57 protein-coding genes, 1 other RNA gene and 1 other annotated feature (2 of these 59 only partly in view) are annotated in these 57,671 nt (G+C 42.6%); of the genes, 6 read left to right on the forward strand and 52 right to left on the reverse strand.

The features are described from left to right. From IRB79_RS22270 to IRB79_RS22370, 21 genes are all read right to left on the reverse strand, one after another. Window positions 1-1,139 carry the 5' portion of a peptidase U32 family protein gene (locus IRB79_RS22270; RefSeq protein ID WP_243504975.1) on the reverse strand. It extends 130 nt beyond the left edge of the window, so the window shows 1,139 of its 1,269 coding nt (coding positions 1-1,139); it begins with the start codon at window positions 1,137-1,139; the stop codon falls past the left edge of the window. A 35-nt stretch (window positions 1,140-1,174) separates the two neighbouring features. Next, window positions 1,175-2,104, reverse strand: a complete 930-nt coding sequence (locus tag IRB79_RS22275) for a peptidase U32 family protein (RefSeq protein ID WP_243504976.1) — start codon at window positions 2,102-2,104, stop codon at window positions 1,175-1,177. 5 nt (window positions 2,105-2,109) lie between these two features. Beyond that, window positions 2,110-2,745: an O-methyltransferase gene (locus IRB79_RS22280; protein ID WP_243509615.1), complete on the reverse strand. Its 636-nt coding sequence runs from the start codon at window positions 2,743-2,745 to the stop codon at window positions 2,110-2,112. A gap of 286 nt (window positions 2,746-3,031) precedes the next feature. After that, window positions 3,032-4,165, reverse strand: coding sequence for an endolytic transglycosylase MltG (gene mltG, locus IRB79_RS22285; protein ID WP_243504977.1), 1,134 nt, complete (start codon window positions 4,163-4,165; stop codon window positions 3,032-3,034). A gap of 319 nt (window positions 4,166-4,484) precedes the next feature. Next, window positions 4,485-4,769: a DUF1292 domain-containing protein gene (locus tag IRB79_RS22290; protein WP_009333059.1), complete on the reverse strand. Its 285-nt coding sequence runs from the start codon at window positions 4,767-4,769 to the stop codon at window positions 4,485-4,487. A gap of 14 nt (window positions 4,770-4,783) precedes the next feature. After that, a complete protein-coding gene (ruvX, locus tag IRB79_RS22295; protein WP_201781429.1) occupies window positions 4,784-5,200 on the reverse strand; it encodes a Holliday junction resolvase RuvX in 417 nt (138 codons plus the stop codon). Between the two features lie 2 nt (window positions 5,201-5,202). Further along, entirely contained in the window at window positions 5,203-5,469 is a 267-nt protein-coding gene (locus tag IRB79_RS22300; protein WP_009333061.1) for an IreB family regulatory phosphoprotein, read from the reverse strand. Beyond that, window positions 5,466-5,669: a hypothetical protein gene (locus IRB79_RS22305; RefSeq protein ID WP_243504978.1), complete on the reverse strand. Its 204-nt coding sequence runs from the start codon at window positions 5,667-5,669 to the stop codon at window positions 5,466-5,468. Before IRB79_RS22305 ends, IRB79_RS22300 begins: the two co-directional genes overlap by 4 nt. A gap of 42 nt (window positions 5,670-5,711) precedes the next feature. Then, window positions 5,712-8,345: an alanine--tRNA ligase gene (gene alaS, locus IRB79_RS22310; RefSeq protein ID WP_243504980.1), complete on the reverse strand. Its 2,634-nt coding sequence runs from the start codon at window positions 8,343-8,345 to the stop codon at window positions 5,712-5,714. 383 nt (window positions 8,346-8,728) lie between these two features. Next, on the reverse strand, window positions 8,729-9,817 hold the full coding sequence (locus tag IRB79_RS22315; protein WP_243504982.1) for an AI-2E family transporter: 1,089 nt from the start codon (window positions 9,815-9,817) through the stop codon (window positions 8,729-8,731). A 157-nt stretch (window positions 9,818-9,974) separates the two neighbouring features. After that, window positions 9,975-10,109: a YrzQ family protein gene (locus tag IRB79_RS22320; protein ID WP_206838874.1), complete on the reverse strand. Its 135-nt coding sequence runs from the start codon at window positions 10,107-10,109 to the stop codon at window positions 9,975-9,977. Window positions 10,110-10,134: 25 nt separating this feature from the next. Next, window positions 10,135-10,326 (reverse strand): hypothetical protein, encoded by a 192-nt coding sequence (locus IRB79_RS22325; RefSeq protein WP_221878454.1) that lies wholly within the window; start codon window positions 10,324-10,326, stop codon window positions 10,135-10,137. A gap of 15 nt (window positions 10,327-10,341) precedes the next feature. Beyond that, window positions 10,342-10,812, reverse strand: a complete 471-nt coding sequence (locus IRB79_RS22330) for a PRC-barrel domain-containing protein (protein ID WP_243504984.1) — start codon at window positions 10,810-10,812, stop codon at window positions 10,342-10,344. A gap of 121 nt (window positions 10,813-10,933) precedes the next feature. Continuing rightward, the gene (locus IRB79_RS22335; protein WP_221878456.1) at window positions 10,934-11,086 is read right to left on the reverse strand and encodes a hypothetical protein; all 153 of its coding nucleotides are present in this window, start codon (window positions 11,084-11,086) and stop codon (window positions 10,934-10,936) included. A 37-nt stretch (window positions 11,087-11,123) separates the two neighbouring features. After that, on the reverse strand, window positions 11,124-11,285 hold the full coding sequence (locus IRB79_RS22340; RefSeq protein ID WP_243504985.1) for a hypothetical protein: 162 nt from the start codon (window positions 11,283-11,285) through the stop codon (window positions 11,124-11,126). Window positions 11,286-11,348: 63 nt separating this feature from the next. Beyond that, window positions 11,349-13,775 (reverse strand): SF1B family DNA helicase RecD2, encoded by a 2,427-nt coding sequence (recD2, locus tag IRB79_RS22345; protein WP_243504987.1) that lies wholly within the window; start codon window positions 13,773-13,775, stop codon window positions 11,349-11,351. Window positions 13,776-13,802: 27 nt separating this feature from the next. Beyond that, window positions 13,803-14,468 carry a tetratricopeptide repeat protein gene (locus IRB79_RS22350; protein WP_243504988.1) on the reverse strand — a complete coding sequence of 222 codons (666 nt, stop codon included), beginning with the start codon at window positions 14,466-14,468 and terminating at the stop codon, window positions 13,803-13,805. A gap of 116 nt (window positions 14,469-14,584) precedes the next feature. After that, on the reverse strand, window positions 14,585-15,700 hold the full coding sequence (gene mnmA / locus IRB79_RS22355) for a tRNA 2-thiouridine(34) synthase MnmA (protein WP_243504989.1): 1,116 nt from the start codon (window positions 15,698-15,700) through the stop codon (window positions 14,585-14,587). A 195-nt stretch (window positions 15,701-15,895) separates the two neighbouring features. Further along, window positions 15,896-17,038 carry a cysteine desulfurase family protein gene (locus tag IRB79_RS22360; protein ID WP_243504991.1) on the reverse strand — a complete coding sequence of 381 codons (1,143 nt, stop codon included), beginning with the start codon at window positions 17,036-17,038 and terminating at the stop codon, window positions 15,896-15,898. Between the two features lie 69 nt (window positions 17,039-17,107). Then, complete coding sequence (gene cymR / locus IRB79_RS22365; protein ID WP_009333072.1) at window positions 17,108-17,527, reverse strand: cysteine metabolism transcriptional regulator CymR; 420 nt, start codon at window positions 17,525-17,527, stop codon at window positions 17,108-17,110. Then, window positions 17,527-18,213: a YczE/YyaS/YitT family protein gene (locus IRB79_RS22370; RefSeq protein WP_243504993.1), complete on the reverse strand. Its 687-nt coding sequence runs from the start codon at window positions 18,211-18,213 to the stop codon at window positions 17,527-17,529. Before IRB79_RS22370 ends, cymR begins: the two co-directional genes overlap by 1 nt. A gap of 252 nt (window positions 18,214-18,465) precedes the next feature. On the opposite strand from IRB79_RS22370, the gene IRB79_RS22375 reads away from it, so the two are divergent. Beyond that, on the forward strand, window positions 18,466-19,731 hold the full coding sequence (locus IRB79_RS22375) for a replication-associated recombination protein A (protein ID WP_243504994.1): 1,266 nt from the start codon (window positions 18,466-18,468) through the stop codon (window positions 19,729-19,731). Window positions 19,732-19,776: 45 nt separating this feature from the next. Here IRB79_RS22375 and IRB79_RS22380 read toward each other — a convergent pair whose 3' ends face one another. Both IRB79_RS22380 and IRB79_RS22385 read right to left on the reverse strand, forming a co-directional pair. Next, on the reverse strand, window positions 19,777-20,736 hold the full coding sequence (locus IRB79_RS22380) for an ABC transporter permease (RefSeq protein ID WP_243504995.1): 960 nt from the start codon (window positions 20,734-20,736) through the stop codon (window positions 19,777-19,779). Continuing rightward, window positions 20,714-21,655 (reverse strand): ABC transporter ATP-binding protein, encoded by a 942-nt coding sequence (locus IRB79_RS22385; protein ID WP_243504996.1) that lies wholly within the window; start codon window positions 21,653-21,655, stop codon window positions 20,714-20,716. The genes IRB79_RS22380 and IRB79_RS22385 overlap by 23 nt, the downstream gene beginning before the upstream one ends. 175 nt (window positions 21,656-21,830) lie before the next feature. Here IRB79_RS22385 and IRB79_RS22390 point away from each other — a divergent pair, with 175 nt between their 5' ends. Continuing rightward, window positions 21,831-22,349 (forward strand): hypothetical protein, encoded by a 519-nt coding sequence (locus tag IRB79_RS22390; RefSeq protein WP_243504997.1) that lies wholly within the window; start codon window positions 21,831-21,833, stop codon window positions 22,347-22,349. Window positions 22,350-22,404: 55 nt separating this feature from the next. On the opposite strand, the gene IRB79_RS22395 is transcribed toward IRB79_RS22390, so the two are convergent. The 5 genes from IRB79_RS22395 to IRB79_RS22415 form a co-directional block, all read right to left on the reverse strand. Further along, window positions 22,405-23,166: a tRNA threonylcarbamoyladenosine dehydratase gene (locus tag IRB79_RS22395; protein WP_243504998.1), complete on the reverse strand. Its 762-nt coding sequence runs from the start codon at window positions 23,164-23,166 to the stop codon at window positions 22,405-22,407. 286 nt (window positions 23,167-23,452) lie between these two features. Then, window positions 23,453-23,640, reverse strand: a non-coding RNA gene (gene ssrS, locus IRB79_RS22400) — 6S RNA. Between the two features lie 186 nt (window positions 23,641-23,826). Further along, on the reverse strand, window positions 23,827-25,602 hold the full coding sequence (gene aspS, locus IRB79_RS22405; RefSeq protein ID WP_243505004.1) for an aspartate--tRNA ligase: 1,776 nt from the start codon (window positions 25,600-25,602) through the stop codon (window positions 23,827-23,829). A 28-nt stretch (window positions 25,603-25,630) separates the two neighbouring features. Beyond that, the gene (gene hisS / locus IRB79_RS22410) at window positions 25,631-26,905 is read right to left on the reverse strand and encodes a histidine--tRNA ligase (protein WP_243505005.1); all 1,275 of its coding nucleotides are present in this window, start codon (window positions 26,903-26,905) and stop codon (window positions 25,631-25,633) included. A 126-nt stretch (window positions 26,906-27,031) separates the two neighbouring features. Then, window positions 27,032-27,271 (reverse strand) — a binding site (T-box leader). Window positions 27,272-27,383: 112 nt separating this feature from the next. Continuing rightward, window positions 27,384-27,560 (reverse strand): hypothetical protein, encoded by a 177-nt coding sequence (locus IRB79_RS22415; protein WP_026041802.1) that lies wholly within the window; start codon window positions 27,558-27,560, stop codon window positions 27,384-27,386. 229 nt (window positions 27,561-27,789) lie between these two features. Here IRB79_RS22415 and IRB79_RS22420 point away from each other — a divergent pair, with 229 nt between their 5' ends. Next, on the forward strand, window positions 27,790-29,535 hold the full coding sequence (locus IRB79_RS22420) for an N-acetylmuramoyl-L-alanine amidase family protein (RefSeq protein WP_243505007.1): 1,746 nt from the start codon (window positions 27,790-27,792) through the stop codon (window positions 29,533-29,535). Between the two features lie 55 nt (window positions 29,536-29,590). On the opposite strand, the gene dtd is transcribed toward IRB79_RS22420, so the two are convergent. From dtd to IRB79_RS22460, 8 genes are all read right to left on the reverse strand, one after another. Next, the gene (gene dtd / locus IRB79_RS22425; RefSeq protein WP_243505009.1) at window positions 29,591-30,031 is read right to left on the reverse strand and encodes a D-aminoacyl-tRNA deacylase; all 441 of its coding nucleotides are present in this window, start codon (window positions 30,029-30,031) and stop codon (window positions 29,591-29,593) included. 14 nt (window positions 30,032-30,045) lie between these two features. Then, window positions 30,046-32,241 carry a RelA/SpoT family protein gene (locus IRB79_RS22430; RefSeq protein WP_206838897.1) on the reverse strand — a complete coding sequence of 732 codons (2,196 nt, stop codon included), beginning with the start codon at window positions 32,239-32,241 and terminating at the stop codon, window positions 30,046-30,048. A gap of 297 nt (window positions 32,242-32,538) precedes the next feature. Continuing rightward, window positions 32,539-33,051, reverse strand: a complete 513-nt coding sequence (locus IRB79_RS22435) for an adenine phosphoribosyltransferase (RefSeq protein WP_243505010.1) — start codon at window positions 33,049-33,051, stop codon at window positions 32,539-32,541. Next, window positions 33,042-35,411 carry a single-stranded-DNA-specific exonuclease RecJ gene (gene recJ, locus IRB79_RS22440; RefSeq protein WP_243505016.1) on the reverse strand — a complete coding sequence of 790 codons (2,370 nt, stop codon included), beginning with the start codon at window positions 35,409-35,411 and terminating at the stop codon, window positions 33,042-33,044. Before recJ ends, IRB79_RS22435 begins: the two co-directional genes overlap by 10 nt. A 161-nt stretch (window positions 35,412-35,572) precedes the next feature. Next, window positions 35,573-35,890, reverse strand: coding sequence for a LapA family protein (locus IRB79_RS22445; protein WP_243505017.1), 318 nt, complete (start codon window positions 35,888-35,890; stop codon window positions 35,573-35,575). 24 nt (window positions 35,891-35,914) lie between these two features. Then, on the reverse strand, window positions 35,915-36,817 hold the full coding sequence (locus tag IRB79_RS22450) for a cation diffusion facilitator family transporter (protein ID WP_243505019.1): 903 nt from the start codon (window positions 36,815-36,817) through the stop codon (window positions 35,915-35,917). A gap of 140 nt (window positions 36,818-36,957) precedes the next feature. Then, window positions 36,958-39,222 carry a protein translocase subunit SecDF gene (gene secDF / locus IRB79_RS22455; RefSeq protein ID WP_243505020.1) on the reverse strand — a complete coding sequence of 755 codons (2,265 nt, stop codon included), beginning with the start codon at window positions 39,220-39,222 and terminating at the stop codon, window positions 36,958-36,960. A 298-nt stretch (window positions 39,223-39,520) separates the two neighbouring features. Continuing rightward, a complete protein-coding gene (locus tag IRB79_RS22460) occupies window positions 39,521-39,817 on the reverse strand; it encodes a post-transcriptional regulator (protein WP_243505021.1) in 297 nt (98 codons plus the stop codon). A 122-nt stretch (window positions 39,818-39,939) separates the two neighbouring features. On the opposite strand from IRB79_RS22460, the gene spoVB reads away from it, so the two are divergent. Beyond that, the gene (spoVB, locus tag IRB79_RS22465) at window positions 39,940-41,505 is read left to right on the forward strand and encodes a stage V sporulation protein B (protein WP_243505022.1); all 1,566 of its coding nucleotides are present in this window, start codon (window positions 39,940-39,942) and stop codon (window positions 41,503-41,505) included. A 59-nt stretch (window positions 41,506-41,564) separates the two neighbouring features. Here the strand turns inward: spoVB and IRB79_RS22470 are convergent, their stop codons facing one another. Further along, window positions 41,565-42,215 carry a DUF421 domain-containing protein gene (locus IRB79_RS22470; RefSeq protein ID WP_243505024.1) on the reverse strand — a complete coding sequence of 217 codons (651 nt, stop codon included), beginning with the start codon at window positions 42,213-42,215 and terminating at the stop codon, window positions 41,565-41,567. Between the two features lie 258 nt (window positions 42,216-42,473). Here IRB79_RS22470 and IRB79_RS22475 point away from each other — a divergent pair, with 258 nt between their 5' ends. Beyond that, window positions 42,474-42,800 carry a TIGR04086 family membrane protein gene (locus IRB79_RS22475; protein ID WP_347815362.1) on the forward strand — a complete coding sequence of 109 codons (327 nt, stop codon included), beginning with the start codon at window positions 42,474-42,476 and terminating at the stop codon, window positions 42,798-42,800. A 194-nt stretch (window positions 42,801-42,994) separates the two neighbouring features. Here the strand turns inward: IRB79_RS22475 and yajC are convergent, their stop codons facing one another. The 15 genes from yajC to nadB all read right to left on the reverse strand — a co-directional run bounded on the left by yajC (window position 42,995) and on the right by nadB (window position 56,905). Then, a complete protein-coding gene (gene yajC / locus IRB79_RS22480) occupies window positions 42,995-43,279 on the reverse strand; it encodes a preprotein translocase subunit YajC (protein WP_009333093.1) in 285 nt (94 codons plus the stop codon). Between the two features lie 71 nt (window positions 43,280-43,350). Further along, window positions 43,351-44,490 carry a tRNA guanosine(34) transglycosylase Tgt gene (gene tgt / locus IRB79_RS22485; protein WP_243505025.1) on the reverse strand — a complete coding sequence of 380 codons (1,140 nt, stop codon included), beginning with the start codon at window positions 44,488-44,490 and terminating at the stop codon, window positions 43,351-43,353. Between the two features lie 67 nt (window positions 44,491-44,557). Then, complete coding sequence (gene queA / locus IRB79_RS22490; RefSeq protein WP_243505026.1) at window positions 44,558-45,586, reverse strand: tRNA preQ1(34) S-adenosylmethionine ribosyltransferase-isomerase QueA; 1,029 nt, start codon at window positions 45,584-45,586, stop codon at window positions 44,558-44,560. Window positions 45,587-45,613: 27 nt separating this feature from the next. Then, window positions 45,614-45,820 carry a DUF2905 domain-containing protein gene (locus IRB79_RS22495; protein ID WP_243505027.1) on the reverse strand — a complete coding sequence of 69 codons (207 nt, stop codon included), beginning with the start codon at window positions 45,818-45,820 and terminating at the stop codon, window positions 45,614-45,616. Then, complete coding sequence (gene ruvB / locus IRB79_RS22500) at window positions 45,817-46,818, reverse strand: Holliday junction branch migration DNA helicase RuvB (RefSeq protein WP_243505029.1); 1,002 nt, start codon at window positions 46,816-46,818, stop codon at window positions 45,817-45,819. Before ruvB ends, IRB79_RS22495 begins: the two co-directional genes overlap by 4 nt. 53 nt (window positions 46,819-46,871) lie before the next feature. After that, complete coding sequence (gene ruvA, locus IRB79_RS22505) at window positions 46,872-47,483, reverse strand: Holliday junction branch migration protein RuvA (RefSeq protein ID WP_243505030.1); 612 nt, start codon at window positions 47,481-47,483, stop codon at window positions 46,872-46,874. Window positions 47,484-47,636: 153 nt separating this feature from the next. Then, window positions 47,637-48,200 carry a tyrosine-type recombinase/integrase gene (locus IRB79_RS22510; protein ID WP_243505031.1) on the reverse strand — a complete coding sequence of 188 codons (564 nt, stop codon included), beginning with the start codon at window positions 48,198-48,200 and terminating at the stop codon, window positions 47,637-47,639. Window positions 48,201-48,337: 137 nt separating this feature from the next. Further along, window positions 48,338-48,886, reverse strand: a complete 549-nt coding sequence (locus IRB79_RS22515; protein WP_243505033.1) for an intercompartmental signaling factor BofC — start codon at window positions 48,884-48,886, stop codon at window positions 48,338-48,340. 163 nt (window positions 48,887-49,049) lie between these two features. Continuing rightward, entirely contained in the window at window positions 49,050-49,793 is a 744-nt protein-coding gene (locus IRB79_RS22520) for a YhcN/YlaJ family sporulation lipoprotein (protein WP_243505034.1), read from the reverse strand. Window positions 49,794-49,904: 111 nt separating this feature from the next. Then, entirely contained in the window at window positions 49,905-50,897 is a 993-nt protein-coding gene (locus tag IRB79_RS22525; RefSeq protein WP_243509617.1) for a phosphotransferase, read from the reverse strand. Beyond that, window positions 50,881-51,891: a hypothetical protein gene (locus IRB79_RS22530; protein WP_243505036.1), complete on the reverse strand. Its 1,011-nt coding sequence runs from the start codon at window positions 51,889-51,891 to the stop codon at window positions 50,881-50,883. The genes IRB79_RS22525 and IRB79_RS22530 overlap by 17 nt, the downstream gene beginning before the upstream one ends. Then, window positions 51,888-53,015 (reverse strand): SafA/ExsA family spore coat assembly protein, encoded by a 1,128-nt coding sequence (safA, locus tag IRB79_RS28090; RefSeq protein ID WP_279401035.1) that lies wholly within the window; start codon window positions 53,013-53,015, stop codon window positions 51,888-51,890. Before safA ends, IRB79_RS22530 begins: the two co-directional genes overlap by 4 nt. A 371-nt stretch (window positions 53,016-53,386) precedes the next feature. Further along, on the reverse strand, window positions 53,387-54,493 hold the full coding sequence (gene nadA, locus IRB79_RS22540) for a quinolinate synthase NadA (RefSeq protein ID WP_243505038.1): 1,107 nt from the start codon (window positions 54,491-54,493) through the stop codon (window positions 53,387-53,389). Between the two features lie 23 nt (window positions 54,494-54,516). Beyond that, the gene (nadC, locus tag IRB79_RS22545) at window positions 54,517-55,353 is read right to left on the reverse strand and encodes a carboxylating nicotinate-nucleotide diphosphorylase (protein ID WP_243505040.1); all 837 of its coding nucleotides are present in this window, start codon (window positions 55,351-55,353) and stop codon (window positions 54,517-54,519) included. Further along, the gene (nadB, locus tag IRB79_RS22550) at window positions 55,322-56,905 is read right to left on the reverse strand and encodes an L-aspartate oxidase (protein ID WP_243505042.1); all 1,584 of its coding nucleotides are present in this window, start codon (window positions 56,903-56,905) and stop codon (window positions 55,322-55,324) included. The genes nadC and nadB overlap by 32 nt, the downstream gene beginning before the upstream one ends. 202 nt (window positions 56,906-57,107) lie before the next feature. On the opposite strand from nadB, the gene IRB79_RS22555 reads away from it, so the two are divergent. Further along, window positions 57,108-57,671: the 5' portion of an IscS subfamily cysteine desulfurase gene (locus tag IRB79_RS22555; RefSeq protein WP_347815363.1), read on the forward strand. It continues 519 nt past the right edge of the window; the window shows 564 of its 1,083 coding nt (coding positions 1-564); it begins with the start codon at window positions 57,108-57,110; its stop codon lies beyond the right edge, outside the window.

Below are 57,671 nucleotides of genomic sequence, written 5' to 3' on the forward strand. Positions count from 1 at the left end.
GTAAAATTATCAATTTCAGGACCGAAGAATTCAACTTCCTCTCCAGGCTGAAATTTGTTTCTTTGCTGAAGGGTAACAATTTTTGTATCCTGATTGTATTCCAGTACAAGCCCGACGAAATCGATATTCGTCTTTTTGCTATGATTTCCAAACATTTGCTCTTTATACCCAGGAACCCCTTCAAAGAAAGCGGGAGCTGTTTCGCGGTTTGCACATTTATCAAGCTCTTCAAGCCATTCCTGCTTAATCTTGAAGTTATCTGGATCTGCACAATAGGCATCAATCACTTTACGGTAAACGCTGACTACTGTTGCAATGTAATGAATGGATTTCATGCGTCCTTCTATTTTTAAGCTGTCGATTCCCAGTTCAATCATACGGGGAATTGATTCAATCAGCTTAAGATCTTTCGGACTCATTGCAAAAGGAGCAACTCCTTCACTGTATAAAGGAACTTCATTCTCGCCTTCAAGCTGGTATAAGTCATAATCCCAGCGGCAGGATTGACAGCAGCCGCCCCTGTTGGAATCACGGGCTGTCATATGATTGCTGAGTGTACAGCGTCCGGAGTAGGCAATACACATTGCCCCGTGGATGAAGGTTTCAATTTCAATGTCAACCTTCTCCTTCATTTCTTTGATTTCCTCCGCACTTGTTTCACGGGCAAGGACGACACGCTCCAAGCCTTCTTCTTTCCAGAACTCGACTGCCTTCCAGTTGGATAGGGATTGCTGCGTGCTTAAATGGACTTCTATCTCCGGTGCAACACGCCGGCAGGTTTCAATGATAAGCGGATCTGCTACAATGATTCCTGCTACTCCTGCTTCTTTAAGGCCCAGCAAATACTCCTCAAGACCATCAATATTTTCGTTATGTGCGAAAATATTGGTTGTGACATAAATCTTAGCTCCGTATTTTTTGGCGAATTCCACGCCTTCTTTCATTTCTTCAAAAGTGAAGTTGCCTGCGTTCGAACGGAGGCCATATTCCTGTCCGCCGATGAACACGGCGTCTGCACCATAGTGGACGGCAATCTTCAGCTTTTCAAGGTTTCCTGCCGGAGCAAGCAATTCAGGCTTCTTTACAATAACCCTTTTGCCGTTGACAATTTCGGAAATTTTCTCTTTTACAGCTGCCATAAAGCTTCCTCCTCCTTCTTTTTTATATATTCAAATCAGTAGACGGTTTCTTTAAAGAAGAATCCAGTATCAATCGGACGGTTCGCCGGCTGAATTTCTTCAATTTCAGCGAGAAGGCCGTCTTTTATTTCATCGTATTGGTCCGGGTCTTCGACACATAGATCAATAGCTTTTCTGTAGAGTTTAGTGACTTCGATAATGTAGTCCGGGCTTTTTAATATTCCATCAATTTTAAATGAATCAACGCCTGCTTCAATCATTTCCTGCAGTTCATCTATAATGCAGATGTCATTAGGGCTCATGATATGAGTGCCATTTTCATCTTCGAAGATCGGGTATTTGTTTTCCCGTTCCTTATCGTGAAGGAACATATTTTTTTCCTGTTTACGGTTTTCAACTTCCAGGGCTTTTCCCTGGTATTCATAATAATTGCCAAGCAGGGAGCGCTTTGATTGGAACATTGCAGTCATGCCATGAACCTGCACTTCAATTTCCACTTCAGCATTTTCTTTTATTTCAATGATGGCATCCATATTAATCTCTCTTGCCAGGACTGCGCGTTTAGCACCCTTTCTGCCCCAGTAGTTGCATGTATACCAGTTTGTTGCAGTAGTTTCGGTATTCCAATGGAGCTTCATGTCAGGGGCAGCCGAACGGGCTGCCATTAATACAGCCGGATCCCCGAAGATAACAGCATCAGCATTTATTTCTTTTAAGAAACTGATATAGTCCTCGAGCTCAGGCACTTTATCATTATGAAATAAAGCATTCATCGCCACAAACACTTGTTTTTCATGCTTGTGGGCAATTTCCACCGCTTTTTTCACATCTTCCCTTGTGAATTCTCCTGCAAGCCTCAGTCCATAACGCTGTTCACCTACAACAAAGGCATCTGCACCAGCCGACACAAGCTGCTCGATATCTTCAATTCTTGTGGGTGTTACTAACAGTTCAGGTTTTTTCATTATTATCACCTCTTTTTACTAATTGCCACGCCATCCCCAACAGGCAAAATAACTGTGTGATATTCAGGATGACTCATTAACCATTTATTAAACACATCAATTTTTTTAACCAGATTCCGAATACGTTTATTTTCTATATCAGATTCACACACAAGGCCTTTAAAAAGGACATTATCGGTAATGATTACACCGTCATAAGAGAGATAGCGGGAATATAATTCAAAAAACCGCTGATATTGACCCTTTGCTGCATCGATAAAAATTGCATCATAGGGCCCGTGTTTTTTTACGTCCTCCTCAACTTCCAGTGCATCTCCCTTTATGATGAGGATTTGCTCCTTTTTCCGGGCTTCATCTATATATTGCTCGGCAAGCTGGTAACGTTCCACATCGCGTTCAATTGTAACAATTTTCGCTTCAGGAACTGCGAATGCCATTCTGAGTGCAGAATAGCCAATTGCCGTGCCTACTTCCAAAATCGCTTTCGGCTTTTGGATGCGCAAAAGCTGAAGCATCGCCTCGATTCCTGCCAGTTCCATGATCGGAACATTATGTTCCTTGGCGTATTGCTCCATTTTGTTCAGTAAATGGGGTCTTTCAGGTATTATTTCCTCTATATATGCATGCAGCTTATCATTCATCAAGCTGGCATCACCTCGATCAGACGGAATTTTATTGTCCAGCTGCGGCTCTCAGGACTCTCGGGTCTTAATCTTGTCGTCCCTTTCCGCTATTCTATTTAGACATGAAAAAATAGCGTTCACAGATAGGATGTGAAAATGCGCTGTGCGGCATTCCGGCTTAGGTGAGCCTGTATCCATGCTTGTCCGTGATTTACGCTATCGCAAAGCTTGTATTAAAACACCTGATCTATTTTACCATAATTAAAAGGGGAATGCTATATCTGCACATTCCCCTTTTTGCTGTTTAATTATTTGTAATATGCTGTGCTTTCTTTTGGTTATGCTCATCTAGAGTTTTTGAGAAAAGCACTTCTCCTGTTGATGTAGCCAGGAAGTACAGGTAATCTGTCTCTGCTGGCACCAATGCTGCTTCAATTGATGAAACGCCGGCATTGGCAATTGGTCCGGGCGTCAGTCCAGGATACTTATATGTGTTGTATGGCGAGTCGATCTCCAAGTCTTTATATAGGACCCTTGATTTATGTTCTCCATGTGCATACAGGACAGTTGGATCTGTCTGCAGCGGCATTCCTGTGTCTATCCGATTGTAGAAAACACTCGCAATCTGATCACGGTCTACTTTCGCAGTTGCTTCTTCCTCTATGAGTGATGCCATTGTCAATAATTTGTGCGGGGTGTATTCCCGCTGCTCCATGTCACCTCTATACTCTTTAATAACTGATGCCGTTTTATCGAGCATAACTTCGACAATTTCCTCTATAGTCGGATCTTCTTTGTAAAAAGGATAGGTTGCCGGGAATAAGTATCCTTCAAGGGGATACTTAATATTCTCTGCAAGAATTTCCTTTGTCAGCAATTCAGGATATTCTGCCATTAAAGACTCAATAAAAGCTTTATCATTGAGTTTCTTCAAAACGTCTTCAGGTTTTTTATCAGTCTTTTCGGCAATAATTCCTGATATCTGCTCAAGCTGTTTTCCCTCCGGAATGGTGATCTTGAAAGCCATTTCTTCCATAACCTTACCTGTTTTCAAGCTATCCAGGATTTCCTTCATGTTCATGGAAGGCTTCAATTCATATTCTCCTGCCATGAATCCAGCTTCATTTTTAAATTTCACATAATATTTAAAGACACGCGCATCCCTGATAATTCCATTTTCTTCAAGAACATTGCCGATTCCTGTAACAGATGAACCAATTGGTATTTCTACTTTCTTTGACTTATCATTGTCGGGATCAACAGGCTTTAAAGCTGAATTAATATAAAAATATCCGCCACCAATCACTGCAGCAGCTGAGATTAATAATATGATTGCAACTATCATTACAATTTTCCGGACTACTTTCGCTTCGCCTTGGCGCTCAATCATTTTTTCGCGTATTATTTCTTTTTTCCCTTTTTTATCGTCTGCCGACATCACATATCCCCTCCGTTCCAAAGACGTTGGCTTCTTTTGCAAAAGACAGGCTAGATCATGATGTTATCCAGTAAATTAACCAGTGTGATTTGCTTGCCAACAGGCCTAAGAATAACTTCGTATCATCTTTTTTGTTTCCTGATACATCTCGGCTTATTATACTATATTTTCTTTTGGAAGTCGCAGGATATTACAAAAACCCAAAAGATTCGCCAATAATTTCCATGCTTTTCACTTTTGGTTTTATTAATTTTGGCGTCCCTGAACTCATGTCAGAAATCCAGAGAAAAATAAAAAACTGGCCCGGGGGCCAGTTTTATTAATCTTCTTGCTCATCAAGGAATGTGTTAAGCATTTCTTCAATTAAATCCCATTCCTCTTCTGTTTCGATCGGCTGCAGTTCGCCATCCTTGCTGTCTTCGCTTGGGCTGAATGCAGATGCGTGAATTTCAATTTCTTCATCATCATTTTCATCTGCTCCCACTGGGTAGTACAGGACATATGACTTGCCGAATTCTTCGGAATCAAACGTGAACAATACTTCGCAAAGCTGCTCGTTGCCTTCCTCGTCAATTACAGTAATGTTGTTATCTCCATGGTTCATTTCTGTTCACCTCATTAAATTTGGCTATTTAAAAAGCCTTGTAAAATCATGACGGCTGCCATTTTATCAATGACCTTTTTCCGTTTCTTGCGGCTGACATCCGCTTCAAGCAAAACTCTTTCAGCTGCCATTGTAGAGAGACGCTCGTCCCATAATACGACTGGAAGACCAAATAGCTTTTCCAGCTCTGAAGCATAGAATTGGCTTGCTTCACCGCGGGGGCCAATGGTTCCATTCATATTTTTAGGCAAGCCGACAACAATTTTACTGACTTCGTGCTCTTTTATTATTTCACTAATTCTTTCAAAACCAAACTCTTTTTCTTCCTCGCTGATTTTGATGGTTTCCAAGCCCTGCGCTGTCCATCCAAGCGCATCGCTTAGAGCGACGCCGACTGTCTTAGAGCCGACATCCAGTCCCATAGTCCGCATGTTTACCCCTCACGCTGCTGTTTTAAGTATGATTTAACCAATTCTTCGATGATCTCATCCCGTTCAAGTTTACGGATGATATTGCGGGCATCCTTATGGCGGGGAATGTAAGCTGGATCCCCGGACAGCAGATAACCGACAATTTGGTTAATAGGGTTATACCCTTTTTCCTGGAGGGCCCCATAAACTTGAAAAAGAACTTCATTCACATCTTGTTCGATTGGTTCTTCAGGAAAATTGAACCTCATTGTTTTATCAAATGAGCTCATATCTTACACCTCGCTTTTCTGTATGAAGGATGAGGATAGCTTATATCTGCCGGACCTGAAATCCGGTGAACAGCCAGCTTGTCCAGCTCTTCATAACGGTTTGGCCTGCCGCCTGAATAAACAGAGCGATCAATAAATGATCTTGTTCCTGATAGGAAAACATGGTGAAGAACAAGCTGTTTCTTCCTGATGATGAACAATCTCTCTTGGTTACCTTCATTTTACACTACTTTTCAGGGATATCAAACGGATTTAACCCATTCTTCCACAAATTGCAGAGCACTTTCAAGTTTTTCCGGGTCTTTTCCGCCAGCTTGGGCCATGTCCGGACGGCCGCCTCCGCCGCCTCCGCATTTTGCAGCGACTTCTTTGACCGCTTTGCCCGCATGGAAGCCTTTTTTGATCAGATCATCTGTTACCCCTGCTATAATATTCACTTTACCCTCATTTACACTGCCTAATACCACAACTGCAGATCCGAGTTTTTGTTTTAAATCGTCGGCCATATTGCGCAGATTATTCATGTCTGACGCCTGAACCTTCTCTGCAAGAACAGTAACGCCGTTGATTTCTATTGCCTTTGATACCAGGCTCCCTGCTTCAATATTGCCCAATTTTGCAGCTAAAGATTCGTTTTCGCGCTGCAGCTGCTTCATTTCTCCAAGCAGCACATCAATTCTTGCAGACAAATCTTTTGGATTTGTTTTTAATTTGCCTGAAGCTTCTTTTAAAACATGAATCTGGTCATTCATCAGCTTGTATGCAGCCTCGCCAGTTACAGCTTCAATTCTGCGTGTTCCAGCCCCAATTCCGCTTTCCGATTGAATCTTAAACAATCCGATAGAAGAAGTGTTCGGAACATGGCACCCGCCGCAAAGCTCAAGACTATAATCCCCAACCTGAACAACACGGACAATCTTGCCATATTTCTCACCAAATAGAGCCATAGCCCCCATTGCCTTTGCCTCGTCTATATCCTTGAAATTGATATCAACTTCAAGGCTTTGCCAAATTTGTTCGTTGACAATAGCCTCAATCTTCTCAAGTTCTTCAGTGGTAATTTGCCCGAAATGAGAGAAGTCAAAGCGCAGGCGATCAGGGCCTACCAGGGATCCAGCCTGATTGACATGGCTTCCCAATACATCTTTTAAAGCCTGATGAAGCAAGTGAGTTGCAGTGTGATTCTTGATTACCTTAGAACGGATTTGCTCATTTACCGAAGCCAATACAGATGCTTCAGCCTTCAGCGTTCCTTCTTCAACGACAGCTCTATGAAGGTTTTGTCCATTTGGCGCTTTTTGAACATCCTTAATGGAAACCTTTAAACCCTCTGCTTCAAGAGTCCCCTGGTCCGCTATCTGTCCGCCGCTCTCTGCGTAAAATGGTGTTTCATTCAGGATCAGCTGAACTTCTTCACCCGCATGAGCTTCTTCAATTAATTGCCCTTCCTTCACAATCGCAGCTACTCTAGTTTCTGTATGGAGCTTTTCGTATCCAACAAATTCGCTTTCAGTTTTCAGTTCCCCTAATACACCGCCTTGGACTTGCATGGAATCTACATCCTGACGCGCTGAACGTGCACGCTCGCGCTGTCCTTCCATTTCCTTTTCAAATCCGGCATGATCCACTTTCATACCTTCTTCTTCCGCATATTCCTCAGTTAATTCTACCGGGAATCCGTACGTATCATAAAGTCGGAAGACATCTTCTCCCTGAATCGTAACACTGCCTTTTTCCTTTTCTTTCTTAATAACAGAAGATAGGATGGCAAGACCTTCATGAAGTGTTTCATGGAAACGTTCTTCTTCATTTTTGATGACCTTTTGGATAAATTCTGTTTTTTCTTTTACTTCCGGATAGAAGTCATGCATTATTTCTCCTACTACCGGCACCAAATCATACATGAATGGCTCGTTTATATTGATTTGCTTGGCATATCTGACTGCACGGCGAAGCAATCTTCTCAATACATAACCCCGTCCTTCATTGGAAGGCAGTGCACCATCCCCCACTGCAAATGCTACTGTGCGGATATGATCGGCAATAACTTTAAATGCAACATCGGTTTCTTTAGAAGCTCCATATTTCTTGCCTGAGATTTCTTCTGTTCCTCGGATAATTGGCATAAATAAATCTGTATCAAAGTTGGTAGGCACATTTTGAACGACAGATGCCATCCGTTCAAGCCCCATCCCGGTATCAATATTTTTCTTTGGAAGAGGCGTATAGGTGCCATCTGGATTATGGTTAAATTCAGAAAACACAAGGTTCCAAACTTCTAAATACCGCTCGTTCTCACCGCCAGGGTATAGTTCAGGATCTTCCGGATCATTTCCATATTCAGGTCCGCGATCATAGAAGATTTCTGTATTTGGACCACTTGGACCTTCTCCGATATCCCAGAAGTTTCCTTCCAGGCGAATAATTCTTTCTTCAGGAACGCCAACTTTTTCCCGCCAGATTTTAAAAGCTTCGTCATCTTCGGGATGAATCGTTACAGATAGCTTTTCTTCTTCAAAACCAATCCAATTTTTATCAGTCAAAAACTCCCAAGCCCAAATGATTGCTTCTTCTTTAAAGTAATCACCAATTGAAAAATTGCCCAGCATTTCAAAAAATGTATGGTGCCTTGCTGTTTTGCCTACATTTTCAATATCGTTGGTGCGGATCGATTTTTGGGCATTTGTAATCCTTGGATTCTCAGGGATGACACGGCCGTCAAAATATTTTTTCAGAGTGGCGACACCACTATTAATCCAAAGCAGAGAAGGGTCTTCGTGCGGAACTAGGGAAGCGCTGGGTTCAACAGCGTGTCCTTTCTCCTTGAAGAAGTCTAAAAACATTCGGCGTATTTCAGCACCTGATAATTGTTTCATTCTAACCAGCCTCCTAAAAATATGTAAAAGCTTTTAAAAACAACAAAAAAAGCCCTCATCCCTGGACAGGGACGAGAGCTTGCTCGCGGTACCACCCTGATTATGGAAGTTTTACGAATAATGACCAGACCTTTATCCAGTTCATTAGGAAATCCCCCATCTCTCAGATCCTTAACGCGGATAAACGGCAGGGATTAGCTGCACTCGGGATTAGCTTTCTGTTATCCTTCATCTAGGAGTTCTTTCAGCCTGGGAACTCCCTCTCTTATATGAATGCAATACTAGCATTTCACGCAGATGGCCTATAACATACTTATTCCGTCAACATGTTTAATATAGCTTTATAGACGAATTATAGCGATTTACCTTTATTGTTGTCAACATCATGATGGAGTTCCGGTGATTTTTGGCTGTTTATTTTTTGAAAAGTGTTTTTTCGCATGTATGATACTTACTTTAATAACAGCTAAAATCGGAACTGCAATGATTAAGCCCAATATCCCTGCTGCTTCCCCGCCAGCCAGCAAGGCCAGCATAATGAGAAGCGGATGCATATGTAGGCTTTTTCCAACAATCAGGGGTGATAGGATATTCCCCTCAAGAAACTGAAGAACTATAATGATGCCAATCGTAATCACGATCATCTTGACCGATAAAGCAGAGGCAATGATTACAGCCGGGACCGCTCCGATAATTGGGCCAAAATAAGGAATTACATTGGTAACTCCTATTATAGTGCCAAGCAAAAGAGGATAGCGCATATCAAAGATCCAGAAAAGCAGAGAAGATATAGCCCCGATGGCCGCACATACCACAAGCTGGCCTCTAATATAGCTTCCCAGGGACTTATCTACATCCCTTAAGAATAAAACGCCTTCCTTTCTCCATTTCCTTGGCGTCAAATACCAGGCAGCCTTTTTCATAATCGAAAAATCTTTAAGGAGATAAAAAGAAATGAAGGGAATAACAGCGATAATCACAGCATAATTCAATATATTAAGAAAAAATGTGATTACCTTCGATAAAAGATTATTTAACCGTTTCTCAACCGCTGCAATGACATCATCTATCCTGGTTTGCAGGCCATCAGGCCATGTTGATGTTTTACTCTGAATAAGGTCGATCCATTCCCGGTACTGATTGGCAAATTGAGGAGCATTTTCTGCAAGATCACGCAATTGATGAATAAAAGCCGGAATCCCTTTATATAAAGCTAGTCCGATCCCTCCGAAAAATAAAAAATAAATAATAAAAACGGCAAGCCCCCTATGAAGACCAGTTTCATGCAATTTTTCCACAATCGGGTGGAGGAGATATGTAATAAATGCTCCAATGACAAAAGGAATGAATACTGCTAATAAGATTTCCAGAACAGGCATCCATAATGCCTGAAGCTTTAGAAAGACTAAAATCACAATAAACAAGAGAAGCAGAAATCCAAGCCGGTAGTACCATTTCATTTGAATATTCAATATGGCCCGCCTCCTTGTTTTTATTGTGATTGCTTCGTGGGGATTTATGCATCGTACGTATAAGATAAGCGCGAATGCCTTGTTCATGGGACAGGAGCTCAAGCATTCAATTCCACAAAAAAGCTGGCCCTTTATAAAGAACCAGCCCCAAAATAATTTAAAATAAAGCTTTCGTTATTCTTTTTTGCATGCGTTTCATTTTTCGGCCTGATATCATATTATTCTTTTGCGCGTAATTATAAGCAGCCATGCCTGCCCCAAGCATCATTGCAGAGGTTAATATTTTGTTCAAACTGGCTCACCTCTTTCGTTAATAATTACGAAAGAAACCGGCGCTCATCTTCTTCAAATAAATCATCAAGGGAGCTAAGTGTACCATCTTCCTCTACCTGATGGGTGTTAATGATTCCTTTGGACAAGGAAAGTTCTATAAAGCAATTCCAGCAGTAAAATTGGTTAATTCCAATTTTTCCAATATCTTTGCTCTGGCAATTTGGACATTTCAGCACGGAAAAGACACCTCACTATTTTACATTTACAATTATGGCGTCTTTTCCAATTGCAGGCGGGTCATCGGTTTTTATGACACGTTTTCCTTCCAGCACATCTGAAAAGAAGCCATCCGACAGTTCGTACCCTACAATCGTGCCCAATTCTTCCTTGAAGTATACATCCTCAAGTAAGCCCAGCCGTTCACCTTCCTGGCTCATAATCATTTTTCCAGTTAACCGGTTATGGGTCTCACATGTATAATCCTCATGTTTTGGAATTGCTTGCAGAACAGAGGAATCTTCAATCATTACTCCATCCCAGCCAAAAGATGCCACGTCCTTAATATTGATGATATATGTCTTTTTCAGAAGAGCGCCCTTTCGCAGCAGTAATCCCTGTACTTTACCGGTGCCTGAAATGGATAAATCACAAATATCGCCTGCTTTATTGCCGGTTTTCAATTCAAAAACCGGCAAACCTTTTAATAAAGAAAATGTCCGCAAAGAGAATCCCGCCTTCCCGAACATTTTTAGTTTTCACTGCCCCTTAAAAAACATGAAAGAAAACCATTGCCATGGGAGCCAAAAAATACTTTCTCTCCCCGTTTAGTTCTAAGAATAAGTTTTACTTGCCAGTATATCTCGGCTTATTAAAACGCTCATTACGCTCTCCACCGTCCGAAAGTTCCTCTGAAAATTCATAATCTGGCTGTTGCGGCTTTTTACGCCGTTTCACACCATGGAGATTGAGAAGAGAGCTTCTGCTTTTATTATTCATGTTCACTGCTCCTCTATATAAATTTATAATCAAACGACTACACAGTCCTTCTATTGCCAGGATTTTTTAATTCCCCTTTGGCTGAATCTTTCTTATTATTACCATTAACCAGGTCAGCGCTGGAGGTTAGATTGGAGGCTGCCAGCTCTTCTGAAGCCATATTGTTGTTTGGTGCAGCTTCTTCATTCCACTTTCCCATAAAATCCCCCCTCTAAATCTGATGGTATACAAAAAGAACAGTCTGTTATTTAGACTGTTCTTTTTAGCTATATTCTTTTTCCATAAAATCATACGGTGTTATATTTCCCATTCCTATCATGGGATCGGCGTGGAGAAGCTTTTCCTCGAGGGTTAGTGTTTCCGGCAGAGAAGATTCAGCTGTATCTTCCTGCACTGTTTCATCATCTAACGGGATTGCATCTCTAAGCTTTTCAGATAAAGTTGTCAGGCGTGCCTGTTCATCCGCACGTTCCACACCGATTTTTAACGCATCTTCTTCACCGCACAGTATTAAAAATTGTCTGCTGCGGGTAATGGCGGTATAAAGAAGATTTCTTCTAAGCATCCTGTAATAGCTTTTAACAACAGGCAAAATGACTATAGGGAATTCACTTCCCTGGGATTTATGGACAGAACAGCAGTAGGCATGAGTAATCTGATTGAGATCCTGCCTTGTGTATGCAGCTTCCGCACCATCGAAGGATACGACAATCATATCCTGTTTTTCCGTATTTTCCTTTGCGTAAAAAATAGAAACAATCTCACCCATATCCCCATTAAACACATTATTTTCAGGCTGATTGACAAGCTGAAGGACTTTATCGCCGATTCTGTATTTCACATCACCAAAGGACAACTCTTTCCTCGTTCCATCAGGATTTGGATTCAGAATTTCCTGCAATATCTCGTTTAGCCTGTCAATTCCTGCGGGTCCACGGTACATAGGGGCAAGCACCTGAATATCTTTCGAAGAATACCCTTTCTTTTGGGCATTCAGGACAACCTTTTCAACAACATCCGCAATTTGGCCCGGCTGGCATTTAATAAAGGAACGATCAGTCTGCTGTGCAGAAATGTTCGCCGGAAGTTTGCCTTTTTTCATTTCGTGGGCCAATTCAATGATTGAGGATCCTTCAGCCTGCCTGTAAATATCTGTAAGGCGAACAGTAGGAATACGTTCTGAACGCAAAAGATCTTTCAAAACCTGGCCTGGCCCCACTGAAGGCAGCTGATCTTCATCCCCCACAAGGATTACCTGCATATTTTCAGGGAGAGCCTTGAAAAGCTGGTTAGCAAGCCAAACATCAACCATTGATGTCTCATCAACAATTAAAATCCTGCCTTCCAATGGACTCTCTTCGTGACGGTCAAACCCTTCGATCCCATTCCAGCCAAGAAGGCGGTGAATGGTTACAGCGGGCAGCCCTGTTGACTCGGCCATCCGTTTTGCAGCCCTTCCTGTTGGTGCAGCCAGCAGGAAGGGAAAAGGCTCTTCCTTTTTATAGTCTTTTGGTTCAAGGGAGCAGCCATGCAGTTCGGCATATAATTCAACAATTCCCTTTATAACAGTTGTTTTTCCTGTACCCGGGCCGCCAGTCAGTATCAGCATAGGAGACATAAGAGCTGTTTGAATAGCTTCCTTTTGGGTTGGGGCATACTGAACACCCAGACGTTCCTCCAGATTGCCAAGGGCCAAAAGAAATTCCGACTCCGGGAACTGTTCATCATACTGTGTTTGCTTAAGGATCCGTTTAATATTGGTTACAAGTCCCTTTTCAGAAAAATATAGGGATGGAAGGTATATCTTTTGGCCTTCAGCCATGATCTTCCCTTCCTCTTCAAGCTTAATGAGTTCATTGGATATATTCCTGTATTCAATGGTATCACGCTTATTTTCTTCTAAAAGCTTCTTCACACTTTGCAGAAGAGGTCTTGCTTCAATATAGACATGGCCTGCCTGCATGCTTTCCATTTCAAGTATGTAGAGGCAGGCTGCTTTTATACGATCAGGATGATTTCCTGATATGCCGATTTGATATCCCAGTTCATCTGCACGGCCAAAGCCGACTCCTTCTATATCCTCAACCAGCTTATAAGGATTGTTTTGAACGACTTCGATCGTCATTTCTTTATACACTTGATAAATTCTCATGGAAAGCTGTGGGCCAAAACCATATTGATTAAGTGCAATCATGGCTTGCTCAAGCCCTTGATGTTCCATAAGCGTGTCGTAAAGCAATTTAGCTTTTTCAGGTGACAGTTTTGGAACCTTATCGAGGATAGACGGCTGATTAAGAATGCGTGTGATCGCATCTTCGCCAAGTGTCTCGACGATTTGCTCGGCGGTTTTCTTTCCAATCCCTTTAAATAATTCGCTTGATAAATAATTGGCTACACCTTGCTTGGTCTGGGGAAGATCTTTCCTGTAATGGCTTGCGTGGAATTGGACGCCGAACTTAGGGTGATCTTTGAATTCACCATAGAAAATATAAGTTTCATGCTCATGCATCTTTGGCAGATAGCCTGTAATGACCGCTTCTTTTTCATCATAAGAGTCATTCGTTTCATCAACCCGAATGCGCACAACCGTATATAAGTTTTGTTCATTATGAAAGATTGTGACAAGATGTCTGCCCTTTATGAACTTTCCCTGTTCGGCAAAAAGATCCATGGAATCCTGTTTCTCCATTATTTTCCCCTCCCCATAGGGCAGCTTTTAGTTCAATTCACTGCCGCCTTTTTCAATCAGCTTTTTTCCATAGCCGGCAAGCATGTGGTCCGGCTGGATTTCCAGCGCCTTATTAAAGTGAGCAAGTGCTTCATTTTCCTCTTCTTTAAATCCATATGCTACTCCAAGATTATAATAAGCATCTGCATGCTCCGGCTCAATTTCAATGCATTTTTTCATCTGCTGGATTGCTTCATCAATATAATCCAACTGTGCCAGGCATAATCCATATTGAAAATATGCTTCAGCATCGTCTTCATTCAGCTCCACACTGCGCTGCAAATAAGGCAAAGCCAGTTTGCCCTGGTCAAGTGCAGATAGCGACATACCAAGCATGAAGAAGTTATCTCCGGTTTCCAGGCCTTTTTTCAATGCTGTTTCAAACATTTTTTTGGCTTCGTCAAACTGCTGCAATTCATAATATAAATTCCCCGCACTGTAATACGCAGCACCGGCATTTTCATCAAATCCTATTGCCTTTTCATAGAACTTCAGCGCTTTTTCATTTTCCCCTACAGCTGATAGCACATTTCCAAAGTTAATATAAGAAACAGGATCAGAAGGATTTTCTTCGATTGCTTCCATAAAAACCTTCGCTGCTTCTTCCCATTTTCCTTCTTGCATATATTGAATACCCATTTGGTTCTTATCCATTATTCATCACTCCATTCAAATCAAAGTATAGCATATTTGAATTTTCCTTTTCCGGTGTCCGCTATTCCCCATAATAAAACCCCGATTCTATGTAAGAATCGGGGTCCCGCCTTTTCTTAACCCACATAATCCAGCTGTTTGCCATCTTTGAATATTTTATCAATTGTTCCGCCGCCAAGACACTCGTCTCCATTATAAAAAACAACTGCCTGACCCGGGGTAACAGCTCGGATTGGCTCGTCAAAAATAACTTGTACTTTTCCATCTCCAAGAGTCTGAACTTTTACTCTGCTATCAGCCTGGCGGTATCTGAACTTAGCCGTACATTCGAATTCCTGCGGCTGTTCTGAATGGGTAACCCAGCTGGCATTAACAGCAATAATGGAGTCTGAATAGAGCATTTCATTGTGGAAGCCTTGTCCAACATACAAGACATTCCGTTTCAGGTCTTTGCCAATTGCAAACCATGGTTCACCTGCTCCGCCAATGCCAAGTCCATGTCGCTGCCCAATGGTATAATACATCAGGCCATCATGCTTGCCGACAGCTTTCCCGTCCATGGTTTCCATGTTCCCAGGCTGAGCGGGAAGGTAATTTCCAAGGAACTCCTTGAAGTTACGCTCACCTATAAAGCAGATGCCCGTGCTGTCTTTCTTTGCTGCAGTTGCCAAACCGGCTTCCTTTGCCAGTTCACGCACTTTTGATTTTTCAATATCGCCAATAGGAAACATAACTTTTTCGAGCTGATCCTGTGTTAACTGATTCAGGAAATACGTTTGATCCTTATTATCATCAAGGCCTCTTAGCATTTTGTATTCGCCATCCCTGAATTCCACGCGTGCATAGTGGCCAGTAGCCAGGTAGTCTGCGCCAAGGCTCATAGCGTGTTCAAGGAAAGCCTTAAATTTAATTTCCTTATTGCACATGACATCCGGATTGGGTGTTCGTCCTGCCTTGTATTCTTCAAGGAAGTAGGTAAACACCTTATCCCAATATTGCTTTTCAAAGTTGACTGCATAATAAGGAATTCCGATTTGGTTGCATACCCGGATGACATCATTGTAATCCTCTGTGGCGGTACAAACACCGTTCTCATCGGTATCATCCCAGTTTTTCATAAATATCCCGATTACATCGTACCCCTGTTCCTTCAGAAGCAGGGCCGCAACAGAAGAATCAACGCCTCCGGACATTCCAACCACTACCCGGGTATCCTTTGGATCTTTTTTCATCTATTTCACCTCAATTCCTTACTCATAAATTCTGCCCGTTGATTTCCGCTGCAGGCACTTGCTTTCCGCGGGGAGGAATGAGAGCCTCCTCGGCTTCGCCTGTGGGGTCTCTCACTTCCCTCTCCTCCCGCAGGAGTCAAGTGCCCTCCGCTCCAATCAACTTAGTGGCTGAATTCATTTTTTCAAATATCCTATCTATTTAGCCAGCCGCTTCACGATTTTGGCTGTTTGTTCTGCAGCTTTTTCGGCTTGTTCCTTTGTATTAAAGAGGCCAAAGCTGAAACGGATGGAATTTTGCAGTTTGTCTGATCCTTTTCCAAACATGCTGACAAGGACGTGGGATGGATCGATGGATCCTGCAGTACAGGCAGACCCGCTTGATGCTGCTATTCCAGCCAAATCAAGATTAACCAGCATGGCTTCAACATTTGTTCCGGGAAAGCTTAAGTTTAAAACATGAGGCAGGGAATAATCAAGTGATCCGTTCAGTTCAAAAACAGCATCATCCTGCTTCAATTTATTCATGAACAGCATCTTAAAAGAATGCAGCTCTTCCCGCTTAGTTTCCATCTCCTTCTGAGTGATCAGGACAGCCTCCTGAAAGCCTGCAATAGATGGAACATTTTCAGTTCCCGCTCTGCGCTTCCTTTCTTGTTCACCGCCAAAAAGCCGTGAAGAAAGTTTCACATCAGGATGGGCATATAAAAATCCGATTCCTTTAGGGCCATTAATTTTATGGGCGGAGACAGAAAGCAAATCCACTCTCAGTTCCTGCACATCAATTTTTTCAATCCCAAAAGCCTGAACAGCATCGGTATGGAATTTAGCAGGGTGCTCCGCCAATAGCTCGCCTATTTCCTTAATCGGCTGAAGGGTCCCTATTTCATTATTTCCATACATGATGGTTACAAGAATGGTATCCTCCCGCAAAGCTTTTTCTACGTCCTTTACCGAAACACGCCCATTCGGATCAACAGGCAAATACGTTACCTCAAAGCCCTGTTTTTCAAGCTCCTCACATGCATGCAAAACCGCATGATGTTCAATTTGCGTTGTGATGATGTGTTTACCCTTATGGCGGCAGGATTCTACCGTTCCAAAAATCGCATGATTATCAGCTTCAGTACCGCCGCTTGTAAAAATAATGTCATTGGCTTTTGCACCAATGCTGTTTGCTAAGGAAGATCTTGCTTCATCAACAATATGGCGTGCACTCCGCCCGAAATAATGAATACTTGAAGGATTTCCATATTCAAATTTCATGACTTCAGTCATCCGTTCAATCACTTCCGGATGCATTGGCGAAGTTGCCGCATGGTCAAGGTATATTCTTTCCAATCTATTTCACCTACTTCATTTCGTCCTGCTGTTTGCTTTTTTACATATGAATTATCCCCTGATTAAGGACTAAATATAAAACATATAAGCATCCGATTCACCGGTATCCGTATGGCTGGCAAGGTCTTCGAGTGTTGTATTATCAAGCACATCTTTCACGGCATCACGAATGCGCATCCATAATTCTCTCTTTGCAGGCTCTTCATCTTCAATGCCTTCCACCGGGCTGATCGGCCCTTCAAGCACTCTGATAATATCACCGGCAGTAATTTTTGTCGGTTCTTTCCCTAAAATGTATCCGCCGTATGCACCTCGGATGCTTTTAACAAGACCGGCATTCCGGAGCGGCGCTATAAGCTGCTCCAGATAGTGCTCAGACAGGTCATTCGTCTGGGCAATCGACTTTAACGATGTAGGACCTTCCCCATGCTTTTTAGCTAATTCAATCATTATAGTTAAACCATAACGGCCTTTAGTAGATATTTTCATCAGCTTGCACCTCTATCCTTTTCTTTAAGCATTTGATTCGCATAAATATCCTTTTCTTTAAGCTTTGCCAAAAATCGGTCAGTTAAAGCCTGGCACTGCGGTAAAGCTGCTCCGACAATCGGCCCGACTGTCAAACTGAGCACAATGGTTCCCCAGAAGACAGGTCCTCCAAGCTGCCATCCAACTGTCAGTACAGCGATTTCCATTAAGGCTCTGACATTTCTGACCTTCCAGCCGGTTTTTGCTGTCAAAGCAATCATCAGGCTATCCCTTGGCCCGGCTCCAAGCTGAGCAGAAATGTAGAGTCCCATTCCGTAGCAATAAACAACTATGCCCATCCCAAACATGGCCATTTTTCCAGCAATCCCATTTGGTGTCTGCATAAACGGCAAAAGCAAATAGGCGTCAATAAACAGACCAATCAGTATCATATTCAAGAATGCACCGGCCTGCGGAAATTCCTTTGAAATCAGTGCTGCAGCAGCTAATATGAAGATCCCGACAATGATGGACCAGCTGCCTATCGTCAGGCCAAGCTGGTAGTACAGCCCAACATGCAGAACATCCCAGGGAGTTGCCCCTATATCAGCTACTATTAACAAAACAATACCCAGGCTCATGACAAGCAGCCCTGTTAGATACACCATAAACCTGGGACCGATTTGCCCTTTATTTTTCAATAACATGTGCTCAACGCTCCCTGCAAGACCAGCTTTTATATATGAAGATTAAATCCTTAGTAATATTATAGACTTTTGACATTATAGCATATTTTAGGAGGAAAAGGGGCGGGACTGGATTGAACTAAGGGCAATGCTGACTCTGGCCTAATTAATTTCGCAGCCAGATATGTTATGGTATCTTAAATAAAAAGCGGAAACTTTGCTAAAAGTTCTAAGCAGGCTGCAAACTGCCTGCAAAAGGCTGGAGTGATAACTTTGAACATTAAACCTCTTGCATACCGGATGAGACCGAGAACGATTGATGAAATCATTGGCCAGGAGCATCTTGTTTCAGAAGGAAAAATTATCTATCGCATGGTGCAGGCTAAACAGCTTTCATCGATGATTCTGTACGGCCCCCCAGGTATTGGCAAAACCTCGATTGCAAGTGCCATTGCAGGGAGCACCAAATACGCTTTCCGCACTTTAAATGCTGTGACTAACAATAAAAAAGATATGGAAGTGGTAGCGGCAGAAGCTAAAATGTCCGGAAAGGTTATTCTGCTGCTGGATGAAGTTCATAGACTTGATAAAGGGAAACAAGATTTCCTGCTGCCCTATCTGGAAAATGGCAGCATCACTTTAATTGGCGCCACAACCAGCAATCCATATCATGCAATTAACCCGGCTATCAGAAGCCGGTGCCAAATTTTCGAACTAAAGCCGCTGTCTGCTGATGAAATAAAAAAAGCACTGAAAAGGGCATTGCTGGATAAGGAACGAGGTCTTGGCAATAAACAAACTGATGTTACCGATGAAGCGCTGACGCATCTGGCCACCGCTTCAAATGGTGATGTCAGAAGCTCGCTTAATGCATTGGAACTGGCTGTGCTTTCAACTAAAGAAGATGAAGAAGGAATCATTAAGATTGATTTGTCTGTTGCCGAGGAATGCATTCAGCGCAAAAGCTTTACACACGATAAAGATGGAGATGCCCATTACGATGTCCTATCCGGTTTTCAAAAGTCTATCCGCGGAAGCGATGTAAATGCGGCATTACATTATTTAGGAAGATTGATTGAAGCAGGCGACCTGCAAAGCATAAGCAGAAGACTTTTGGTTATCGCCTATGAAGATATCGGACTGGCATCGCCGCAAGCCGGAGCCAGAACCCTTGCAGCCATCGAAACAGCTGAAAGGATTGGATTCCCGGAAGGAAGGATTCCGCTGGCAAATGCGGTCATTGAGCTCTGCCTCTCTCCAAAATCCAATTCAGCATACAAAGCATTGGATTCTGCAATAGCGGATATCCGCGCAGGCAAAAGCGGTGAAGTCCCCGATCACTTGAAGGACGCCCACTACAAAGGAGCAACAGAGCTTGGCAGAGGCATCGGCTATCTATATCCTCACGATTATGAAACAGGCTGGGTCAAACAGCAGTACTTGCCAGACAGAATAAAAAACAAGGTGTATTATCAGCCTAAGAAAACAGGGAAATTTGAACAGGCATTAGCATCTGTCTATGAAAAACTCCTTAAATAGCAAAAGGTCTGGCAGCGATGCCAGACCTTTTATTATTTTGCGCTTTTATGCAGAAACATCCCTTTTATTAAACACATAAAATGCAAGCACCTGGAAAAGCAGGAAGTATATAAGTATCATCATGATTGAAAATCCAATCGTCATCCCCTGAACCATTGGCATCCCTTCAAAATATTGAAGGAGGTCTGTATTGGCAAAAAGGCTGTACTTTGCCCAATCATATTTCATTGCAATCAGCCTTGTGACCTGTCCTCCCATAAACATGAGAAACAAGGAAAGTCCTATTGCCAGCGAGCTATTCCTGAAAACAGCTGAAATCATAAAAGCCATGGTTGCCAGCATAAGCATATTAATGGATTTAAGGCCATAATAAGCTATCAGATGAAGTCCCATGCTTTGTTCTGTCACTGTTCCATTGTAATAATATAAATAAGGAAATGCTTTTTCAGGAAATCCAAAGAGGAGTCCGCCAAGCAGTGCTGAATATCCAAAGAGGATGGACAGCACCAGCAGACCGAATAGAATAACGGTAATATACTTTGCTCCCAGAATTTTTACTCTTTTGATAGGCCTAATCAAAAGAAGCTTGATGGTTCCCCATGTAAACTCACTTGCCACAATTCCTCCGGCAATGATGATGGTAAACAGGCCGGCAAATTCAATCAGCTGTGAGGTATCTGATACAAATCCCCAGACAGAGTATTCCTGATTCGGTGAAATATCATTTTTAATTCTGTATTCGTTGATGGCAATCTCCCTCTGATACTGTTCCTTCATTTCTCTGGGTGCCATTTCCCCCATCTCTTCAAGCTGTTTTTGATAGCTTTCGTTTTGGGTCTGCAGTCCCCTTTTCCATTCCGTATTATCCGGGACCGTCCCCCCGCTTTCCTGATATTTTATAAAGGCGCCTGCTACAGTCGTCATGATTAAAAGCAGTCCGATCATAACATATGTGCCCGGCCGCCTAAAAATCTTCATCCACTCATTTCGAATCAGCCCGACCATCACCTGCACCCCCTTTGTACTCTGTTACTTCAAGAAAACGGTCTTCCAATGTTTTGGTCACTTCACGCACAGCAAATATTTTCATGTTTTCCCGGACAAACTCGTTAATCATTTCAGGTATCTCGTCACGGACAAGCGGAAGAATCACACTATTTTCTGTGAGCTGAACAGGCAAATCAGGCTGTGCAGCTTTTAAAATTCTGTTCGCTTTTTCAGAATCATCCACTTCTACTTCATAAACCTTTTCTTTCCCCTGTACAAAATCACTGATGTGCTGAACATCAATCAATTTTCCGTTTTGAATGATGCCGATTCTGTCACACATCATTTCCATTTCAGATAATAAATGGCTGGAAACAATGACGGCCATATCTCTTTCTCCAGCAAGCATCCTCAGGTGATCCCGAATCTCTCTGATGCCTGCCGGATCAAGCCCATTCGTAGGTTCATCCAGAATAAGGATTTTGGGATCATGCAATAGACACTGCGCCAGTCCGAGCCTCTGCCTCATGCCAAGCGAGTATGTCCTGACTTTATCATGAATACGATCCGACAGTCCTACAAGCTCAACCGTTTCATCAATTTTTTCTTTAGTTACACCTTTTGACATTCGTGCATAATGAAGCAGATTTTGATAACCTGACAAAAACTTATACATCTCAGGGTTTTCTACAATGGCTCCAATATGGGAAACCGCCTTTTCAAAATCTGTTCTGATGCTGCTGCCAAGAATTTTAATGTCCCCTGAAGTAATGCCGATCAAGCCCACCAGCATTCGAATAGTGGTGGTCTTACCTGCACCGTTTGGGCCAAGGAAACCGAACACCTCTCCCTTTTTCACCTCAAAGCTGACAGAATCAATGATCGTTCTTCCTTTTATTACTTTTGTAACGTCCTGTATTTCTACAAGAGTATCCATTTAGGTATCCTCCTCCCATCTTTTAAAGTCCAGTTCTTTGCAGACTCCTTTAAAGTCGGGATTATATTTGGCTTACACTTTGTTATTTTACCTTTCAACAACTGAGAATGGAATATTTTCATCTATTAGGGTGACGATAAGCCTAACAATCGTATTTTCCGAGGTGGTTAAAGGAATGAAGGAACGGAAAGACTTATGGAAACCGGAAGAGGATCAATTACTCGAAGAAACAGTGCTTGAATACACATCAAACGGGGATACAAAAGCATCAGCTTTTAAGAAGGCAAGTACTGAACTCGGCCGTACAGTTTCAGCATGCCAATACCGCTGGAACACAGCCATAAAAAAAAGGACAGATTATGGATCCCAGGAAATCGCAAGCAATAAGGCACCCAGACAAACCAATGTAACTCCTGACAGTGTTCCCCCTGCCAATTTGGCTCAAGTCATACACTTCTTAAGGAATTTTGCGAAAATACAGCCTAATTCAGAGCAAATGAAGGAAAATAAACGTCTGCACGAAGCACAAGTGCAATTAAAACTTCAAAATGAGCAGTTAATCAGAAGGCTGAAGGACAAGAAAGCGGAATTTGAAAATCAGCTTCTGCAATATGAAGAAATGGCAAGCATCCTGAAAGAAGCCGACCAGCTGCTGAAGCATGACAGCAAAGAAGAGAAAAGAGCCGTTCACTGATTGGAGAGATTCCAGAACTTTTTATGCGAAAGACCGGCCTGCAGCCGGTCTCTTTTCAGTCATTTACACGTGCAATTTTAATATCGCTTAATAGTTCTTTAACTACATAGCTGGCCATGATTAAACCTGCAACAGAAGGAACAAATGCGTTTGAAGATGGCGGCATTTTAGCCTTTCTGATTTCAGCATCATCTTTCCCAACTGTTTTGCGGACATCTTCCCGGATAACGATCGGGCTTTCATCCGAGAATACAACCGGAACGCCTTTTCTGATTCCTTCTTTTCTCAGGCGCGTGCGGATAACCTTAGCAATCGGGTCAGTATGAGTTTTGAAGATATCAGCAATCTGGAACCTGGTCGGATCCATTTTATTTGCAGCACCCATGCTTGAAATCATTGGAATCCCTCTGTTCAAGCATTCTTTTATTAAATGAATTTTATAAGAAATCGTATCGGAAGCATCAACTACAAAGTCCAGTCCATAATCAAAGAATTGCTCATAGGTTTCCTCTGTATAAAACATTTTCAAAGCAATAACTTCACAGTCAGGATTGATATCCTTAATTCTTTCTTTCATTAAATCCACCTTTGGTTTCCCGACTGTGGATAATAAAGCGATGACCTGTCTGTTCACATTTGTGATATCAACATCGTCTTTATCAACCAGCACAAGCCGGCCAACACCTGAACGCGCCAGTGCTTCCGCAGCAAAGGAACCAACTCCGCCGATGCCCAGTACTGCAACTGTGCTATTTCTCATTTTTTCAAGGCCTTCTTTGCCAATAGCCAATTCATTCCTGGAAAATTGGTGAAGCATATATATCAACTCCATCAAATGTTATTTAAAAAGCATGTATTATCTAATACCCGATAATGAATATATCATACTTGAATTTTAAAACAAGTAGTTCTATAGGATTAATTCCATTAAACAATTTACCATTAATTAAATCCAAACTTCCTCTCCAATAGTGTTAACAGCACTATAATATTTAATCCTTAACACATTTCAACTATAGCTCAGTTCCAAGTAAGATTATAAAGAACAGGACAACAAAAAAATCCATGCTCACAAGCATGGATTTTATCAATCGTATGTATTAAAGAGTCCCAATCGTGCCGTCGCTGTTGATGCCCTCGTTTTGAACCCGCACTCAGCAGGTGGGTGTCCTGTTTCCTGCGTTTGTAAGTCCTCATCCATGAGGCTTTTACGCTGCGGGAAAACTCCGGACTCCCGAAGGAATAATGTTGGTCAAAATTTCAGGTTTTACAACGAACACATCAGGACTCTTTATTTATTGATATGATCATATCACACGGTTTCTTCTTTTTCAAGCTGATGAAATGGGGCAAATTTGAACAATTTTATCCATTTTATTCCTTAAAATTAGACATACCGTCTAAAAATCAGGAGTTACTTCCCAGTTTAGTTTTCTGAAAAATGAATTTTTTCATTTATTTAAACATTAATAGGAAATTACTCACTTTTTTTCAAGTTAAGCGCTAAGTGCAAATCATTAAGCTGGGACTGGCTAACTTCACCAGGAGCTTCTGTAAGCACACAGCTCGCACTGGCTGTTTTAGGGAAGGCAATCGTATCCCTCAGATTTGTTCTGCCAGCCAATAGCATCACAAGCCTGTCTAATCCAAGTGCAATTCCTCCATGCGGAGGAGTGCCATATTCAAATGCTTCAAGCAGGAATCCAAACTGTTCAACAGCTTCCTCTTTTGAGAATCCAAGCACACTGAACATTTTCTCTTGAACGTCTCTTTCGAAAATACGCAATGAACCGCCGCCAAGCTCGTAGCCGTTTAATACAAGGTCATATGCTTGTGCACGGACTTGAGCTGGATCTTTATCGAGAAGATTTAAATCTTCTCTGGCAGGCATTGTAAATGGATGATGGGCTGCATAATAGCGGCCTTCTTCCTCATCGTACTCAAGTAGCGGCCAGTCTGTAACCCAAAGGAAGTTAAACTTGCTTTGATCAATCAGATCAAGCTCTTTTCCAAGCTTTAATCGCAGAGCGCCAAGTGCATCTGCCACAACGTTTTTCTTATCAGCCACAAAGAGGAGCAAGTCTCCTGATTCTACTGACAGAGCTGCATAGAATGCTTTTTGTTCATCCTCAGTCACAAACTTGGCAATCGGACCTTTTAATCCGTCTTCTTCCGCTTTTAACCAAGCAAGCCCTTTTGCACCATAAACAGCAGCAAACTCTGTTAGGGCATCAATATCTTTTCGTGAATACTTTCCTGCACCATTTTTTACATTAATGGCCTTTACCTGTCCCCCGGAAGCAACTGCTCCGGCAAATACTTTGAAGCTTGAATCTTTTACTATTTCCGATAGATCCGTCAATTCCATTTCAAAGCGGGTATCCGGCTTATCAGAGCCAAAACGGTCCATCGCTTCCTGATAGGTCATTCGCGGGATTGGAAGCTGGACATCCAGGTCTTTCACTTCTTTCAAGACCTTTTTCATCATGTTTTCCATCAGGCCGATGATTTCTTCCTGGCTCATAAAACTCATTTCGATGTCGACCTGAGTAAATTCAGGCTGGCGATCTGCGCGCAGGTCTTCATCACGGAAGCATCGTGCAATTTGGTAATAGCGTTCAAATCCGCCTACCATTAATAACTGCTTAAAGATTTGAGGCGATTGCGGAAGAGCATAGAATTCACCCGGATGCACACGGCTTGGAACTAAATAGTCACGGGCTCCTTCCGGCGTGCTCTTCGTTAAAATCGGTGTTTCTATATCAAGGAATCCTTCGCCGTCCAGAAAATCCCTCATCGCTTTTGTTACTTGATGACGCATCTTAAAGGTATCAAACATGACTGGGCGTCTCAAATCCAGATAGCGGTATTTGAGGCGGACATCTTCGGAAACATCCGTTTTATCATCAATGACAAAAGGAGGTGTTTTTGCTTCATTTATGATCGTCACTTTCTCTGCTTTAATCTCAATGCGCCCTGTTTTCAGGTTCTCATTAATCGTGCCTTCTTCACGTGCAATTACTTCACCCTCTATATCAAGAACAAATTCATTGCGGATCTTTTCAGCTGTTGCAAGAGCTTCAGGGGAAACTTCCGGATTGAATACAACCTGAACGATCCCAGTGCGGTCACGAAGATCCACAAAGATCAGACCGCCCAAATCCCGGCGTTTTTGTACCCAGCCTTTTAAGCTTACTTTTTCTCCAATAGCTTTTTCCGTTACTTCCCCGCAAAAATACGTTCGCCCAAACATTCTAATTCCTCCCAAATATAAAGCTGATTTATGATTGATAAAGCTCTGTAAATTTTTCAATAAAAGAATCAAGATCAAGCTCTATTTGTTCTCCCGATTCCATTGATTTCACATTAATTTTGTTCGCTTTAAGTTCATCTTCACCCAAGACAGCAACAAATTTTGCATCCGACCGGTCTGCCGCTTTAAACTGGGCTTTAATTTTTCTGTCAAGATAATCTCTTTCAGCAGAATATCCTGCCATTCGAAGTTTTTGAAGAAGGCCGACTGTGTAATCCTTTGCTTCCTCTCCAAGGGATACAAGGTAGCAATCAATGCCCTTATTAAGAGGCAGATCCACCTTCTCTGCCTCAAGAGCAGCGATGAATCGCTCGATACTTAAAGCAAAACCTATTCCCGGCGCTTCAGGACCGCCAATTTCCTCAGTGAGGCCATTGTATCGTCCGCCGCCGCAAAGAGTTGTAATAGCGCCGAATCCTTCGGAATCGCTCATAATTTCAAAAGCAGTATGATTGTAATAATCCAGACCGCGAACAAGATTTGGATCGACAGTAAAGTCAATATCCAGGTTCTTTAAATACTTTTGAACCTTCTCAAAATAGGCTTTTGAATCATCATTTAAATAATCAATGATGGATGGAGCCGATTTCATAAGTTCATGTTCACGATCCTGCTTACAGTCCAGGATGCGCATTGGATTTTTCTCAAGGCGATTCTGGCAATCCTGGCAAAACTCCCCGATCCGCGGCTTGAAGTGGTTGACCAGAGCCTCTCTGTGTGCCGAACGGCTTTCTTTATCTCCCAGGCTGTTCACAATCAATTTAAGCTTTTGCAGTCCCATGCTTCTATAAAGTGACATTGCCAGTGCGATAACTTCCGCATCAATTGCCGGATCCGCGCTGCCGATCGCTTCGACGCCAAATTGGACAAACTGGCGGAAACGACCTGCCTGGGGGCGTTCATAACGGAACATAGGTCCCATATAATAAAGCTTTACAGGCTGGCTCGCATCACCGTACATTTTATGTTCAACGAATGATCTTACAGTCGAAGCTGTTCCTTCAGGGCGAAGTGTCAGGCTTCGTCCGCCGCGGTCTTCAAACGTGTACATTTCTTTTTGGACAATATCCGTCGTGTCTCCAACACTGCGCAGAAATAATTCTGTATGTTCAAAAATAGGTGTTCTGATTTCACGATATTGAAACTTCTCACAAAGTTCCCTGGCCTTTTCTTCTATCAATTGCCATTTTTCAACTTCCCCCGGCAGAATGTCCTGCGTTCCCCTTGGTATTCGGATAGACATGAAAATTACCTCCTAATGCAAAATGATATCTATGTACAAAATATTGATCCTTTACGATCAGCCAATAAATCAGCCATGATCGCAATCGCCAAAATAAAAAAACTCCCGCCTCCTTGTATATTAAATACAAGGGACGAGAGTTTGGTTTTCCCGTGGTGCCACCCTAGTTGAAGCCAATAAATAAACTTCCTCTTTTACAGTTAACGCCTGTTAACGTTCAGCTCCTACTAAAGATTACGCCTTTTTCAGAGAGAAACCTACGAAGTGTTCTTTCGTTAAATCATCATGTGAGAATGCTTTCAGCCGGGCGGCACTCTCTCTCTTTTCATGTGGGGTTTAACTACTCTTCTCCATCAATGGTTTATCGAAAAGCAGACACGCCTTGGTCAGACGCTGCAGCTAGACATTTAATTGTATTTGTCATTTTATTTATATTATAATACGGAGCATTTTCATCAATGTCAAGACTAAAATCATGTTATGATCGCTCCAGCTTTTTTTTCAGTTTCCTGACATCCTTGAGAGATAGTCCAAACTCTGAAGCGAGTTCAATCATGTTTGAGTTTTGTTCTCTCTGTATAAAATCATGAAAATCAACCCCGAACAGCTGATTTTCACCAGATTGTGCAGACATCCCTTTTTCTCCAAATCTCATAATGCTCACCCTTTTTTATGTAGTCTGTTCTATTCTTTCCATTTTCAGTTGAAATGTTTCATAACAGGGCAAATTTAATTCCCAGCTAAAAATGATTGCTGAGATACCGATATTAGAAGGGAAATTGCACAAGATGCAGAAGTATTTTAGGACCAAAGTTATCTTGACTGCCGGCACCTTGTTTGTTTTTCTGTTAATAAGGATTTTAATTATGAAAGGAGGCGGCCTGTTGGAGAAAAGAAAACCACTTATTCTCGTGATATGCCTTATGCTTTTGGCTGGCATAACACAGGCGGAAACACAGGTTAAAGCTGAAAACAATTCTGTAACAATTACCACCAATAATCTTAACGTCCGTCAAGGACCAGGCTTAAGCTACCCAATTCTGGGACAAGCCCAGAAAGGAGATCAATTTAACACCCTTTCCCGTGAAGAAGAATGGATTAAAATTAATTTCCAGGGGGAAAATGGCTATGTGGCCAGCTGGCTTGTTTCCGATATGACCACCAGTCAGACAGGAGAAAAAGCAGCCAGTACAAATTCCCAGGCAGTCATTACAACAGATGGCCTGAGGGTGAGAAAGGGACCTGGTACAAGTTACGGTGTTCTGGGGACTATCCAGAAAGGAACAGCCTATAAGGTCAAGGGCACAGAAGGAAGCTGGGTTAAGATCCAAACTCCTTATGGAGATGGATGGGTCGCAAATGAATTCGTCCAATACAGCGGCAGCCAAAAGAAAAATTCACTAAGCAGCAGCAAAACCGGGAAAATCACAGCAAACTCCCTAAATGTGAGAACCAAGCCATCGCTTCAAAGTGACATCATCGGCAAACTAAATTCAGGGGAGACTGTAGCTGTTTTTTCTCAAAATGACAGCTGGACAGAAATCTCTTTCTCGGGCAATACCGGATGGATCAGCAGCCAATATATTGCGGTTCAATCCTCACCATCAGAAAGCAAGCCAAAACAGTCAGCATCCGGGAAATCCGGCACTGTTACAGCAACCTCTTTAACCATAAGAAATAAAGGATCGTTAAATGGGAAACCAATTGGTTCTGTTACAAAAGGCCAAACTTTTCCTATTCTTGAGCAAGCTGATAATTGGGCAAAGATAGAATATCAGCCTGGTTCTTATGGATGGGTGGCAAGCTGGTTCATAGACATAGCCGCCGAGAAGAATTCCGGCTCTTCCCAGCAAAGTGTAAACGGCAGTTCTGCAATTATATTACATAACGGATCAAATATTAGGAAAAAAGCCAGTACCCAATCGTCTGTCATTCACAGGGCAAATAAAGGGGATAGCTTTGAAATTATCAGTCTGAATAACGATTGGTACGAAATTCGCCTGCCAAACGGCGGGCAGGGTTTTGTTGCCGGATGGATCGTCACCGTTGAGGGATCTGCACCTGCAATAACAAAACCAGGGGCGGAAAAGCACCTGAAAAATAAAACAATCGTCCTTGATCCCGGCCATGGTGGCCGTGATAACGGGACAACAGGAGCTAGAGGGACCCGTGAAAAGGATATTACGATCAGGACCGCTCAATTGCTCGCCGAGAAACTAAGGGCGGCAGGTGCCAATGTCATTCTGACCAGGAACGGAGATACCTATTTGCCGCTTCCTTCCAGAGTAGGCATTTCACATTATCACAATGCAGATGCTTTTATCAGCATTCATTATGACAGCACCCCAGATCGGACTGCAAGAGGAGCGACTACCTATTACTATCATTCTTTTCAAAAGGAACTTGCAGCCAATATCCACTCTAATGTAACATCCATGACAAACCTGAGAGATCGGGGCTATAGAGTCGGAGATTATCATGTAATTAGAGAGAATAAACGCAATGCCGTTCTTATAGAACTTGGATACCTGAGCAATCCGGCTGAAGAAGCTCTGATTGCTTCTGCACAGTATCAGCAATCTGCAGCAGCAGGAATTTATCAGGGACTTGCCCGCTATTTCAAAAATTAGCAAAAGCCCCGGCACCCAAATGGGATGCCAGGGCTTTTTGCATAATTAAAAAACCTTACTTGCTTTCTAAAATTAACGTAACTGGTCCATCGTTGGTTAACTGAACATCCATCATGGCTCCGAATTCACCTGTTTCTACTTTTAGGCCTTTAACTTCTAAGTACCGGTTAAAAGCATCGTAGATTTTTACGGCATGCGCAGGGCTTGCCGCTTCCATGAAATTGGGCCGTCTGCCCTTTCGGCAATCTCCATATAAAGTAAACTGGGAGACCGAAAGAATTTCACCTTCCTGATCCAGCAGTGAAAAATTCATTTTGCCATTTTCATCTTCGAAGACTCGAAGATTGGCAATCTTATCAGCCAGAAAAGCTGCGTCCTCTTCCTTATCTTCATGGGTGACTCCAACGAGCAAAACAAACCCCTTTTTGATGCTTCCGACGGTTTTGCCGTCCACCGTTACGCTGGCTTCTTTGCTTCGCTGCACTACAACACGCATTCTATCTGCTCCCCTTAGTTCATAATCCTTCTTACTGCATAAATATCAGGGATTTGTTTAATCCTTTCCACAACCTTTTGCAGGTGGCTGACATTGTGTATGGCAATGGACATATTAATCGTTGCTGATTTATTGCGGTCGGATCGTCCTGATACGGCTGAAATGTTGGTTTTCGTTTCATTAACAGCCTGAAGGACCTCATTCAATAATCCCCTCCGGTCATAACCGGTAATTTCAATTTCAACATTGTATTCTTTCCGGTCATTTAAGGCTGTTTCCCACTCAACCGGGATGAGCCTCTGTTTTGCATCATCCGTTTCTATATTAGGACAATCATCACGGTGTACAGAGACTCCTCTGCCCTTTGTAATAAACCCGACGATTTCATCTCCAGGGACAGGATTACAGCAGCGGGAAAGGCGAATCAGCAGGTTATCAATGCCTGAAACCCGGACACCGGATTCGCGTTTTTTGGCAGATGGAAAAGTCTTCAGTTCCGAAACAGCATTTGTAATATCGGAGGTTTGTTCGAGATCGCGTTTCTTGCGCCATTTTTCTGTCAGCCTGTTGGCAACCTGAAGTGCCGTTACCCCGTTATAGCCAACGGCGGCATACATATCTTCCTCTGTGGCAAAGTTGAATTTCTCGGCGACCCTTTTAACATTATCAGATGTCAAAATTTCCTTCAGGTCGAAATCCATATTGCGAATCTCCCGCTCAACAAGCTCTTTCCCTTTTTCCACATTTTCTTCTTTTCTTTGCTTTTTGAAGAAAGTCCTGATTCTATTTTTTGCCTGTGAAGTCTGAGCAAGCTTCAGCCAATCTTTGCTCGGTCCATAGGAATGCTTGGATGTCAGAATTTCGATGATATCGCCGGTCTTCAGTTTGTAATCCAGCGTGACCATTTTCCCGTTGACTTTGGCACCGATTGTCTTGTTTCCAATTTCCGAGTGAATCCGGTAAGCAAAGTCAATTGGAACGGAGCCGGAAGGAAGTTCGATGACATCCCCTTTAGGAGTAAAGACAAACACCATATCGGAAAACAAATCGATCTTCAGTGATTCCATGAACTCTTCAGCATTTGCAGCATCATCCTGAAACTCCAGGATTTCACGGAACCAGGTCAGCTTCTCCTCAAATGAAGAGCCCTCATTCACTCTTTTTCCTTCTTTATAAGCCCAATGGGCAGCAATACCAAACTCTGCAATTCTGTGCATATCCATGGTACGGATCTGGACTTCCAGCGGGTCACCTTTTGGCCCGATAACCGTAGTATGAAGAGATTGATACATATTCTGTTTAGGCATGGCGATATAATCTTTAAAACGGCCGGGCATCGGCTTCCAGCATGTATGAATAATCCCAAGCACCGCATAGCAATCTTTAATGCTGCTTACAACAATGCGTACAGCAAGCAGATCATATATCTCATTGAATTGCTTATTTTGAAGCGCCATTTTTCGATAAATGCTGTATATATGCTTAGGGCGGCCGGATATCTCTGCTTTAATTGAAACCTCTGACAGTCTGCCCCGCATTACATTTATAACATCATCTAAATACTCTTCCCGTTCCGCTCTTTTTTTCTTCATCAGGTTTACAATCCGATAATATTGCTGAGGATTTAGGTACCTTAGAGCCGTATCTTCAAGCTCCCACTTAATCTTTGAAATTCCAAGCCTATGGGCAAGAGGGGCAAAAATTTCCAGCGTTTCGTTTGAAATGCGGCGCTGCTTTTCAGCTGGCAGATGCTTAAGTGTCCGCATATTATGAAGACGGTCAGCAAGCTTAATTAAGATCACACGGATGTCCTGGGCCATTGCCACAAACATTTTCCGATGATTTTCAGCCTGCTGCTCTTCCTGTGATTTATATTTAATTTTCCCCAGTTTTGTTACACCATCGACAAGCATGGCCACTTCTGAATTGAAGGCTTCCTCGATATTCTCCAATGAGACTTCAGTGTCTTCAACCACATCGTGAAGAAAGCCGGCAGCAACCGTTGATGGATCCATCTCCAGATCAGCAAGGATGCCTGCCACTTGAATTGGATGGATGATGTATGGTTCACCGGACTTTCTATATTGTTCACGGTGGGCATGCTTGGCAAACTCGTACGCTTTTTTTACAAGCTCTGCATGCTCATCGTTTAAATATTCTTTTGCTCTGTTGATGACTTGCTCGGCGGTCAGAACTTGATCGTTCGCCATGGAATCACCTTTATCTCCCTGAATTTTATGCATTTGCATAATGTAATAAATTTTGAAATTGATCATTTATAACAAGGTAATAAAAAAATTAATATTGCTACTATTATCGAAAAAAAAAGTGAAGATGTAAAGGGATAGGCTGTTATTTTTATGGGAATAACAAAAGTTTTGTCGTTTTTTGTCCGAATTTCTTTATTGATTTTCCATAAATGGATTTGGAAGCCCTTTATATAACTATTTTCACAGATAAATTAAAAAGAGCGCCATTTCGTCTGGCGCTCTCCTGGTATGAAAAAATTAATACTGCATCAATGTCAGAATATCGTAGTTGTCGAGCTTCTTACGGCCGTCAAGGTATGTTAATTCGATAAGGAATGCAATACCTGCCACTACTCCGCCAAGTTCTTCAACCAGCTGGATGGTTGCATCGATTGTTCCGCCTGTCGCAAGGAGGTCGTCAGTGATCAGGACTCTTTGCCCGGGTTTGATGGCATCTTTATGAATGGTTAAAACATCTTTGCCATATTCAAGGCCATAATTAACCTTGACTGTATCACGGGGAAGTTTTCCTTCTTTGCGGACAGGGGCAAAACCTACACCTAATGAATAAGCTACAGGGCAACCGATGATGAATCCGCGGGCTTCCGGGCCAACAACAAGGTCAATCTTCTTTTCACGGGCATATTCCACAATTTGGTCAGTCGCATATTTATACGCTTCACCGTTGTCCATAAGTGTTGTAATATCTTTAAATTTTATGCCTGGCTTCGGCCAATCTTCAACAATTGTTATATACTGTTTTAAGTCCATTTTTCTTCCTTTGCCTCCTCAAGTTTTACAGCCCCTTGCATAACTTCATCAAACCAGTCTTTGAGCTGCTGAAAGGATGAATAGAGCAAATCGCTCTCAAGAGTGTATTGTGCCTGTTTAAGCTGATAGGTTCGCGAATCAGCTAAATCACGTTTAATTGATGTATTGTTTAACGAAATAACACCATTGTTTATTTTAACAAAATCCAATTCAAAAAACACTTGAGACATAAAATCTACCGTTTCCCTGCTCCATCCCTTATGCTTGGCTATGTCATTCCCATGACGCCTGATATCGATCGAGCCTTTTTTAGCAATCAGGGCAAAATACCACTTAAAATGATCTCTTGTTGGAATAGTGCTGAAATAGTCACTATCCTCTTTATAAAAATGAGCATAAATTCTGGCAGGTTTTTTTCCAGAGAATACATGAGCAAGCATTTCCTTTGAAGGCGGCAAATCAGCAAGCACGATGTTTGAGCCTTCTAGTCTTAAAGCTTCAGCATCCTCTTCAGATGTTATTTTCACCATGTTTTCCCCTGCATATGTCCTGAACTTGGATATATGTTCCTCATTAAAAAAGATCCATGTTGTGTTTTCCAAGGGAATGACGTTTTGAAGCCTTTCGAGCCGCTTTAAACTCCGGATATCGAATAGCTGCCAGGAGTTCACTGCCATATCCTGCAGGAAGATTTGCGGTTTTTTAATATTATTCCATTCATTAATGGATAATTCGCCAATAACCGATAGCTTGGAATATGGTGAAATATGCTCATGCAAATGTCCGAGGCCAAAGCCTATCCCATCAAGGGAAGACCCATCATTCTCAATGGTGATCTTTATATGAGTTTGATCAGATCCGATTTTTCTCATAGCGGCAATATTGGCATCTTTTATCATGACTTTCGGTTTTGGATTTCCCATTCCAAATGGAGCGAGCAGATGCATTTCCTCTATAGAAGAGAGGCTGATATCTTTTAGATGGAAGACACCATCAATGCTGGTTACGGGAATAAAATCCTCCTCGGTCAGCTGTTCATTTGCAAGAGTATTCAGTCTATCCCTGAGGTCATCGACCGATTCAATTGACAAGGTCATTCCTGCCGCCATTGGATGCCCTCCAAAGTGAGGAAGGATATCCCGGCATTCAGAAAGATTTTTGAACAGATCAAAACCTTCTATACTTCTTGCTGATCCCTTTGCCAGCCTTTTTTCACTGTCATAACTGAGAACAATGGCCGGGCGGTAAAACTTTTCAACAAGCTTCGAAGCTACTATTCCGATTACACCGGCATTCCAGCCTTCTTTGCCTACAACAATTACTGAATTCTCACTGATTGGAAAATTTGTTTCGACCTCTTTAACCGCTTGAGCTGCTATGTCATTGACAATAGCTTGCCTCTCTTTATTTAACATTTCAATTTCTTCAGCAATGGCTTGTGCTTCATAAGGATCTTTTGTCAGGAGCAAATCCACTGCAGGATCCGCACTTTCAAGCCTGCCGGCCGCATTGAGGCGAGGCCCGATTGTAAAGCCGATTGTTTCTTCACTAATGGATGGAAGTTCGATTCCTGCCGCTTTAAACAAGGCATTCAAACCTGTATTCTTAGTTGATTTCAGCTTTTGAATCCCGCGCTTGGCAATAAGCCTGTTCTCTCCCGTTAAAGAAACAAGGTCGGCAATTGTGCCAATTGCAGCTATTTCCAAAAGGTGATCAGGCAGTTCACCATATAGCGCATGTGCAAGCTTAAATGCTACTCCAACTCCGGCCAGTTCCCGGAATGGGTATCTGCTGTCCGGATGCTTAGGATGCACAATTGCCCATGCTTCCGGAAGCTCCGGGCCAGGCTCATGGTGATCTGTAATAATCAAATCCATTCCAAGCTCTTTTGCAGCCTTTGCTTCGTTTACAGCCGAGATCCCTGTATCTACAGTAATAATTAAACGGATGCCGGTATCAGCGGCATGTTCAAAAGCCGGGATATTTGGTCCATAGCCTTCAGTAAATCGATTCGGTATGTAGAATTGGACGTCAGCACCGAGATCTCTAAGTGCCATCATCATGACAGAAGTGCTTGTCACTCCATCCGCATCATAATCACCAAAAATTAAGATAGGTTCCTGTTTTTCAATTGCTTCTTTTATTCTGGAAACAGCTTTTGCCATATCTGTCATTAAAAAAGGATCATGAAATTCCTGGTCTTTATCCAATAAAAAATACCGTGCTGAATCAACGGTATCCATTCCGCGATTAATTAACAGCGATGCTGCAAGAGGAGCAATATTCAATTCCTTTGAAAGCTGCTGCACCTTATCCTCCTGTGTTTGCCGAACAATCCATCGCGTTCTTGAATGTAACATACGTTCACCCCTCAGCTTATTAATTATACAAGAGGGGGACATGTGTTTCAATAAGTTAAAATCGGGATATTCCATACAGATTTGGAAAGAAAGATATTAATGGCCGGTCACTTTTTGCAGGCAAAAGAAAAACTTGAGCAAAAGCCCAAGTCTGTTTTAGTTTAATGTATATCCCTATCCAGCTCTTTTTCAACTTCTTCTTTATCGGTATTATCCTTTACCGCATTTCCTGAATTCAGCTTATCATTTTCCTTTTTTAGTATTTTCACTTTCCTTTGGAGTGAGTAGATTCGAACAAGGCCTACAGAACCGACAATCAGTCCTCCCATAAGAACTGATCCTAAAATCACAAGAATGAGCGGCCACTGGCTTTCCCCAAACAAGTAGTTTACCGTTACATTATCAACATTGATTACTGCAAAAATAGCAACTATTAGTGCAAATAAAAAACCAAATAATAAAGCCCATTGAAATTTCATACAATCCTCTCCCAAATAAATTCTCTAATTTATGCGCTTTTCCCTATAAGGATTAATGTGCACAAATACATTTTGCACATTTTCCAATCCAAGCAGTTTGCGTTTCACTTCTTTGCCCACCCGATGGCCATCCTCAACAGTCATATTCGGATCCACCGAAACTTTAATATCTACAATTACATAATGTCCGTGTTCCCTGGCGTGCAGTTCATCAATCCTTTTAACCTGTTCAACGGATTCAGCAGTTTTGCGCATCTCAAGTGTATCTTCTTCATGAAGCACATGATCAAGTGTGCTATGAATGGATTCTTTACCCAGCCGCCATGCCATCTGGAGAATCATAAGGGAAACAATGAGGCCAGCAACAGGATCTGCATACTCAAGCCATTCGATCCCCATTCTACCGCCAATAATCGCACATCCAATTCCTATTAAGGCTGCAATTGATGAATATACATCTGAACGGTGTTCATAGGCATTTACAATTAAAGCATCACTGTTAAGTTTCTTTCCCAAATTATACTTATAACGAAACATTGCTTCTTTCACAATGATAGAAACCAGCACTGCAGCAACCGCAATTGCTTTTGGAGGTTCAATTGGCGAAAAAAATGACTCAAATGATGATTTGCCGATTTCAATTCCCACGAGGAACAGCAAGACTGCAACAATTATGGCTGCAATCAATTCAGCCTTTCCATGACCATATGGATGATCCTCATCCGGCGGCTGTTTTGCAGCTCTCAGCCCCAAATATACAGCAAAGGATCCGGCTACATCTGAAGCAGAATGGACCGCATCCGCCACGAGCGCTTTACTCCCTGAATAAACGCCTATTCCCCATTTGATGGTAGCAAGAATAATATTGCCCACGATGCCAATTATAGCTGCAAATTCAGCTTTCTTAAAACGATCGTTATTTTCCAAAGCGATACTTCCTTCCTCCCTGAACTTGTTTTTAGTTTATCCTATTTAACGGAATCATTAACCATTTTTGTAAAATAGACGGCATCCAGCTTTCAAGATTAATAAAAAAACTCAGGCATTCGCCTGAGTTTTTGAAAGTATTATACTTGAGGTTCGTCACTGACTTTGCGTTTTTCTTTTACGGTATTAATAACGCCTTTTTCTTTCAGTTCTTTGCCTTTCCATACTGCCCACAACTGCGCAGCAAGGAAAATCGATGAATAGGTACCTGCAATTAGACCGATCAAAAGTGCAAACGAGAAATTTCTGATTGACTCACTTCCAAACACCAATAGCGCAACGACAGTAAATACAACAGTTAAAACAGTATTCACAGAGCGGCCAAGCGTTTGGCGAAGACTTTTGTTTACAACATCAGCAATATCCTCGAATGATTTGAGCTTTTTCTTTTTCTGCATATTCTCACGCATCCGGTCGAACGTTACGATTGTATCGTTGATCGAATAACCAACTACCGTCAGTACTGCTGCAATGAAGGTAATGTCCACTTCAAGACGCGTAAAGCTAAATACAGCAATGATAAAGAAAGCATCATGAAGCAGCGCGAGAACTGCCGGAATGGCCATCTTGATCTCAAAGCGAATGGTTACATAGATGATAATGCCTACAGAGGCTATGGCCAAAGCAATCAGCGCGTTTTTGGCAAGTTCCTTACCAACTGTCGGTGAAACCGTACTGACATTTGGATCGGCACCGAATTTTTCATGAAAATGAGTCTTTAAATCGGCAATTTCATCTTTTGTCAGCACACCTTTTAACCTTGCAACGCCAATTTCTTTATTATCACCTGAGATGACAATATCATCAGTCTCTAATCCTACCGCAGATAATTCAGTTTGGAGCTCTTCTTTGGTTAAAGATTCATTAGCCAGCTGCTCAATGCGCGTACCGCTGGCAAAATCAATTCCGAGGTTCAGTCGGAATATGGAAACAACAATTATTCCCACTGCAATTAATACAGCAGATAGAATGAAAAACTTCCTGCGATGCCCTACAAAATCAAATTTATCGAACTTGGTCGGCAAATCAAGGGTATCGTAATTTTCAGCAATATTTTTGATCTCACTTTTCTTAACCCCAAACCAGCCTGGCTTTTTATTCAGTGCTTTACTATGGACCCAAAGCCCCATAAGCAGCCTTGTGCCATAAACCGCAGTAATAAAGCTAGCCAGTATGCTTATAATAAGCATGGTAGCAAATCCTTTTACAGAACTTGTCCCATACATGAATAAAACGGCTGCTGCTAAAATGGTTGTGATATTTGCATCAAATATGGTCGAAAGTGAGTTTTTCTCACCAGCCTGGAAAGCTGATTTGATTGTTCTGCCCACTTTTATTTCTTCACGGATTCTCTCGTAGGTAATGATATTCGCATCAACAGCCATACCAACCCCCAGAATCAGCGCAGCAATACCAGGCAGCGTCAATACGCCATTCATCCAGTCAAATACGAGTAAAATCAGATAAATATAGAAAGATAATGTAAGTGTCGCTATAAACCCAGGGAAACGATATACCGCAATCATGTAGATAAATATAATTGCAATTCCAATGATACCGGCAAGAATAGTCGTTTCCATTGCCTGCTCACCGAATTTCGCACCTACCGATGTCGAATAAACTTCATCGAGCTGTACAGGCAGGGAACCGGCATTCAATAAATCCGACAGTGTCTGTGCTTCTTCAATCGTAAAGTTCCCAACAATGGACACGGTATCCTGATTAAAAATCTGACTTACCTGGGGAGCAGATAAGTATTTTGGATCTTCTTTTGCTGACTCTGCCTGGAATGAATCCTGGCCTTCTTCAAAATCAAGCCAAATGACAAGCAGGTTATTTGGCGCTCCCATATTGACAATTTTTTGAGTTACATCTTTAAATTTGCTGGCACTCTTCAGCTTCAATGAAACACTTGGCTTTCCGTTTTCATCGAATGTCTGCTTTGCTCCATTTTCAGCAAGGTCTGAACCATCCATCATCAATTGATCATTAACATCTCTAAATGATAGATTAGCTTCTGTGGACAGAATTTCCCTTGCCTTATTCTGATCTGTCACACCAGCAAGCTGAACACGGATCCTCTTATCTCCCTCAATCTGGATATTCGGCTCACTGACTCCTAGAACATTGATCCGCCTATCCAGTGCTTCGGCAGTACTAGCAAGGACGGCTTTATCAACCTTCTGCCCATCTTTTGGCGTTACCTCATAGAGGACCTCGAATCCGCCCTGCAAATCAAGTCCAAGCTTAATATTTTTTAAGATGTTGTTTGTCGTTGCCCCTGCCAAGCTTCCCAATAATACAACAATCAGGAAAAAGGCAACGATACGGCTGCGCTTTACCATTATGAATAAATCCTCCTTAGCTATCGCCCGCTATTTGAAATAACCACATCAGCATCTGTGATGCATTATTTGCCATACAGGCTTGCGTCGGAAAGCTGCATATCTGTTAAGCAGCCTCCCGTAATAAGACTTTCGTTTGAACCCTAGCCGGCTTTTACCATTGGCTCTTAAATTTCAATCTATGTATGAACAATGACATGAAAAAGACCGTTTACTCCGCTTTTCATTATGAAACAGATTGTAAAACCTGTCAATTTGTCTTATATCATGTTAATTTTTATAAAAATTGGAAATCTGACTACTTTAATAGTTCCCTTCTTTCTTCTTCATTTTCGAAAGCAAAGTCTGCCTCTTTAAAAGCCTCGATGGTAGCATAGTGAATGTATTCACTCACTTTTACCTCCATTACTTCTTCCACAATTTCAAATAGCCTGACATTTTCTTTTGGCTTCTTCCACTTTTTCTTTGTCAGGAATCCCCAGAGCTCCTGCTCAGTCACTTTTTTATATCCCAGCAGCCGAAATTCATCCAGTTTGCTTTCCAATGCAGGTTTTACCGTAATGCGAAAATAATCATATTCATGGCCGATTTTCACTTTCAGCCGCCTCCCCGCCATTATTCACATGGAAATTATGATAGCTTGTCATGCTTTGTCCTCTATCTTGCATATAGATAATTGTATATGATAATACCCATTTTGAGAAGGCAGGGAGTTGAATGTCCAAATTTCTGAAAGGTACCATGATCCTGCTTGCTGCAGGCCTGGTGACCAGGGTCCTGGGCTTTATAAACAGAATTGTCATTGCCCGATTTATTGGAGAAGAAGGCGTTGGCCTTTATATGATGGCTTTTCCCACTATGATTCTTGTCGTCACCATCACACAGCTTGGGCTGCCGGTGGCTATTTCTAAGAATGTGGCAGAGGCGGAGGCAAGGGGAGATACAGCAAAAATTAAGAAAATATTAGTTGTTTCCTTAGCGACGACAATCTCACTTTCAATTGTTTTCACTCCTGCTTTAATTTTGCTTGCTCCATTATTATCAGAAACGCTATTTACTGATGACCGCACACAGTTGCCTTTGATGGCAATCGCCCCTATCGTGCCGATCATTGCAGTTTCTTCTGTCATCCGGGGTTATTTCCAGGGCAGACAGAACATGAAGCCTGCTGCCTATTCCCAGATGATTGAACAGATAGTCCGGATCAGCCTGATCGCTTTGATGACAAAAGCATTTCTGCCATTCGGAATTGAGTATGCGGCAGCGGGAGCCATGCTGGCAGCTGTCATTGGAGAGCTTGCATCATTGCTATATTTAATGACCACATTTAAGCTTAAAAAGAAATTCAGAGTCAGGAAACAATTTTTTAAATTTGTTTCTTCCGGAAAAAGTACATTTAACGAACTGATGACCGTTGCCCTTCCAACGACTGGCAGCAGAATGATCGGTTCAGTCGCCTGGTTTTTTGAACCGATTGTGGTAGCGCAGAGTCTTGCACTTGCAGGGGTGGCGGCAGCTGCGGCTACGAAGCAATATGGTGCTCTTACCGGCTTTGCCATGCCTCTTCTGTTGCTTCCATCGTTTATTACTTATTCTTTGTCAACATCTCTTGTTCCGGCTATCAGCGAAGCAAATTCCCAAAATAATATGCGTCTGATCGAATACCGTCTTCAGCAGGCACTTCGGTTTGCATTTATTACTGGCGGCCTGGCAGTGGTGGTTCTTTATGTCCTTTCCGATCAATTGATGGAAGTAATGTACGGCTCCTCAAGCGGTTCTCATTTTATTAAATTGATGGCGCCATTTTTTCTGTTTTATTATTATCAGGGGCCTCTTCAGGCAACTTTACAGGCATTAAATCTGGCCCGTGCCGCAATGATCAACAGTCTGATTGGCGCTGTCGTTAAAACGGCAGTCATCTTTCTTCTTGCCAGCCAGCCTGCATTTGGCATCAATGGTGTTGCGATGGGAATTCTGACCGGCACAGTCCTGGTGACAATGCTTCACTTTGCAACAGTACTGAAAGCTATTTCGTTTACTTTTTTCGCCAGGGACTATCTAAAGACGTTTATTGCCATGTTTTTGTCAGGAGGCATTGGCATCTGGATGCTCAAAGATTTACTTTCTCCTGACTTGAATACAGCAGTAAGGGTAATTGTGATTTCTTCAGCCATCACTGCTGCATATATAATTCTCTTATTATTCTTTAAGCTCATTAAAAAGAATGATTTGATTCGGATCCCATGGATTGGCAGATTGTTATCAAGGTTTGCATTTAGATAATTTGCCTTTATCAGCAGGGTCAGCTCAACAATCTGGCATATCTTGAGCTGACCATTAATTTATTTCCTTTCGTCGAGCAGATCTACATAAAATTGGCCATTTTCATAGCTGCAGAATGATATATTAGATAACTCTTTAAACCCCTCTTTTCTAAGCTCCTGACGCAGCCAAAAGTCACTTTTATTTATCGTTTCCAGATTAGTTTTCTGAATTGTGCCATCTATAATTAAAGGGATCGTAATCCCCCCCTCTTTGCTGTCCTTTTTTTCAAACACTGACAAAGTACCGGAAGATTCAAGGATGGCAAATTCCACATCTGAGATTTTGGCAATATCTTTTTCTCTTAACTGCAGAAGCAGGTCATCAAAGTTATACCGCTGTTTCCTCATGGCATTTTCATCAATTTTTCCTTTATTAATAATAATGGTCGGTTTGCCATCAACGACATCCCTGAACGTTTTGCTCTTCAGGGAAAATAGGGCCAGCACAATCTGCACAACCATCAAAAGGAACATTGGCAGCACATTTTTCAAGATTTCTGAATCCGGAGTTTCAATCGCCACTACTGCAAGTTCAGCAATCATGATATAGACGACTAAATCCAGGATGCTTAATTCACCAATTTCTCTTTTGCCCATTAGTCTAAAAATGAGAAGAATGACTGCATAGAGAAATAATGTTCTTCCTACAATGATTAGATATTCTTCCACTTCTACAGCACTCCTTTTGATGCAATCCTTTATATCCTTCCGCATATTGGAACTTTTATGATTTTATCAGGTTTTTTCTTTGAACATTTTCGATTCTATTTTTTCATTGTATGAATATGCTTGTACTAAGGATTAAGCTGAATAGCCTCTGGGGTCAAAGCTGTTCCTATTTACTGATTCAGAAGGGAGAGGGTCAATATAGAAGAGTCAAAGAACTTCGGGAGCGCCGTACTTTATGGAATTATCGCCATTTTTGCCATTGCTGTAGCGAGCAGTCTCGTTTTTTCACTGCTGCTGCGGTTTACCTCGCTGCAGGAGTCTTCCCTGCAGTATATTATTACTGCTGTTTCGTTTGTTTCTCTTTTTGCGGGCGGGTTCATATCCGGAGGTAAAGGGAAGCAAAAAGGCTGGCTGCTTGGAGGCTTGACAGGCCTTATTTACTCAATCGTTATTTTTCTATTTCAATATTTGGGACATGACAGTTTATTTGATATGGAGCAAATGATATACCACACCTGTTTCACGCTGACAGCAATGATGGGCGGAATATTGGGAGTAAATCTCAACACCAAAAGAACAGCTTAAAAGAAAAGCGGAAGCGCCTTGCCCACCCCCGACACCTCGAGGGGGTAAGCGCTCCTCCTAAAAGCTAACACTTTTAGTCGTGCGATGAATATGCTGTCGAAGCGTTCCTTGTGGAGCTAGACAGTTATCGAAGTTCAAAGTTTTCTTACCATAAAAAAGAAGGTCCTGAAATTCAGGACCTTCTTTTTTTGATATTAAGATTTTGCTAATGCATCGCCAGTTGCCTGCGTTACTTCGCGGATCGCTGCACGATCGTATGTAAGACGGCTTCCGTCACCACATTTAATAACCACTTTGTCTTCGTCGATGGCATCAACGAATCCATGAAGGCCGCCGATTGTAACAACCTTATCTCCCTTTTTCAAATCACTCTGCATTTGCTGAACTGCCTTTTGGCGTTTCTGCTGCGGACGAATTAACAGGAAATAGAATAAAACAAACATCAGCAATAATGGCCCTAATGTTCCTAAAAGCTCCATAGTTTTCCCCCCTTTCAAAGATTGTCCCCCTTTAAGGAAAAGCTGCTCCTTAAATGAACTCTCTTTTTTTATTAAAAGTTCTTCGCGTCAGGCTTATTGAATCCATACCTTTCGAAAAACTCTTCTCTAAAGTCACCCAAACGATCATCTCTGATCGCCTGTCTTACCTGTTCCATTAATTTTAGCAGAAAATAGAGATTATGGTAAGTTGTAAGCCTGATTCCAAATGTTTCGTCACAGCGGATCAAATGCCTGATGTAAGCACGGCTGTAATTGCGGCATGTGTAGCAATCGCAATTCTCATCAATAGGGCCAAAATCTCTTGCAAATTTTGCATTCTTAACAACCAGTCGGCCATTACTTGTCATCAATGTTCCGTTTCTGGCAATCCTTGTAGGAAGAACACAGTCAAACATATCAATCCCTCTGATTGAACCATCAATCAGGGAATCGGGAGATCCTACTCCCATAAGGTATCTTGGCTTATCAGACGGCATAAGCGGTGTTGTGAATTCAAGCACACGGTTCATTACATCTTTAGGCTCGCCCACAGATAAACCGCCCACAGCATACCCTGGGAAATCAAGAGATGTTAAGTCTCTCGCGCTTTGTTTGCGCAGCTCCTCATATTCTCCGCCCTGTATAATTCCGAAGAGTCCCTGATCATTCGGGCGTTTGTGTGCTTGTAAGCAGCGCTCAGCCCAGCGGGAAGTCCGCTCTACTGACTTCTTCATATATTCGAAGGAGGCTGGATAAGGAGGGCATTCATCAAATGCCATCATAATATCTGAACCAAGCGAATTTTGAATATTCATTGCTTTTTCAGGTGATAAAAATAGCTTGTCGCCATTTAAGTGATTCCTGAAATGAACGCCTTCTTCTTCAATCTTACGGAATTCACTAAGACTGAACACTTGAAACCCGCCGGAATCTGTCAAAATGGCCCGGTCCCAATTCATAAACTTATGCAGCCCGCCTGCTTCTTCCACGATTTCCTGACCCGGTCTAAGCCACAGGTGGTAAGTATTGCTCAGAATAATGCCTGCTCCCATTTCCACTAATTCTTCCGGGGACATGGTTTTTACTGTAGCGAGTGTTCCCACGGGCATGAACACAGGGGTTTCAAAAGATCCATGCGGCGTATGAACCCGTCCCAGACGGGCACCAGTTTGCTTACATGTTTTAATTAATTCATAACGAATTGCAGTCAAGTTGCAGTTCTCCTTCCATTTAAAACCTCAAAGCAATTATTTTTGCCTGGCAAAGGCGAAAATAATGCTACAAAATGAGCATAGCATCTCCAAAGCTGAAGAATCGATAACGTTCCTCCACCGCCTGATTATAGGCATTCAGAACGTTCTCACGGCCTGCCAGTGCACTTACAAGCATAATCAAGGTCGATTTAGGCAGATGAAAATTCGTAATCATGCCATCAATCGCTTTAAATTCATAGCCTGGATAAATGAAAATATCTGTCCAGCCGCTTGCTTCCTCAAATCGGCCATTATGCATGGAAGCAATGGTTTCTAAAGTCCTCGTGGATGTAGTCCCCACACTGATAATTCTTCCTCCCTGCTCACGCACTTCATTCAATAGCCGTGCAGTTCCTTCTGTTACCTGGTAAAATTCAGCGTGCATTTCATGCTCATTCAAATCCTCCACACTAACCGGCCTGAAAGTTCCCAGACCAACGTGCAGAGTAATAAAAGCAATATGCACACCCATTTCCTTAATCTCTTCAAGGAGCTGTTCAGTAAAATGAAGGCCTGCTGTAGGAGCTGCAGCAGAACCGCGCTCACGGGCAAACACAGTCTGATAACGGTCACGATCATCAAGCTGCTCCTTAATATAAGGAGGCAATGGCATTTCTCCTAATTGCTCCAGCACCTCATAGAATATCCCGTCATACTTAAACTCCAGTATCCTGCCGCCATGATCTGAAGTTCCAGTGCAAACAGCAGTCAAATTTCCGTTTCCAAACGTTATCTCAGTTCCTTCTTTCACTCTCTTGGCTGGCTTGACCAGCGTTTCCCAGCTATCCCCTTCAAGCTGTTTGAGAAGAAGCACCTCTATTTTCGCACCAGTGCCTGTTTTTTCTCCAAACAGCCTGGCAGGAAGGACCTTTGTGTCGTTCAGCACAAGACAATCTCCAGCTTTGAGATTATTCTTAATATCTTTAAAAACACTATGCTGAATATTTCCGGTTTTTTTATCGAGGACCATTAGCCTGCTGCTTGTCCGATCAGCCAAAGGCGTTTGTGCAATTAATTCCTCAGGCAAATGAAAATCAAACCAATCTACTTTCATGATGTCACCCTCTGTTATTCATATAGACTACCGGAACCTGCCAATAAAATAAAAGATGGCAGAAAGGATAACACTGATCAAAATCGATGTAACGACTGGAAAATAAAATGTCGCATTGCCTTTCTTGATCACTATATCCCCCGGCAGCTTGCCAATATTAATAAACTGGCTTATAAATCCGATGGTAAAAATGATGGCACCAATGACCATCAGCCACTTTGATATGCCGCTCAATCAGCAGGCACCTCCATCTGAAAATGGCGGTACACCAGGTCCGTTACAATTCTTCCTCTTGGTGTCCGCTGAAGAAACCCAATCTGCAATAAATATGGTTCATAAACATCTTCAATCGTGTGCGCTTCTTCCCCAATGGTCGCTGCAATTGTTTCAAGGCCAACAGGTCCGCCGCGGAATTTTTCTATAATCCCTCTTAATAATTTATGGTCAATATGGTCAAGGCCTAAACGGTCAACCTGCAAAAGCTCCAAAGCTTCCTTGGCCAGCGTTTCATCAATCTGACCATCTGCTTTGACCTGGGCAAAATCCCGGACTCTCCGGAGGAGCCTGTTTGCAATTCTAGGTGTGCCTCTTGACCTTCTGGCCACCTCAGTGGCAGCTTTTTGTTCTATACCTGTATCAAGAACCTCAGCTGTACGGACAACAATATCAGTCAGCTGCTCTTCTGAGTAGTATTCAAGCCTGCTGAGCACTCCAAAACGGTCCCTTAACGGAGCCGATAACGACCCTGCCCTTGTAGTCGCGCCAACCAGTGTAAAAGGCGGTAAATCCAGTCTGACTGATCTGGCACTTGGCCCTTTTCCGATGACAATATCCAGACAGAAGTCCTCCATTGCCGGATAAAGAACTTCTTCAATCGAACGCGGCAAGCGATGAATTTCATCAATAAACAGGACGTCACCCGGTTCCAAAGCAGTCAGGATCGCCGCCAAATCACCAGGCCTTTCAATGGCGGGGCCTGCAGTGGTTCTGATATTTACGCCCATTTCATTGGCAATAATGGCAGCCAGTGTAGTTTTACCCAATCCAGGCGGTCCATATAGAAGGACATGATCTAAGGTCTCCTCGCGTATTCTGGCAGCTTTGATAAAGATCTCGAGGTTTTCCTTTACTTTATCCTGTCCAATATACTGCTTTAGTGTCTGCGGGCGCAGACTCTGTTCGAATGAAAGATCCTGAAGATCAGCTTCACCGGATATTATCCGCTCTTCCATACATAATCACCTTCTTAATATCAGCTTAAATGAATCGGACCGCTTCCAATAAATTATAGTTTTAAAAGCTTTTGCAGAGCCTTCTTTATGTATTGGTCCGTTGTAAGCTTTTCCTTCTTCAGTTCCGGTGTAATCTTTTTCAGTTCCTTATCTGAGTAGCCCAGCGCTTTTAATGCAAGCAAAGCTTCTTCCAGGTCCCCCGCAGGCCCGCTTTCAGCCTGAAGTTTATCCGCTGAAAACAGATTAGGGAAAAAGTCAGGTACAATATCCGGCAGCTTCCCTTTCAGATCAAGAATCATTTGTCTCGCTGTTTTCTTTCCGACTCCAGGAAACTTAACGAGGAACGCTTCATCTTCATTTTCAATCGCCTGCACCACCTGTTCCGGTTCACCCGAAGCAAGAATTGCAAGAGCTCCCTTCGGCCCAATGCCGGTAACATTCAGCAGTTTGGTAAACAGGGTCTTCTCCTCCCGAGTCTGAAAACCGTACAATGCCATAATATCTTCCCGTACATAATGATACGTGTATATCCTGACTTCCTGCCCGAACTCCGGGGTATAGCTAAATGGGTTTGGCGTTAAAATCTGATAGCCTATACCGTTGTTTTCAATAACCACATATTCCGGCCCGATAAAATCGAGCTTGCCTCTTACGAATTCATACAATGCCTTTCTCTCCTCCAGTTTAACTGTACCTCATTGTACCATATTCTATTTTAGGCACGAAGAATAAAATGCTGAAGAGGCTGGGGACAGATACATTGCTTGAATCCTATGGTACACAGGACGCTCTATATCAGCCAATGCCTTAAACTCATTCTATAAATTAACGTCCACTTTTATCAATTGCTTCCCGCCTCTTTCAATTCCGAGATAACGCAAAGTTTCAGCAGAAGAATGGTGATTATAGATGGTCATAATGATTGAAATGGCAATCCCTTTTCTATATGCATGATAGCCAAATGTTTTTCGAAGTGTATGCGTGCCGATCTTCCCTGGAATTCCAGCTTCCTTTGCAGCATTATTTATGATCCGATAGGCTTGCTGGCGGGTAATTGGCTGGTTATTCTTTTTCGATTTGAAGAGATAATCACATTCAGAGAAATCATGCTGGGTAAAATATTTTTTCAGTTCTTTTTTCACGCTGTTATTTAAGTAAAATGCTTTATTTTCATCGCCATTGAGATCGTTTAAATAAATAAATTCTTTTATCTCCTTCCCATCCCAAACATCACTAATTTTCAGAGATAGCAAATCACTGACCCTTATGCCCGTATTTATACCTAATACAAAAAGCAAAAGATCCCGCTGTGACTGCTGTCTTAAAATCTCTTTAATTTTATTTATGCTTTTGATGTCCTTGATAGGATCAACATATTCCACAAGATTCCCTCCTGCAACTAATGTTACATAAGTATAAGCTATCAAAAAATAAGTAACATTACAAATGATTATATGTAATTCATTAAAAATAGAAACATGCAAGAGAATCCCATTCCCTTGCATGTTTCACTGCTTTTTCAATTCGCTTGCTTTTCACCGGCAGTATAGCTTTTAAACGTCTCCAGAACTTCCACATATCGATCTTTTGTTACAATGGGGATTCCTTTTTTTAATTCTTCACATTTTGTGCTTTCTAATTTCCCTAAATCGATTTGAAAGAAAGACTGAATGATATTTGTTTTTTGCGGCCTTCCATTGAAAATGGTTAGTGTGCCATCCTCAGTTACACCGAAGTACCCATTTGCTTTTAATAATGGCGATATATCATCCATTTTCCGGCGGAACACCATATAATCTATATCCATATCAACAAGCTGCCATTGATCATATTTAGCCCAGAAATCTTCAAGGGTCCATATGGTTTCCTCTATCGTTTCCTGGCTCACTTCCCCATCCAGATATTCTCTCTCCAAAATGACATCCATCTTAAGCGGACCTTCAATGTGTTTTTCTGCTGCCTCAGCATATACAGAAGTATCCATTGATAAAAAGTTGAATGCATCCGTCTGGAAGAAGGGATAAAAGGAAGCAGCTCCTATTAATAGCAAGCCCCATATGGTTCTCATGATCGATCACCTCGATTAAGTAGTAACTTCTGCAGCATCCGCCTGAGCCTGTTTTCCCAGATCTTTATGATTAGTGTGACCAATATTTTCATGTTTATCCTGAAATAATTTAAATATGTAAAAAGGGGCAAAGCCCAGCAGCTTTGCCCTCTTTGCTAAATCTTTATTTTTCCCTGCGGAATAAACTTTTTAAATCCCAATCAATTTGCTCTCGCGGGCCGCCATCACGAAGATTGTTATCAATGTTTCTTAAACGGCTAAACGTTCCTTCGTCTGTTACCACCGTGGCGGACCTTCCGCGCAAATATGGCTGAACAGCTTCATGAATCGCTTCTTTCGTCTGTTCTTCCTTATCGTAATCATTTAAATCTACAGCAATCAAAACATCGCTTCCATAAGTAACAGACCTGACATCTTCAACGTTTGGAACAGAAGCTGCAACGTTGCCAATTTTTTCAGCAAGCTCACCTTCATAAGCCTGATAATAAGAATTTTTAGCTTGTCGTGTATTGTCATCGAGATGCCCATGATAATTTGCATCGCTATGGCTAAAACGATTATCTCTCTGGAAAAAGCTGCGATCCCTGTCAGCAAGAGGAACAGTAGGGTTTCCAGTATTTTCATTTCTGACTCTTCTTGCATTATTGTCCACTCGGTTGTAGCCGTTATTTTTTCCCTCTCCGCCCAGAGTATGATCCATCATTTCCGTCAGAGGCCCATCATTATCTGTACCATCTTCAACCCGGACATTTCCACCGCGGTTTCCGTGATTTTCATTTGAATAATACCCCATGGGCTGACCAATTTCATTCTTTCGATCAACAGATGCATCTTCATTCGTTCCGCATCCTGCCAATCCCATCGTCATGATGGCAGCCATCGGCACTGCAATTAATTTCTTGTGCAAGCGAAAAACCCCCTCGCTAATATTACAAGCCCTGAGCATTTCTGCTCTTTCTTAGCTTGTGAGCGAAAGGAGGCTTTCATTCTGTCCATTTACGTCCAATTTTTTTGTACATTATTTGTTTTTCTCATTGGCGGCATATTTAAGAGCTTTAATAAAACGCTGTCTCTCAGCAAACTGACCTACAGTTAAATCCAAAACTGGACGAATCTTTACAGAATCAAGATATGTTCTATCCCTTATTACACGATTCCATTCCCTGAATATATCAGTTGGAAATGCCAATGCATGAAGAAAGCCCTTTTCTTCAAGATTGGATTTAAAGATTGGATATTTTCCCAAATCGTCAAATGACCATTTCATAAAAGGGAGGATGCGATTTGCATACTGCAGGTAATCAGAATGAGGAGTACCTATTGCTATCAGGTCAAAATCAAGCAAATATAAAGATTGATCTTTTGCTCTCAGAAAATTATGATGTGCTACATCACCGTGCAGAATAACCTTCCTCCCGGATTGAAAAAGCCAGGCTTCCTCTTCAATGCCTTTTAAGGACCAATCTGCCCAGGCTAATAATTCATTAATAATTTCTTTTTGGACAAAATATCTTATTACAGGGAGATTATTAAGGAAAAGGGTCGCTCTTTCTCTCCACTTGTCCGCCTGCCGATATGCCGGCACAACCGTCTGGTAACGGCTTACAAGCTTCTCTGTAGTATCGTGGAAATTCTTCAGCAAATTCAGCCCTTCCAAACGATCGCTCTTCAAAAAATAGGTGAACACTTCTTCCGAAGGCGGGATGTACTCCATACACCCAAAATATGTCCGGTCAAAAAACAAAGGCGGTTCTTTGGCAACCTCATAAAAAATATATGTTTTTGCAAATCCTTCATTCATTAATGATGAAGTAAATGCCTCCTGAAGCTTTAGCCGGTGATAGGATGAAAATCCTTTCAAAATAAAGATCCGTTCCTGCGTCCTCAATAGATAAACTTTTTTTCTGATCTGCTTTAATTCTTCAATTTTAAAGGGCAGCTGATCTTGCAAATAGGAGAGGAGACGATTTTGAACTAAATCGTCTCCTCCATTATTAACCGTCGTATTCACTGCTTTCGTCAAAGCTTCTTGGCATGCCAAATGCCTCTCCGCCCATTGGGCCAAATCCCGGACCGAATCCTGGTCCTGGACCGAATCCTGGTCCCGGACCGAAACCTGGTCCCGGACCGAATCCTGGTCCCGGACCGAATCCTGGTCCCGGACCGAATCCTGGTCCCGGACCGTAGCCTCCCGGAGCAAATTGCGGTCCTCCACATCCGCAATCATTAGAAGCACCCATTACCGAACCAGGCATTAATGGCTTTTGAGACATACCTGGAGATTCCTCCATTCCCTGCACCTGTGGCATCTGATGCGGCATTTGCATTCCCATGTCTTCCGCACCCATTACACCTGATGGCATTTGATGCGGCATTTGTGGCATCATAGCCCCTTGCACTTGATGCGGCATTTGCATTCCCATATCTTCGGCGCCCATCACACCCGATGGCATTTGATGCGGCATCTGCGGCATCATCGCTCCCTGCACCTGTGGCATCTGATGCGGCATCTGCGGCATCATCGCTCCCTGCACCTGTGGCATCTGATGCGGCATCTGCGGCATCATTGCTCCCTGCACCTGTGGCATCTGATGCGGCATCTGCGGCATCATTGCTCCCTGCATCTGTGGCATCTGATGCGGCATTTGCATTCCCATGTCTTCCGCACCCATTACACCTGATGGCATTTGATGAGGCATCTGCGGCATCATTGCTCCCTGTACCTGTGGCATCTGATGCGGCATCTGCGGCATCATTGCTCCCTGCACCTGTGGCATCTGATGTGGCATCTGCGGCATCATCGCCCCTTGCACTTGATGCGGCATCTGCTGTCCCATATCTTCCCCCATCACACCCGACGGCATTTGAGACATTGGCATGAAAGGCGAAGATTCATCATAATCCGGACTTTCAACTCCAGCCATCATACCCATATGAGGCATTTGATGCTCCGGCATCATCGCTCCCTGCACCTGCGGCATCTGGTGCGGCATTTGCGGCATCATCGCTCCCTGCACCTGCGATCTGGATCTGCGATCATCGCTCCCTGCACCTGTGGCATCTGGTGCGGCATCTGCGGCATCATTGCTCCCTGCACCTGTGGCATCTGGTGCGGCATCTGCGGCATCATCGCTCCCTGCACCTGTGGCATCTGGTGCGGCATCTGCGGCATCATCGCTCCCTGCACCTGTGGCATCTGGTGCGGCATCTGCGGCATCATCGCTCCCTGCACCTGTGGCATCTGGTGGGGCATCTGCGGCATCATCGCTCCTTGTACTTGAGGATAAGGCATTTGCGGGTAACATGGGTTAAAAGGAAACATTGGCTGATATTGACCTCCTTGATGTGTATATAAAGATGATTCGCTTTCCGGCGATTCAGGACTTTCTTGATTCGAAGCCGGCTTTACCTGCGGAAGGATATTGACTGGTTTAGGCGGGAGCTGGGGCTGTGGCTTGGATTCTGATATAGGCAGTGGTTTTTGCTGTGGTTTTGTTTCTGCAGGCTTCAATGGTTTTTCCTTCGCTTTAACCTCTTTAGCCGGAAGCGGTTTCTGCTGCTGCGGTTTAACCTCTTTAGCTGGAAGCGGTTTTTGCTGCTGCGGTTTAACCTCTTTTGCTGGAAGCGGCTTTTGCTGCGGAGCCGGCTGCTGAATATTCATCATATAATAATTATTTATATCAATTTCAGGCATAATAGGCTTTGGCATTTTTGGCGTATAAGGTTTTTTGGGAACTTCTTTTGGTGCAGGCTTAGGCACTTCCTTCGGTATTTCAACCTTTGGCGCCGTTACTTTTGGCATTTCCTTTTTCGGTGCTTCTTTTACCGGCTTTTCCTTAGGTGCTTCAGCTGACGGCATGGTAATAGGTTTCTCTTTGGCAAAAGGGTGTTCTGCTTTTGGCATTTCCTTTTTGGCACCCAAATTTATTTTTGCTTCCGGTTTTCCTCCAATAGGAGCCTCTTTTTTTATTGAGCCCCCGCTTGCAGGAACTTTTATTTTCATACCGGGCATAATCATATCAGGGTTGCTGAGCTGTGTATTCATCTTTTTCAGCTCTTCAAAATTCACGCCGTACTTTTTGGCAATCTTCCAAAGAGTATCCCCTTTCTGTACGATATGGATTTTCACTCTGAATTCCCTCCTATGCGTAAGGTGATACTTCCATCAGTGATGGTTAGTAGAACCAATCGGGCATTTACGGGCATTTCATCCATTTATTTGTAAGGTGCAGATTAGTGCCCGTTAATCGCGATGAGTCCATATAGTGTATGAAGAAATGGGCAAATTGCTAACAATCTACACAAAAAGATATGCATTTCTCCCAGGAATTATGAATCAACGTTTCTTCTAATCCTAGTAACAGCAAAGGGCAGCAAGGCAATAAAAAAATCCTCCCGGCGGGGAGAATTTTTTTATTAGCCTTAGTTTACGCAGAGTGTTTCTGAATGCCCGTGTTAATTTCCGCTGGTTTTAATGAACGGCAAACCTTATGCAAACGCTCATGGACGTTCGAGCATCCTATCTAATGCCAATTTAGCAAATGCTGCTGTTTGTTCTTCAACCTGAATTAGATTTTGGCTTTCGCCCTGCTCGATTGCTTCAAGACACCAAACAAGGTGCGGCAAATCGATCCGGTTCATGGTCAGGCAGGGACACATATGAGGGTTAAGTGAGATGATTTTTTTATCTGGATGCTGGGTGATAATCCTTTTAACCAGATTCATCTCTGTACCGATCGCCCATGCAGACCCAGGTTCTGAATGTTCAATTGCATCTATTATATAATTGGTTGACCCGGCCATATCGGAAAGTTCCACAACTTCCCTTCTGCATTCCGGATGGACAATGATCTTCATTGCCGGATATTGTTCCCGAACTTCTTTGACATTTTCAACAGTAAAGTTTTCATGAACAGAACAATGGCCTTTCCAGAGAATTACTTTAATGTCCTCAAGCGGCCCTTCATATTCCAGCTGATCCGTAATGGGGTTCCATACAGCCATTTCCTCAAGCCCAATTCCGAGGTTATAAGCCGTATTTCTTCCAAGGTGCTGGTCAGGCAGAAATACAATTCTCGGCTTCTGGTCAAACGCCCAGCTCACCATTTTTTCAGCATTCGAAGAAGTAACTGTTGCTCCCCCATGACGGCCTACAAAAGCCTTGATGGCCGCAGTAGAGTTTACGTATGTTAAAGGAAGCATTGTATCGCCAAACACATTCTGCAGCTTCGTCCAGGCTCTTTCTGTTTGGCTGATATCAGCCATATCGGCCATGGAGCAGCCTGCGCGCATATCAGGCAATAGCACTTTTTGACGGGAATCTGTTAAGATATCCGCCGTTTCAGCCATAAAGTGAACTCCGCAAAACACAATATATTCTGCCTCTGAATTTTCCTGTGAAAGCTGGGCAAGCTTTAGTGAATCACCAGTAGCGTCCGCAAACTGGATGACCTCATCCTTCTGATAATGATGACCCGGAATGAACAGCTTATTTCCAAGCTTATTTTTTATTTCTCTTGCTCGATCCTCCAGTTCCTTTACAGTCATCATTCGATATTTTTCCGGAAGAATATTTGTTTGTTTATCTGCAGTCTGAAAAATATTCATTTCCTCCATACCCCTTTGCCAATTTATTCAACAGTAACCTTCACACTTATATCAAGCGATTTCACAGAATGTGTAAGAAAACCCAGTGAAATAAAATCAACCCCTGTATCGCTGTAAGCTGACAGGTTATCCAACGTTATTCCTCCGGATGCTTCTGTCAGAATCCCATTCGGCACGCTGCTGATCCACTTTCTAATCTCTTCCGGACTCCTGTTGTCAAACATGATTACATCTGCACCTGCTTCAACTGCTTCAAGCACCTGTTCTTTTGTTTCCGTTTCGACTTCAACTTTTACCATATGCCCAATTTTTGACCGCACTTCTTCCACAGCTTTCGAAATTGAGCCTGCAAAAGAAATGTGGTTGTCTTTAATCATGACGGCATCATAGAGGCCATATCGATGATTAAATCCCCCTCCGCATCTGACTGCATATTTTTCAAGCATTCTAAGGCCAGGTGTAGTTTTTCTCGTATCGCAGATTTTCGTATGTGAACTATTTAAGACCCGGACAGCCTCACTTGTTTTTGTTGCAATTCCGCTCATTCTTTGGAGCAGATTTAAGATCACTCTTTCTCCTTTTAATAAATCGGATACAGGCCCTGTGGCTTCAGCAAGGACTTGACCTTTCTCAATCCGTTCTCCATCCTTTACTTTTATATTGACTTCAGCCGCTGGATTCAGCACCTTATAACCTGACCTGATTATTTCTTCTCCGCAAAAAATGCCATTGTCTTTTGCCAGGAAAACCACCTTTCCTGTCTGATTCTCTCCAAAAATAAGTCCGCTTGTCAGGTCACGGTCACCTATATCCTCGAGAAAAAACTGTTCAAGTTGCAATCGCAGCTTTAATTTGTTCATGTTTACCATCCTTTTCAGATTTTCGGGATTGAATAATTCTTTTTCCAAGCCATTCATGACTTTCGAAAGGATAATCCTCCCGGAAATGACCACCCCGGCTCTCTGTCCTCTTTAATGCAGAATCTGTTATCAGATAAGCTGCGATAAGCATGAAAGCCCGTGTCACTTCCTCTATTGAAAGATCATCAAGTTCTGCTTTAATCCATTCTTCAATTTTGCAGCCTTTAAGCCAGGCAAGCTGATCTAAAAGCCCTTCTTTTGTTTTGATAATCCCTGCATTTTTCATCATTCTCATTTTAATATCTTCAATTGGAGGCAAACTTTCTTTGATTAGACATCTGAATTCTGTCTTGGGAAATGTCAGTCCTCTAGCAGGTCCACTTGATGGCTGTTCATTAAGCCACTCCGCAAGCCTTTTGCCCAAATATAAACCTTCCAGAAGGGAGTTGCTTGCAAGCCGGTTAGCGCCATGTATGCCTGTGCATGCAGCTTCACCTATCACATACAGGCCAGGAATGCTGGTGCGGCCCATTAAATCAGTTCTAATTCCTCCCATTAAAAAGTGGCTTCCGGGTGAAACTGGAATTTTCCCAATGCTTAAATCTACTCCATTTTGTTCACAGATTTTTGTTATCGTCGGAAACCTGGATTTAAAGTTTTCAATTGAGGAGATATCCAGGAACACGGCTTTTCCTTCCTCTAAAGAATGAAAAATTGCCTGTGACACAACATGTCTTGGCGCTAAATCTCCCTGTGGATGAAGTCCTGCCATTACTGGTTTCCCGTCTTCTGTAATGAGCCGGCCGCCCTCTCCCCTGACAGCTTCAGAGATTAGCCCCAATGCTTTACCGTCTTTATAGAGAAGTGTGGGATGAAATTGGATGAACTCCATATCAGCAATTTCCGCACCTGCTCTGTACGCTAAGGCAATTCCATCTCCTGTTACGGTATCGGCATTGGATGTATATTCATATAGCTGGCCGCAGCCCCCTGTTGCAAGGACAACATGAGATGAAAAGAATCGATGAATTACACCATTGGTATCTTTTCCTTTTACCCCTATACAACTGCCGTCCGTGTGATTTATCAGCAATTCAAACACGAGAACATTTTCCATGATTCGAACGTTTTGATTCTTCTTTGACAGCATAAAATCAATGACTGTTTTTCCAGTGCTGTCCCCGCCTCCATGAACAATTCTGTTTTCTGAATGAGCCCCTTCCATGCCTAACGCTATTGCTCCTTCAGAATTCATATCAAACAGGCATCCCTCTTGATTAAGCTCTTTTATCAGGGAGGGTGCTTCACTGGTCAGGGACAGCACTGCATCAGAATCATTATGAAACCTTCCTGCTTCGAGTGTATCCATGTAGTGCTTGGATGGGTGATCATTTACTCCCAGGGCAGCCGCAATGCCGCCCTGCGCCATATATGAGTTTCCATTTTTAACTGTTGACTTTGTGAGAACAATCACATTCAAGTCCTGTCGCAGCTTCTTTGCCAACTGCAAAGCGGCTACCCCGCTTCCAATAATCAAAACGTCGGCATTCATTCTTTTTTACCTCCTGTTTTTACAGGTGTCTTGACACCTATATTTACACAGATTTAGAATTATGACAAGAGGTTTTCATAGTTTAAGAGGAACTTCTGTGCTTTTCGAAGGTTTTATTTAAAAAGAGAGAGCAGGTGAGAACATTAAATATTTCGATTATGCAGCATCATGTCCGCTCGATCCAGAAGCGGCAGATGCCTATATAAAAGCCTCAACTGAATACTTTGGCAACTCCCGCAGCCTCCATGATACCGGGAGCGCAGCAGAAGGTCTTCTTGAAAATTGCCGGAGAGAATTGGCCGTAATTTTAGGCGTTGAGAGTGAAGGAATTTACTTTACCAGCGGAGGTACAGAAAGCAATTTACTCGCAATATTAGCCTTGCTGTCTGGCTCTGAAACATCGGGAAAACATATTATAGCGGGAATGGCTGAACATTCCTCTATTCATAGTGTCTTAGAGAAATTACGCCTTGATAAAGGCTATGAAATTACTGAAATCCCCTTTGGAGCGGATGGCCGTATTGACCTAAAAAAATTAAGTTCGGCCATCAGGGATGATACCGTCTTAATTACCATACAGCATGGCAATCCTGAAATCGGCACATTGCAGCCTGTCCTTGAGATCAGCCAGCTTTGCAGGCAAAGACAAATATTGCTGCATAGTGATTGTGTCCATACTTTCGGCAAATCAGACTTAAAAGAAGTCGCCCGCTTTGTTGATAGCCTGTCCTTTTCTGCCCATAAATTTTACGGGCCAAAAGGGGTT

Source organism: Cytobacillus oceanisediminis, assembly GCF_022811925.1.
GTDB classification, from domain to species: domain Bacteria; phylum Bacillota; class Bacilli; order Bacillales; family Cytobacillaceae; genus Cytobacillus; species Cytobacillus oceanisediminis_D.

Bases quoted from the DNA above. Each gene is read 5' to 3' on its own strand.
- aspS (WP_243505004.1), bottom strand. From the start codon at position 25,602: ATGTTTGGGCGAACGTATTTTTGCGGGGAAGTAACGGAAAAAGCTATT.
- dtd (WP_243505009.1), bottom strand. From the start codon at position 30,031: ATGCGTGTTGTAGTGCAGCGAAGCAAAGAAGCCAGCGTAACGGTGGAC.
- IRB79_RS22350 (WP_243504988.1), bottom strand. From the start codon at position 14,468: ATGGATAAGAACCAAATGGGTATTCAATATATGCAAGAAGGAAAATGG.
- IRB79_RS22390 (WP_243504997.1), top strand. From the start codon at position 21,831: ATGAAGGAACGGAAAGACTTATGGAAACCGGAAGAGGATCAATTACTC.
- queA (WP_243505026.1), bottom strand. From the start codon at position 45,586: ATGAAAGTAGATTGGTTTGATTTTCATTTGCCTGAGGAATTAATTGCA.
- hisS (WP_243505005.1), bottom strand. From the start codon at position 26,905: ATGTCTATCCGAATACCAAGGGGAACGCAGGACATTCTGCCGGGGGAA.
- IRB79_RS22395 (WP_243504998.1), bottom strand. From the start codon at position 23,166: ATGCTTCACCAATTTTCCAGGAATGAATTGGCTATTGGCAAAGAAGGC.
- ruvB (WP_243505029.1), bottom strand. From the start codon at position 46,818: ATGGAAGAGCGGATAATATCCGGTGAAGCTGATCTTCAGGATCTTTCA.
- IRB79_RS22340 (WP_243504985.1), bottom strand. From the start codon at position 11,285: ATGGGAAAGTGGAATGAAGAAGCTGCACCAAACAACAATATGGCTTCA.
- spoVB (WP_243505022.1), top strand. From the start codon at position 39,940: ATGTCCAAATTTCTGAAAGGTACCATGATCCTGCTTGCTGCAGGCCTG.
- recD2 (WP_243504987.1), bottom strand. From the start codon at position 13,775: ATGGAGAAACAGGATTCCATGGATCTTTTTGCCGAACAGGGAAAGTTC.
- IRB79_RS22430 (WP_206838897.1), bottom strand. From the start codon at position 32,241: ATGGCGAACGATCAAGTTCTGACCGCCGAGCAAGTCATCAACAGAGCA.
- mltG (WP_243504977.1), bottom strand. From the start codon at position 4,165: ATGTCGGCAGACGATAAAAAAGGGAAAAAAGAAATAATACGCGAAAAA.
- IRB79_RS22445 (WP_243505017.1), bottom strand. From the start codon at position 35,890: ATGAAATTTCAATGGGCTTTATTATTTGGTTTTTTATTTGCACTAATA.
- IRB79_RS22530 (WP_243505036.1), bottom strand. From the start codon at position 51,891: ATGATGCCGCAAATGCCGCACCAGATGCCGCAGGTGCAGGGAGCGATG.
- IRB79_RS22435 (WP_243505010.1), bottom strand. From the start codon at position 33,051: ATGGACTTAAAACAGTATATAACAATTGTTGAAGATTGGCCGAAGCCA.
- IRB79_RS22275 (WP_243504976.1), bottom strand. From the start codon at position 2,104: ATGAAAAAACCTGAACTGTTAGTAACACCCACAAGAATTGAAGATATC.
- nadB (WP_243505042.1), bottom strand. From the start codon at position 56,905: ATGAATGCCGACGTTTTGATTATTGGAAGCGGGGTAGCCGCTTTGCAG.
- IRB79_RS22415 (WP_026041802.1), bottom strand. From the start codon at position 27,560: ATGAGATTTGGAGAAAAAGGGATGTCTGCACAATCTGGTGAAAATCAG.
- cymR (WP_009333072.1), bottom strand. From the start codon at position 17,527: ATGAAAATATCTACTAAAGGCCGTTATGGTTTAACTATAATGATTGAA.
- recJ (WP_243505016.1), bottom strand. From the start codon at position 35,411: ATGTTACATTCAAGAACGCGATGGATTGTTCGGCAAACACAGGAGGAT.
- nadC (WP_243505040.1), bottom strand. From the start codon at position 55,353: ATGAACAAATTAAAGCTGCGATTGCAACTTGAACAGTTTTTTCTCGAG.
- IRB79_RS22370 (WP_243504993.1), bottom strand. From the start codon at position 18,213: ATGTTATTGAAAAATAAAGGGCAAATCGGTCCCAGGTTTATGGTGTAT.
- IRB79_RS22335 (WP_221878456.1), bottom strand. From the start codon at position 11,086: ATGAATAATAAAAGCAGAAGCTCTCTTCTCAATCTCCATGGTGTGAAA.
- IRB79_RS22385 (WP_243504996.1), bottom strand. From the start codon at position 21,655: ATGGATACTCTTGTAGAAATACAGGACGTTACAAAAGTAATAAAAGGA.
- IRB79_RS22380 (WP_243504995.1), bottom strand. From the start codon at position 20,736: ATGGTCGGGCTGATTCGAAATGAGTGGATGAAGATTTTTAGGCGGCCG.
- IRB79_RS22290 (WP_009333059.1), bottom strand. From the start codon at position 4,769: ATGAACCATGGAGATAACAACATTACTGTAATTGACGAGGAAGGCAAC.
- nadA (WP_243505038.1), bottom strand. From the start codon at position 54,493: ATGAATATTTTTCAGACTGCAGATAAACAAACAAATATTCTTCCGGAA.
- alaS (WP_243504980.1), bottom strand. From the start codon at position 8,345: ATGAAACAATTATCAGGTGCTGAAATACGCCGAATGTTTTTAGACTTC.
- IRB79_RS22280 (WP_243509615.1), bottom strand. From the start codon at position 2,745: ATGAATGATAAGCTGCATGCATATATAGAGGAAATAATACCTGAAAGA.
- IRB79_RS22300 (WP_009333061.1), bottom strand. From the start codon at position 5,469: ATGAGCTCATTTGATAAAACAATGAGGTTCAATTTTCCTGAAGAACCA.
- secDF (WP_243505020.1), bottom strand. From the start codon at position 39,222: ATGGTAAAGCGCAGCCGTATCGTTGCCTTTTTCCTGATTGTTGTATTA.
- mnmA (WP_243504989.1), bottom strand. From the start codon at position 15,700: ATGAAAAAAGATCCAAAGGATACCCGGGTAGTGGTTGGAATGTCCGGA.
- yajC (WP_009333093.1), bottom strand. From the start codon at position 43,279: ATGGAGCTTTTAGGAACATTAGGGCCATTATTGCTGATGTTTGTTTTA.
- IRB79_RS22515 (WP_243505033.1), bottom strand. From the start codon at position 48,886: ATGAGAACCATATGGGGCTTGCTATTAATAGGAGCTGCTTCCTTTTAT.
- ruvX (WP_201781429.1), bottom strand. From the start codon at position 5,200: ATGCGGACTATGGGACTGGATGTCGGCTCTAAGACAGTCGGCGTCGCT.